This window comes from Paraburkholderia sp. CNPSo 3274, assembly GCF_024206475.1.
Taxonomy (GTDB): Bacteria; Pseudomonadota; Gammaproteobacteria; order Burkholderiales; family Burkholderiaceae; genus Paraburkholderia.
The window spans coordinates 1-56,226 of the sequence record NZ_JAMBPR010000060.1; the positions used below are offsets into that span (position 1 = coordinate 1).

49 protein-coding genes and 1 pseudogene are annotated in these 56,226 nt (G+C 60.7%); 22 read left to right on the forward strand and 28 right to left on the reverse strand.

Annotated features, from left to right (window positions below; genetic code table 11):
• Positions 1-1,255: 1,255 nt before the first annotated feature.
• On the reverse strand, positions 1,256-1,744 hold the full coding sequence (locus M3I54_RS31785; protein ID WP_254343088.1) for a hypothetical protein: 489 nt from the start codon (positions 1,742-1,744) through the stop codon (positions 1,256-1,258).
• 326 nt (positions 1,745-2,070) lie between these two features.
• Positions 2,071-2,871, reverse strand: a complete 801-nt coding sequence (locus M3I54_RS31790) for a helix-turn-helix transcriptional regulator (protein WP_254343089.1) — start codon at positions 2,869-2,871, stop codon at positions 2,071-2,073.
• A 264-nt stretch (positions 2,872-3,135) separates the two neighbouring features.
• Here M3I54_RS31790 and M3I54_RS31795 point away from each other — a divergent pair, with 264 nt between their 5' ends.
• Positions 3,136-4,029 carry a DMT family transporter gene (locus M3I54_RS31795; protein WP_254343090.1) on the forward strand — a complete coding sequence of 298 codons (894 nt, stop codon included), beginning with the start codon at positions 3,136-3,138 and terminating at the stop codon, positions 4,027-4,029.
• A 347-nt stretch (positions 4,030-4,376) separates the two neighbouring features.
• Here M3I54_RS31795 and M3I54_RS31800 read toward each other — a convergent pair whose 3' ends face one another.
• The 8 genes from M3I54_RS31800 to M3I54_RS31835 all read right to left on the reverse strand — a co-directional run bounded on the left by M3I54_RS31800 (position 4,377) and on the right by M3I54_RS31835 (position 19,308).
• Complete coding sequence (locus tag M3I54_RS31800; protein WP_254343091.1) at positions 4,377-9,980, reverse strand: trifunctional serine/threonine-protein kinase/ATP-binding protein/sensor histidine kinase; 5,604 nt, start codon at positions 9,978-9,980, stop codon at positions 4,377-4,379.
• Positions 9,981-10,261: 281 nt separating this feature from the next.
• On the reverse strand, positions 10,262-10,567 hold the full coding sequence (locus M3I54_RS31805; RefSeq protein WP_254343092.1) for a hypothetical protein: 306 nt from the start codon (positions 10,565-10,567) through the stop codon (positions 10,262-10,264).
• 357 nt (positions 10,568-10,924) lie between these two features.
• Positions 10,925-12,373, reverse strand: coding sequence for a cytosine permease (locus tag M3I54_RS31810; protein ID WP_254343093.1), 1,449 nt, complete (start codon positions 12,371-12,373; stop codon positions 10,925-10,927).
• A 106-nt stretch (positions 12,374-12,479) separates the two neighbouring features.
• Entirely contained in the window at positions 12,480-14,156 is a 1,677-nt protein-coding gene (locus tag M3I54_RS31815; protein ID WP_254343094.1) for a GMC family oxidoreductase, read from the reverse strand.
• A gap of 56 nt (positions 14,157-14,212) precedes the next feature.
• Positions 14,213-16,714, reverse strand: a complete 2,502-nt coding sequence (locus M3I54_RS31820) for a CoA transferase (RefSeq protein ID WP_254343095.1) — start codon at positions 16,712-16,714, stop codon at positions 14,213-14,215.
• Between the two features lie 191 nt (positions 16,715-16,905).
• Positions 16,906-17,805: a transcriptional regulator GcvA gene (gcvA, locus tag M3I54_RS31825; protein WP_254343096.1), complete on the reverse strand. Its 900-nt coding sequence runs from the start codon at positions 17,803-17,805 to the stop codon at positions 16,906-16,908.
• A 979-nt stretch (positions 17,806-18,784) separates the two neighbouring features.
• Positions 18,785-19,051 carry a Txe/YoeB family addiction module toxin gene (locus tag M3I54_RS31830; protein ID WP_302059229.1) on the reverse strand — a complete coding sequence of 89 codons (267 nt, stop codon included), beginning with the start codon at positions 19,049-19,051 and terminating at the stop codon, positions 18,785-18,787.
• Positions 19,048-19,308 (reverse strand): type II toxin-antitoxin system Phd/YefM family antitoxin, encoded by a 261-nt coding sequence (locus M3I54_RS31835; protein ID WP_133190871.1) that lies wholly within the window; start codon positions 19,306-19,308, stop codon positions 19,048-19,050. The genes M3I54_RS31830 and M3I54_RS31835 overlap by 4 nt, the downstream gene beginning before the upstream one ends.
• A 1,054-nt stretch (positions 19,309-20,362) precedes the next feature.
• Between M3I54_RS31835 and M3I54_RS31840 the strand changes: the two genes are divergently transcribed.
• The 4 genes from M3I54_RS31840 to M3I54_RS31855 all read left to right on the forward strand — a co-directional run bounded on the left by M3I54_RS31840 (position 20,363) and on the right by M3I54_RS31855 (position 25,155).
• Positions 20,363-21,451, forward strand: a complete 1,089-nt coding sequence (locus M3I54_RS31840; protein WP_254343097.1) for an SPFH domain-containing protein — start codon at positions 20,363-20,365, stop codon at positions 21,449-21,451.
• Positions 21,452-21,461: 10 nt separating this feature from the next.
• Complete coding sequence (locus M3I54_RS31845) at positions 21,462-22,151, forward strand: hypothetical protein (protein ID WP_254343098.1); 690 nt, start codon at positions 21,462-21,464, stop codon at positions 22,149-22,151.
• A 68-nt stretch (positions 22,152-22,219) separates the two neighbouring features.
• Entirely contained in the window at positions 22,220-24,475 is a 2,256-nt protein-coding gene (locus M3I54_RS31850) for a hypothetical protein (protein WP_254343099.1), read from the forward strand.
• Complete coding sequence (locus M3I54_RS31855; RefSeq protein WP_254343100.1) at positions 24,472-25,155, forward strand: hypothetical protein; 684 nt, start codon at positions 24,472-24,474, stop codon at positions 25,153-25,155. The genes M3I54_RS31850 and M3I54_RS31855 overlap by 4 nt, the downstream gene beginning before the upstream one ends.
• A gap of 436 nt (positions 25,156-25,591) precedes the next feature.
• Here the strand turns inward: M3I54_RS31855 and M3I54_RS31860 are convergent, their stop codons facing one another.
• Positions 25,592-25,885, reverse strand: coding sequence for a hypothetical protein (locus tag M3I54_RS31860; RefSeq protein ID WP_254343101.1), 294 nt, complete (start codon positions 25,883-25,885; stop codon positions 25,592-25,594).
• Between the two features lie 374 nt (positions 25,886-26,259).
• Between M3I54_RS31860 and M3I54_RS31865 the strand changes: the two genes are divergently transcribed.
• Positions 26,260-26,880: a hypothetical protein gene (locus M3I54_RS31865; protein WP_254343102.1), complete on the forward strand. Its 621-nt coding sequence runs from the start codon at positions 26,260-26,262 to the stop codon at positions 26,878-26,880.
• Positions 26,881-27,133: 253 nt separating this feature from the next.
• On the opposite strand, the gene M3I54_RS31870 is transcribed toward M3I54_RS31865, so the two are convergent.
• A complete protein-coding gene (locus M3I54_RS31870) occupies positions 27,134-27,829 on the reverse strand; it encodes a hypothetical protein (protein ID WP_254343103.1) in 696 nt (231 codons plus the stop codon).
• An 18-nt stretch (positions 27,830-27,847) separates the two neighbouring features.
• Here M3I54_RS31870 and M3I54_RS31875 point away from each other — a divergent pair, with 18 nt between their 5' ends.
• Complete coding sequence (locus M3I54_RS31875) at positions 27,848-28,195, forward strand: winged helix-turn-helix domain-containing protein (protein ID WP_254343104.1); 348 nt, start codon at positions 27,848-27,850, stop codon at positions 28,193-28,195.
• A gap of 484 nt (positions 28,196-28,679) precedes the next feature.
• Here M3I54_RS31875 and M3I54_RS31880 read toward each other — a convergent pair whose 3' ends face one another.
• The 3 genes from M3I54_RS31880 to M3I54_RS31890 all read right to left on the reverse strand — a co-directional run bounded on the left by M3I54_RS31880 (position 28,680) and on the right by M3I54_RS31890 (position 32,027).
• Positions 28,680-29,270: a hypothetical protein gene (locus M3I54_RS31880; protein WP_254343105.1), complete on the reverse strand. Its 591-nt coding sequence runs from the start codon at positions 29,268-29,270 to the stop codon at positions 28,680-28,682.
• 312 nt (positions 29,271-29,582) lie between these two features.
• Entirely contained in the window at positions 29,583-29,879 is a 297-nt protein-coding gene (locus M3I54_RS31885) for an H-NS histone family protein (RefSeq protein ID WP_254343106.1), read from the reverse strand.
• Between the two features lie 1,098 nt (positions 29,880-30,977).
• Positions 30,978-32,027 (reverse strand): GSU2403 family nucleotidyltransferase fold protein, encoded by a 1,050-nt coding sequence (locus M3I54_RS31890; RefSeq protein WP_254343107.1) that lies wholly within the window; start codon positions 32,025-32,027, stop codon positions 30,978-30,980.
• Between the two features lie 248 nt (positions 32,028-32,275).
• Here M3I54_RS31890 and M3I54_RS31895 point away from each other — a divergent pair, with 248 nt between their 5' ends.
• On the forward strand, positions 32,276-32,968 hold the full coding sequence (locus M3I54_RS31895) for a serine/threonine-protein phosphatase (protein WP_309249660.1): 693 nt from the start codon (positions 32,276-32,278) through the stop codon (positions 32,966-32,968).
• Between the two features lie 236 nt (positions 32,969-33,204).
• Complete coding sequence (locus M3I54_RS31900) at positions 33,205-33,504, forward strand: type II secretion system protein GspG (protein ID WP_375542251.1); 300 nt, start codon at positions 33,205-33,207, stop codon at positions 33,502-33,504.
• Here the strand turns inward: M3I54_RS31900 and M3I54_RS31905 are convergent.
• Positions 33,435-35,030 (reverse strand): APC family permease, encoded by a 1,596-nt coding sequence (locus M3I54_RS31905; RefSeq protein ID WP_254343109.1) that lies wholly within the window; start codon positions 35,028-35,030, stop codon positions 33,435-33,437. The two genes, M3I54_RS31900 and M3I54_RS31905, sit on opposite strands and share 70 nt — an antisense overlap.
• Positions 35,031-35,634: 604 nt before the next feature.
• Here M3I54_RS31905 and M3I54_RS31910 point away from each other — a divergent pair.
• The gene (locus M3I54_RS31910) at positions 35,635-36,036 is read left to right on the forward strand and encodes a DUF3597 domain-containing protein (protein ID WP_028209038.1); all 402 of its coding nucleotides are present in this window, start codon (positions 35,635-35,637) and stop codon (positions 36,034-36,036) included.
• A gap of 267 nt (positions 36,037-36,303) precedes the next feature.
• On the opposite strand, the gene M3I54_RS31915 is transcribed toward M3I54_RS31910, so the two are convergent.
• Both M3I54_RS31915 and M3I54_RS31920 read right to left on the reverse strand, forming a co-directional pair.
• Positions 36,304-36,972 carry an EAL domain-containing protein gene (locus M3I54_RS31915; RefSeq protein WP_254343129.1) on the reverse strand — a complete coding sequence of 223 codons (669 nt, stop codon included), beginning with the start codon at positions 36,970-36,972 and terminating at the stop codon, positions 36,304-36,306.
• A gap of 179 nt (positions 36,973-37,151) precedes the next feature.
• Entirely contained in the window at positions 37,152-37,502 is a 351-nt protein-coding gene (locus M3I54_RS31920; RefSeq protein ID WP_254343110.1) for a hypothetical protein, read from the reverse strand.
• A 530-nt stretch (positions 37,503-38,032) separates the two neighbouring features.
• Between M3I54_RS31920 and M3I54_RS31925 the strand changes: the two genes are divergently transcribed.
• Positions 38,033-38,236 (forward strand): cold-shock protein, encoded by a 204-nt coding sequence (locus M3I54_RS31925; RefSeq protein WP_042293433.1) that lies wholly within the window; start codon positions 38,033-38,035, stop codon positions 38,234-38,236.
• A gap of 10 nt (positions 38,237-38,246) precedes the next feature.
• On the opposite strand, the gene M3I54_RS31930 is transcribed toward M3I54_RS31925, so the two are convergent.
• On the reverse strand, positions 38,247-38,705 hold the full coding sequence (locus tag M3I54_RS31930; RefSeq protein WP_254343111.1) for a hypothetical protein: 459 nt from the start codon (positions 38,703-38,705) through the stop codon (positions 38,247-38,249).
• 162 nt (positions 38,706-38,867) lie between these two features.
• Here M3I54_RS31930 and M3I54_RS31935 point away from each other — a divergent pair, with 162 nt between their 5' ends.
• Both M3I54_RS31935 and M3I54_RS31940 read left to right on the forward strand, forming a co-directional pair.
• Positions 38,868-39,233, forward strand: a complete 366-nt coding sequence (locus tag M3I54_RS31935; RefSeq protein WP_254343112.1) for a hypothetical protein — start codon at positions 38,868-38,870, stop codon at positions 39,231-39,233.
• Positions 39,234-39,778: 545 nt separating this feature from the next.
• The gene (locus M3I54_RS31940; protein WP_254343113.1) at positions 39,779-41,155 is read left to right on the forward strand and encodes a hypothetical protein; all 1,377 of its coding nucleotides are present in this window, start codon (positions 39,779-39,781) and stop codon (positions 41,153-41,155) included.
• A 239-nt stretch (positions 41,156-41,394) separates the two neighbouring features.
• Here the strand turns inward: M3I54_RS31940 and M3I54_RS31945 are convergent, their stop codons facing one another.
• The gene (locus M3I54_RS31945; RefSeq protein WP_254343114.1) at positions 41,395-41,715 is read right to left on the reverse strand and encodes a hypothetical protein; all 321 of its coding nucleotides are present in this window, start codon (positions 41,713-41,715) and stop codon (positions 41,395-41,397) included.
• Between the two features lie 677 nt (positions 41,716-42,392).
• Here M3I54_RS31945 and M3I54_RS31950 point away from each other — a divergent pair.
• Together M3I54_RS31950 and M3I54_RS31955 are read left to right on the forward strand one after the other, a co-directional pair.
• Positions 42,393-42,869, forward strand: coding sequence for a hypothetical protein (locus tag M3I54_RS31950; RefSeq protein ID WP_254343115.1), 477 nt, complete (start codon positions 42,393-42,395; stop codon positions 42,867-42,869).
• Between the two features lie 341 nt (positions 42,870-43,210).
• Positions 43,211-43,402: a hypothetical protein gene (locus M3I54_RS31955; RefSeq protein WP_254343116.1), complete on the forward strand. Its 192-nt coding sequence runs from the start codon at positions 43,211-43,213 to the stop codon at positions 43,400-43,402.
• 65 nt (positions 43,403-43,467) lie between these two features.
• Here M3I54_RS31955 and M3I54_RS31960 read toward each other — a convergent pair whose 3' ends face one another.
• Together M3I54_RS31960 and M3I54_RS31965 are read right to left on the reverse strand one after the other, a co-directional pair.
• Positions 43,468-43,707 (reverse strand): hypothetical protein, encoded by a 240-nt coding sequence (locus tag M3I54_RS31960; protein ID WP_236597017.1) that lies wholly within the window; start codon positions 43,705-43,707, stop codon positions 43,468-43,470.
• A 284-nt stretch (positions 43,708-43,991) separates the two neighbouring features.
• Positions 43,992-44,624 (reverse strand): H-NS histone family protein, encoded by a 633-nt coding sequence (locus M3I54_RS31965; RefSeq protein ID WP_254343117.1) that lies wholly within the window; start codon positions 44,622-44,624, stop codon positions 43,992-43,994.
• A 38-nt stretch (positions 44,625-44,662) separates the two neighbouring features.
• On the opposite strand from M3I54_RS31965, the gene M3I54_RS31970 reads away from it, so the two are divergent.
• The 3 genes from M3I54_RS31970 (at position 44,663) to M3I54_RS31980 (ending at position 46,650) form a co-directional block, all read left to right on the forward strand.
• Positions 44,663-44,926 (forward strand): hypothetical protein, encoded by a 264-nt coding sequence (locus M3I54_RS31970; protein ID WP_254343118.1) that lies wholly within the window; start codon positions 44,663-44,665, stop codon positions 44,924-44,926.
• Positions 44,927-45,372: 446 nt separating this feature from the next.
• A complete protein-coding gene (locus M3I54_RS31975) occupies positions 45,373-45,711 on the forward strand; it encodes an H-NS histone family protein (protein ID WP_254343119.1) in 339 nt (112 codons plus the stop codon).
• Between the two features lie 750 nt (positions 45,712-46,461).
• On the forward strand, positions 46,462-46,650 hold the full coding sequence (locus M3I54_RS31980; RefSeq protein WP_254343120.1) for a hypothetical protein: 189 nt from the start codon (positions 46,462-46,464) through the stop codon (positions 46,648-46,650).
• A gap of 328 nt (positions 46,651-46,978) precedes the next feature.
• Here M3I54_RS31980 and M3I54_RS31985 read toward each other — a convergent pair whose 3' ends face one another.
• The 3 genes from M3I54_RS31985 to ltrA all read right to left on the reverse strand — a co-directional run bounded on the left by M3I54_RS31985 (position 46,979) and on the right by ltrA (position 49,241).
• Complete coding sequence (locus M3I54_RS31985; RefSeq protein WP_254343130.1) at positions 46,979-47,281, reverse strand: BrnA antitoxin family protein; 303 nt, start codon at positions 47,279-47,281, stop codon at positions 46,979-46,981.
• Positions 47,268-47,534, reverse strand: coding sequence for a BrnT family toxin (locus M3I54_RS31990; protein ID WP_254343121.1), 267 nt, complete (start codon positions 47,532-47,534; stop codon positions 47,268-47,270). Before M3I54_RS31990 ends, M3I54_RS31985 begins: the two co-directional genes overlap by 14 nt.
• Positions 47,535-47,711: 177 nt before the next feature.
• Complete coding sequence (gene ltrA, locus M3I54_RS31995) at positions 47,712-49,241, reverse strand: group II intron reverse transcriptase/maturase (RefSeq protein ID WP_375542252.1); 1,530 nt, start codon at positions 49,239-49,241, stop codon at positions 47,712-47,714.
• A 401-nt stretch (positions 49,242-49,642) separates the two neighbouring features.
• Here ltrA and imuA point away from each other — a divergent pair, with 401 nt between their 5' ends.
• Together imuA and M3I54_RS32005 are read left to right on the forward strand one after the other, a co-directional pair.
• On the forward strand, positions 49,643-50,359 hold the full coding sequence (gene imuA / locus M3I54_RS32000) for a translesion DNA synthesis-associated protein ImuA (protein WP_254343123.1): 717 nt from the start codon (positions 49,643-49,645) through the stop codon (positions 50,357-50,359).
• On the forward strand, positions 50,280-51,755 hold the full coding sequence (locus M3I54_RS32005; protein WP_254343124.1) for a DNA polymerase Y family protein: 1,476 nt from the start codon (positions 50,280-50,282) through the stop codon (positions 51,753-51,755). The genes imuA and M3I54_RS32005 overlap by 80 nt, the downstream gene beginning before the upstream one ends.
• A gap of 101 nt (positions 51,756-51,856) precedes the next feature.
• On the opposite strand, the gene M3I54_RS32010 is transcribed toward M3I54_RS32005, so the two are convergent.
• The 3 genes from M3I54_RS32010 to M3I54_RS32020 all read right to left on the reverse strand — a co-directional run bounded on the left by M3I54_RS32010 (position 51,857) and on the right by M3I54_RS32020 (position 53,324).
• Positions 51,857-52,264, reverse strand: coding sequence for a hypothetical protein (locus M3I54_RS32010; RefSeq protein WP_254343125.1), 408 nt, complete (start codon positions 52,262-52,264; stop codon positions 51,857-51,859).
• Positions 52,265-52,510: 246 nt separating this feature from the next.
• Positions 52,511-52,870 carry a hypothetical protein gene (locus tag M3I54_RS32015; RefSeq protein ID WP_254343126.1) on the reverse strand — a complete coding sequence of 120 codons (360 nt, stop codon included), beginning with the start codon at positions 52,868-52,870 and terminating at the stop codon, positions 52,511-52,513.
• A 115-nt stretch (positions 52,871-52,985) separates the two neighbouring features.
• Entirely contained in the window at positions 52,986-53,324 is a 339-nt protein-coding gene (locus M3I54_RS32020; RefSeq protein WP_254343127.1) for a hypothetical protein, read from the reverse strand.
• Positions 53,325-53,545: 221 nt separating this feature from the next.
• Here M3I54_RS32020 and M3I54_RS32025 point away from each other — a divergent pair.
• Both M3I54_RS32025 and M3I54_RS32030 read left to right on the forward strand, forming a co-directional pair.
• Positions 53,546-55,979, forward strand: a pseudogene (locus M3I54_RS32025) (error-prone DNA polymerase); the annotation flags it as partial.
• Between the two features lie 49 nt (positions 55,980-56,028).
• Positions 56,029-56,226: transposase (locus tag M3I54_RS32030; RefSeq protein WP_254341894.1), on the forward strand; the 198-nt coding region annotated here is incomplete at its 3' end.

The window sequence follows — 56,226 nt, forward strand, 5'->3', positions numbered from 1 at the left end:
CTTGAAGAAGGTGGACCAGATGTTCGTGTTGAACATGGCGGCATACAACCTCGTGCGCATGCGATCACTGGCACAAATCCGCTTATAAGTGGCGGAAAGCGTGGCAAGGAGGTCAGAAGTCGGCCTCAAGCCGCCGAAAGAACGTTGAATTCGCGTTGAGATTGCACAATGCGAAAGTTTGCGACTGGCGGGCGCGTACATCGAGGCGCACCGCTTCCGCCGGGGATGTATTTCCGCAACCTGTTAAGGATATAGGATTCTAGACACGGCCGCGTCCATCATCTGGTGGAGAGAACGCATTAGGCTACGCCGAGGAGGAGTTCAGATGCGCGCGCCTCATGATCAGAATGCCGCTACCGTTGTCATATTCGCTTCCGGCTACACGGCATCGACCGTCTGCTCAAGCCGATCAACCGTCCGCCGAGTAACCGGCCTCGACGGCCGGATCGCTCCGAAATTTGCCGGGCGTTCTATCGATGCGTCTCGACGCTCCGTTGATTCGATGCCTATATACTCGTGCCCTCAACGAATGAACGTTTGAGGTCAACCCGATACGCATCGCTATGCACAACGTGCGCAACTCTACGTCATGCCCAGCGCAGTCGACCACGAGATCTTCGTGAATGAGTGTGACCAGGACGGGAGGAACACTTGGCCTGAGGCGTGCATGCTCCATGGGCGTAGATCAGTACGCTGGCGCTTTCATCTGCTTTAGCCCGGCTTCGTCCATCCCGAAACCAGGCAGGTCGCCGGGGGAACTTCTGCCGTTCACCTTTGGGCTTGCGCGGCCATTCAAGCGGCGGCTTCCCCTCAAACAACCAACCCTCGTGCCGCACGTTCCCGACAACGGCGGCCACGTTGGTCGTCGGCAGCCCATGACCGACCGATGATTGCGGAAATCCGGATATCGACAGTCTTCTCAATCACGGTGTTCCGGATAGTGACCCTCGTCGCGCGGTTCACAATCCCTGGATATCCACCTGTACGCTTCGGCGTCGAGCTTGGCGTGCACGACAGGACCGAACAATGCAGTCTGCACGAATGCGGAAGTTGCGCAGGATGATGAGCGCGCGGCCGTTAGCGCGGAATGGGCGATACATGATACGACTCCATATCGATGAATTGTCGTTCACTTCTTCTCTGCAGGTAGAGGTCCCGCCCCAGACGCCGTCACAACGTTCCGCAGCCATTCCGCATGTAGCGGCCAACCGGTGCAGGTCGAGGGAACAGTCGTAGACCGCGCACCCTCAGCGCATCACGTGGGTCGATCGTCAATGACGAACCATCGGAGCGTGCGAGCCGGTTGGTCAGGCACGGCAATCTGCACGGGCAGGCTGCCGATCACGCCCTTCACTTGGGCGACAAACGCATCACCTTTCATTGACGCGCGGGAGACGGTTTTCAGACCGCACTGGGCCGCCGTGTTCAAGCGCGAGTGAACGACGGTGAGCCACCAATCCGTCATCGTGTAGCTCGTGTCGCGAGCTTCGATGCACGTCCGATAGTTCAAAGCGACAAACTTCCCCGCGTCACCCGTGGCCGCAACCGCCGCCCACGCCTTCTCGTGACTCCCGCCAGTCAGTCCCACAGCGTCCCTTTCCAACGGTTGCGTTTGCAGCCCATAGGCTACGGCGACGGCTGCAATTGCAACGAGTCCAGCGAGATGCACGGGATGCCGCTTCGCTGCCTGACGGCCCGGTTTCGGTACAGAAATCATGACGTGATCCCCTTCGTTCGACGACAAGGTCGGGTCCCCGTATCTGTGCTTGTTATCGTCACCCTGCAATACAGTTGCGGCGTGGATCTTTAACGGGATCGTAGATTATTCGCTGACGCCCGCACATAACCTGAATAGGTGATCGGCGGAGCCCAGCCGATGCCGACGGCGCCTCTCCCGGCCGCGTCGGACAGACATCCTGATGACGCTATACGGACGCAGTTCAGGCGGGTGATATGGGGCTGGACTTTCCTGAATCCCGGGCTTTGGATATCGCTGATCCAGGTCTTCAGGGCGAGGTGTGGATTGGGAGGCCGCATCGCTGCTTGTAACGCACCAGCCCACGCAGTTCGCTATCGCAACTTGCCGAGCCACAGCGCGGTGAGCGTTGAGCGATTCCGGACGTTGAATTTCGCGTAGATCGACTTGATATGGACATGCGTCGTGTTCGGACTTTGGTCGAGTTTCTGCGCGATCTGCTTTTCCGTGAACCCATCGAGCAATCCTAGCAGCACCCTTCGCTCGGCCGACGTGAGGGGTGCATCGGCGATGAGCAGGCCGTGGCTGAGCAGTTGCTGACGGCTGAACCATCTAAGCCCATGCATCACAAAGCCCAAGCGCTCGAGATCCGGCGCAGAGAAACGGGGCGTCCGCACATCGCGAAATACGAATAGATGAATCCGCACATCGTCGTTGAGCGAGCAGCGCACCTGGATGCTGTCGCCGTGACCGACTTCGAGGTAGTGGCGCCGATAGTGCTCACCTTCAAACCATTCGGCGGGCATCGCCTCGAAGAGCAGGTTGGCACAGAATGGCTCGTTCCCTGACGCGGCCACGACGTGCGACGAGTCGACATGCCCGGACCAAAGCGTGTCGTACTGCTCCTGCACCGAGGCGACCATCGCCGGTACCGGATTCAGGAGCCGGACCAGCCGTGGACGCCAGCCAAACAAAGGATCCTTTGGCGCCAGCGAAGGCAATCGCACAACGACGGCCCAAAGCGCATTCTGCGCCTCGACCATCGCACAGAGCGTGGTTAGGAGATGGGACAGCGCGACGTCGCCATCACCTGCAGAGAATTCGGCCAGCCGATCCCAGAGTGCATAGACGTCATCGTGGACCAGTGGATTGGTGGAATCCGCGAATGAAAGCATGTCGTCCCCGAGAAAAAAGTGCGGATCACCGATCTTCGGTGAGCATGAGCGTATCACCTTTTCAGGTAGTACCCAAGCGCATCCCGGTGCTCGATACTGATTCGCCGCTCACAGCCTCGACAGTCATCACCTGGAACCAGGCAGCACGGGCACTCGATGTTTCCAGGCGCGTCGACACCCCGCACACGCGAGACACGGCCGCCGCCCGCTACGTGGTCGCGCTAATCCGCCCGCACGCTAGTTGCGGTGACGAAAGGAGCCGTGATGAATGCAAATCTGGATCCCACAGACGCGAGTGCAATCACACCTTCTTGCGCCTTGCAGGGCGCGGCCGCTATCGCTGCATTTGCCTCGAACGCTCTGCTGTGTCGCGTCGCGCTATTCAGCAACAGCATCGACGCAGCTACGTTTTCCGACATCCGGCTGCTGGCCGGAGGTACGACCTTGCTGGTCGCGACGAAACTGAGCCCGGAACTTGTTCGGCAGTCCAGTCCTGACTGGGTTTCGGCAACCGCGCTAGGCACTTTCATGATCCTGTTCTCGTTGTCCTATCTATCCCTTGGCGTCAGCACCGGTGCGCTTGTCCTGTTCGGGACGGTACAACTGACGATATTGATTGCCTGTCTCCTCAAAGGCGAACGCTTCCACCGAGTGGCGCTAGTTGGGTATCTGGTGGCTATTGCCGGACTTCTATGCCTGACAGTACCTGGCGCCGGCGTTCCGGGATTGTCTGGTCTGCTTATGATGGTCGGGGCGGGCGCTGCATGGGGGCTCTATACCTTGCGAGGCAAACGCATCGTGAGTCCACTATCATCAACGACAGGAAACTTCCTTCGGGCGACACCGATCTGCATCGTCTTAGGATTGATCCTTCACGGCCCTGCACATGCGAGCGCAACCGGAGTTGTCCTCGCTGTGGCTTCTGGCGCCGTGACATCAGCAATTGGCTTTGTAGTGTGGAGCTCGACGATCCGAAGACTGCCGCCAATGTCCGCGGCCGCCATCCAACTCCTGGTGCCGCCCGTTGCAGCGCTCGGTGGCGTTTTCTTCCTGCATGAACCCGTGAGCACGCGTCTCGCGTTCAGTTTTGTTGCCGTCCTTGTTGGCATTTCGCTGACGGCTTCGGCCGGCGCCAGACACAACGGCAAACCTCAATAGGCGCGCGGCCTGGGCGCGGAAGACGCGTCCTGCTGTTTTCGTTACCATAGACTCCCAGCGTCCGGGTTCGAACATGGAGCGGCCGTTCGTTTGATCGACTCGCCAGTGTCGGCTTCGGGTCGGTTATGCCCGTTGCATGAGACGTGGGCCGGGGGCGAGCGGCGTGCTCGGTCGTGGGACGCAGTGCGGCCACCTTGGGACATTCGACCGCGCTCTCAGACGGACATTCGAACGTCGGCTCCGCCCCAGGTGGCAGACCTTCGCCGACGACCGTACGCGTCGCGTTCTCGGCCGTTCCAGCAAGCATTCAGGTAAAAAACCAGGTCACGGGTCGCGACACCGGACAGTCACGGCGAGAATTCATCGTCAATCTGATTCGATTGCGCCAGCGATGCGCTGTTCGGCAAGGCGAGAGCCGGTACGGAGAACTGAAACACAGCGCCACGGGGCACGTTCGCGGTGACCCACAGGCGTCCCCCATGCGCGTCCACAATGGATCGGCAGATTGACAACCCCATGCCCGTTCCATCAGCCTTCGTCGTGTAGAACGGCTCGAAGAGTCGCTCGGTGTTTTCCGCGGTGACGCCCGGCCCCGAATCGCGCACGGAAATGAGCACGTCACCCGAGTCATCGTTGCCGCTGCTGATGATCAATTCTCGCGACTCCTCCCCGACCGCGCTCATCGCTTCAATGGCGTTGAGTACCAGGTTCAGCGTCACCTGCTGGAGTTGGATGCGGTCGCCTGCAACCATCGGCAGGTCTCCGGCTAGCTGCGTCCGCACCGATACGCCGTTCTTCTCGGCCGCGACTCGCGTAAGCGCAATGACCTCACCAATAGCCTCGTTGATCTGCAGCGGTTCCTTACGCGGGGGGGCACCCTTGACAAGGCCATGAATCCGGTTGGCAACCTCGCTCGCGAGCCTTGCGTCCTTGATGATCCGATCAAATGTCAGCCGAGCCTCCTCCAGGTTCGGCGGCTGGGCACTCAGCCAGCATAGCCCCGCCTGCGCGCTGATAGCATTCGCGGCAACCGGCTGCTTGATTTCGTGAGTGATGGACGCCACCAGTTGCCCCAGTGTCGAGACGCGGTTCGCGTGCTCTAGCGCAATCTGCGCGTCACGGTAGCGGCGCTCGCTCTCTTGCATCTCGGCCTCCGCCCGCTTGCGCCCGGTCAGATCGAGTATGAAAGAGACACCCTGCTTCCGGCCTTCAAAGGCGGCTGTACCCACCAGCACAGGTACGCGAGTGCCATCCTTGCGTAGATACTCCTTCTCGTAGGGTTGGATCGTTCCGCTCCTCACCAGCTCGGCTTGCGCTTGTGCCGTACGCTCCCACCATTCCGGTGGCGTGAGGGTTGAACGACGTACGCGACCTGACGCGAAATCGTCACGGTCGTATCCCACCATGCTCAGAAACGTGTCATTAGCCTCGTAATAGACAGCGTCAGTGGTTTCAGGCGTCTCACCTTCAAGCTGCCACATGAAGATCCCGACGATGTTGGCGTCGACGAGGCGCCGGATCTTCGCTTCGCGTTCCGCGAGATCACGGTACAGGCGGGCATTTTCCAGCGTCATCGCAGCCAGCGAAGCCAGCACCTTCAAAACCGCAATCCGTGCCGGGGTAAAGGCACGGGCAGCGAGGTGGTTCTCCAGATAAAGCAGTGCGATTAGCCTTCCCTGTTTGACGAATGGTAGGCAGAGGACCGATCGCGCCTGCACGCGGGCAATGTACTCGTCGTTGGAGAAGCTGCCCTGGGCCGAGGCATCGTCGAGGATCACGCTCTCCTGGGTACGCGCGCAATACTGGAGAATCGACTCGGGAAGCTCGGCGGCAGAGATCGGTGCCTCGCGCAGCGCGACCGTGACTGAGCCGCCGTCTGTATCGGCCTGCGCCTCGATCCATAGCTCGGCACCCCGCGGGAGCAAGAGCAAGCCGCGTTGCGCACCAGCGTGTTCCACTGCGGTGCGCATCAGCGCTTCGATCAGGTTCTCGAGCACAATTTCACCCGACACGATCTGTGAGACGCTCAGCACTGTAGCGAGATCCAGCTGCTCGATTGGCGTGCCGGGGGTGGCCGTCTGGCGCGCATGGTTCGCATGGTCCGGATAGGGCTTGAGGTGGGGGTAGCATTGGTCAAGCTGTCGCACCTTGCCATTGGCTCCCCACCGCAGATAAGCATCATGGGCATCCAGCAGGTAGACGCGCGCTATTTTCTCAAAACCGCGCGTCGAATAGAAACGCGCAGCAAGTTCGTTGGCAAGCGCCTCGTTGTGCACAAAGCCGCTTGCCTGGGCCGAGCGGATCGCCTGCTCGTAAAGCGCTTCGGCATCGAGCGCGCGACCTTCGATCCGGGCGATCTCCGCCCCCACGAGGGCGGCGCGGTTCTCGAAATTCTCTGGGCAAGTACCTGCCCAGATCTCGAGTTGTCCTTGATGCTCGGCCAGCGCCTCGATGTGAACCTGTCGTTCCTCAGCCGTTGCCGTACCGAAGCAGGCCGCGCGAGACAACGCGCCGTAAAAGTGATATTCGGCGATTTCGAAGCTGGGGGACGCCCAAAGCAGCCGTCGCGCCCGCAATGCGGCATCGACCGCCGCACCATAATCGCCCGCGAAGAACCGCGCCTGCAGCTTACGGATCCAATACCAGCACTCGGCAATGGCCAGATTCGGGTTCTCCGCGAAGCGGCGTTCGATCCGAAGCTCATCAAAATTCGCATCGTCGATGCGGCCAAACGTCGGCGTGAGCCCCCTCAGCGCCCGTACCAGGCCGAGCTGGACGCTGATGCCGTCAACGATGGCACCGTATCGCATCTTCTGCGCAAACGCGAGACCCCGTTCGGCTTCGCCTTGTACTTCCTCTAGCGGATCGCCGGCGGCGAGCAGGTTCGTATTCAGGTGGAAACAACTGTACGCCGCGCAAGCGAGGTCCCCGCTTCGGTTGGCCGCCTCGAATGTACGACGCACCAGGTCACGGCCAGCCCGGACAGGTTGTTTCCACGGCAGGACGAGACCGCCAAAGGTCATATAGGTCCTTGCATCGTAGCGCTTCAGCCCGCGCTGCTCGACCAGCTCGTAGCCGAGCCGGCCGAATCGATATGCGGTCTCGTAGTCGCCGAAGCGCAGCCCGGCGATCACGCCGAGCCGCACATAGGCGTAAGAGGACGCGTCAGCGTTGCCGCGCTCGAGACTCAGATTGACCATGCGACAAATGATCAGGCAAGCAAGGTTCGGATTCGAATGATAGGCAGGCACAGCGAGCCTGGCGAGAACATCGAGGGTCGCGAGGGATGCCGGGTCGCTCATCAAGGGCAGATCGACAAGTGCCTCAAGCGGGCGCTCTCCGAGGGTGGACCAGATCTGCTGATACTCCCGGCGCGCTTCCTCTTCCGTCGGATGCGGCGACCACTCGATGCCCAGACGCCGGAGGCATTCGAGACCGACGTCGACCGCGCGGCCGCTCTGGTCGCGGGTCAGGTGCAGGTCCATGCGCAGACACGCGACGCACGCGTCTTCCACCGAATCTAGCGTGCGGGCGGCCAGTACCGCCAGACGCTCGTCCGCAGCCGCCAGCGCACCGGTCAGAAATTCGCATTCGGCCCGGTGCAACTCCAGCGCGAAGATGAGCTCCCGCAGGCGATCCCAGCCATCGTCGCCCACGAGCGTCACGCCGGCGACCAGATAGGTAAGCGCTGATGCGTAAGCGGTGGAAGCCTTGGCGCGTTTTCCGGCGATCAGGTTGTACGCGGCGAGCTGATCCCGCTCTGCTTGTGTCGTGATCAAGGGGATCGCACGATTAAGCTGATTGACGATCTCGAAGATCGCCTCGTCGCGCTTGCCCGTAGGCGTGTGCTCCGCCAGCAGTCGGCCGATTCGAAGGTGCACCTCGCCTCGCCGCGCTTCGGCGATCAGCGAATACGCGGCTTCCTGAATGCGATCGTGGGCGAACCGGTAGCCAGCCGCGCCGCGCTCCACCAGTTCCAGCCGGACGGCGGGCCAGAGCGCCCCATGAACCTGCTCCTCTGACGTCCCGAGGACCAGCGCGAGCGTCGTCGTCCCGGCGCTGTTGCCAAGACACGCCAGTTGCTGCAATGCATGCTGTGTTTCGCGCGGCAGGCGCGTGAGCTTGTCGACCATGAGGTCGACGACGTTATCGGTATAGCCCTTGGCGTGAATGCGCTCCAGATTCCAGCACCAGCGGCCGGCATCGTGGTCAAAGAGGAGCATGCCCTCGTCGGCAAGCGACGACAGGAACTGGATGGCAAAAAACGGATTGCCGCCGGTTTTCTGGTGGACCAGTTCCGCGAGCGGTGCGGCGTGCGCGGGCTCGCAGCGAAGCGCGTCTGCGAGCCACTGCCGCAGATGCGCCTGCCTGAGCGGCGCAAGGGCAATTTGCGTGACCTTGCCACCACTGGCCTTGATCGCTTCGAGCTTGCGCTTCAGCGGATGGTCGGGGCTCACCTCGTTGTCGCGATAGGCACCGATCAGCATGAGGTGCTGCAGATCGGATCGGGTCAACAGATCCTCGAGCAGATCGAGCGTGGCCGGGTCGAGCCATTGCAGGTCGTCGAGAAAGAGCGCCAGTGGATGGTCCGCCCGGGCAAAGACACCGATGAAGCGCTGGAACACGAGCTGAAAACGCCGTTGAGCGTCTTGAGGCGCAAGCAGGGGGACCGGTGGCGGTTCGCCGATGATGAGCTTGAGCTCGGGGACGAGGTCGACCATCAGCCGTGCGTTCGGCTCGAGCGCCTCGAGAAAGGCGTCACGCCAGCCTGAGAGCTCGACCTCGCGCTTGCCGAGAAGCGGTCGCACGAGGCTCTGAAAAGCCTGAGCAAGTGTCGCATACGGGATATCGCGCTTGTACTGGTCAAACTTGCCCGCGGCGAAGAGCCCGCGCGGCGGCACCAGCACCGTGTGCAATTCATTGACGACCGCGGACTTGCCAATGCCCGAATAGCCGGAGACCAGCACCAACTCCGGCGCGCCGTTTTTGACGATGCGATCGAAGGAGGCCAGCAAGGTCGCAACCTCGTTTGAGCGCCCGTAGAGCCTTTCCGGGATGAGCAGCCGGTCGGGCGTGTCCTGTTGACCGGGAGCAAAGTCGTCGATGTCACCTTGGGCTTCCCACTCAGCGAGGCAGCGTCGCAGATCGCGCTCGACGCCGCCGGCGGTCTGGTAGCGCTCCTCGGCCGTTTTGGCCATCAGCTTCATGATGATTGCCGACACCGGGGCGGGGACGCTCTCCAGCCGCTCGCTGGGCGGCACCGGCATTCGCGCGATATGGCAGTGCACCCACTCCATGGGGTCAGCGGCCGTAAACGGAAGCACGCCGGTGAACATCCGGTAGAGCGTCACGCCGAGCGCATACAGATCGCTGCGGGCGTCGATCGAGCGGTTCATGCGCCCGGTCTGTTCGGGGGCCATGTAGGCAAGCGTACCGGCGAGGGTCTCGGGCGGCTCGGGCGCCTGTCGCTCGCGTCGTAGCTGCGAGGCGATGCCGAAGCCGGTCAGCCGCGGCTGTCCGTCCGTGCAGTTCACGAGGATATGGCCAGGCTTGAGGTCCTTATGGACGAGGCCGCGCTGGTGAAGCTTGCCCAGCGCGGCGGCGATGCCGACGGCGAGGCGCAGAGCACTGCCCACCGCCATGGGCGCACCGATCAGCCGCTCGAGCGGCTCACCACCCGGATCCTCAAGCACCAGCAGCGTCCGACCGCCTTCGCGCACCAGTTCCAGCGGCCGCGCCGCCCACGCGCAATCGAGTTCGTCCTTCAGTTCTAATTCGTGAGCGAGCCGATCGAGGCCGGCAGGTGAGGGCTGCCCAACGGCGGGCCGCGCAATGAGCAGCGTCCCGTCGCCGCCATCGGCCCGTCGTGCCCGGCTGAAGACGCACGCGCCATCCTCCCACAAGGTTTGGAGGCCGTTAACCATGTCGCCGTAACCCTCGGTAGCATTCATCTGCCGCCCTCCGCCATCGCGTCAGAATACACCCTACGACCTATGAAGACGGAGCCCGCACGTTGACGCGAAACGGGTCCGGCCCGCGCGGAGCGCTTGCGCGACACAAGGCGCGCTTCGATGCCGGCGAGTGCTTTGTGCGGTTACCGACACCAAGTTACCGGTCTCTTCCACCCTCCAAAGCGGTTGTTCCCCGCGCTCTTAGTAACGGAGGACGGGTGTGGGTCGCGTGCGGCCGATCGCCGTCAGGCAGAGGTCTGCCAAGGGCGGTCTGTCGGCATTTATGCTCCAAAGTAATCGAGTTCGGGCGTCACGCGCTGAAGATCTGCGACCGAGAGCGTTATGCGCTCGCCTGTTGCAGATTCTGCTCCATATTGTTGCACGGTCGTTAGAATTCGGCGTTTGTTCAACTCGAACGCGAGTCGCACCTGTTGCACAGTCTGATTGCGAGCGCCAAGCTCTTCGCAAACGACTTCAAACGGCAGCGCGAAAGCGCAGTATCCCCAACCGAACCCGTAGGCGGAAAACCACACCGCCGAGTCGGCGCAAAGAATGGGGGCGGTCATGAAAGTATGTGGCTGATCCATCGCATTCACCTGAGTCGACGATTGGTTGACGTCAAAGTGTTGCACAGGGACCTTACAGACGCGGGGTTCTGTCGCCACGAAGTTACCACTCCGCCGAGAGGTGATTTTGCGAATCGGGACTGAGAACGGGTCGTGTCCTGCGAATCCCCCAGGCGGGACCCGGCCACAACCTGCCATTCAGCGAGCGGATGAGCCTGCCGTTGGAACGACTGCACGACTCCGCTAACGGCCATTGCTCGCGCACATCAACGAACGGCTGCGATGAGTGTAATTCGTAGCTTCAAGAAGTAACCGTGCAGACAGCGTCTGCACGGGCCATCCCCGACGCGCTATCACAAGTGCATGCCACGATCTGCTTTATAGGATCGAATCAATGCCTCGATCCGCCTCACGTGCCAGATCTAGCTCCCGGCGGATGTCCATCGAACGACAACTCACCAGATAGACGGCGGCCGACACAACAAGTCCAATGACCATCCCGATGTCGATATTTCCTAGCATTCGCGCAATGGGACCGACGTAGAATCCCATCGACGAAAACGGCAGCATCGCAGCAAAACCAATGAAATATGCGCCCAGACCACGCCAGTTCCATCGCCCATACAAGCCTCGCGGATTGAATATCTCGCGCACAGAATATTCCGTTTTCCGAACAAAGTAGAAGTCGACCAGATTGATTGCTGTCCACGGCGTGAACAGATACAGTAGAACGCCGAGGAAGTCGCCGAATTTCGCCATGAAGTCGCCGGATGCCGCGAGAGCAATCCCTGTTGCAACGATTGCAACAACAATAAGGCTGACAAAGCGCGCACGAACCGTTGGCTTCGATAATTTAAGCGAGTCCGCGATACTCATAAGCGTCAGCGACGCGCCGTAGAAGTTCAGACTTGCCATTGTCACAAGCGTCGCCACGGAAAGCACCAGTGTCAGTGCACCCAAGCCAGGATAGATGGCATCGCCGACTTCCTTCACGGCCGCGCCAATATCCGTCTTAACGTGAATGGCCGCAGCCGCTGCACCGATCAGCATCATCCACGCGCCGCCGATGAATGCGCCCAGATACGTCCACCAGAACGACGCCCGCACGCCAACATTCGCCGGCATGTAGCGCGAATAGTCAGACACATAGATCGCCCAGCTCAACTGATACGCCGCTGCGGCGAAAAATTGCACGAAGAACGGCACGCTACGAAACCCGCTCACGCTGAACATGGCGGCATCGAAATGCACGGTCGTCACAATGCCGATAGAGAGAATCGACAGCACGACGACCATCATCACCGCGAGCCATTGCTGCGCCTGATGAATCCAGTCGTGACCGAGAAATGCTACAGCAAGCGACAGGACGGTGAAGGCAATCAGCCCAACTCGTGCGTCGATATGCAGAAGATGATGAAGCGAATCGCCTGCCAGCACCTGATTGAATGCGTTATAGCCCACGTAGGTAACGAGCGCGACAATCCAGACAAGCAACGCGCCCATATAGCCGAATTGCGGTCTCGACTGGATCATCTGCGGCAGGCCGAGTTGCGGCCCTTGCGTCGAATGAAACGCCATGAAGAAAGTCCCAAACGCCGCGCCAAGCACCGCGGCAATTGCGGTCCAGAGTAGGTTCGCCCCCGTCGCGCCGCCCAACGCACCGACGGCCAGCGTAGCGATCTGCGTCGACCCGGAAAACCAGATCGTGCCGAGCTGCCAGATTTTCCCGTGACGCTCCGCGTGCGGAATATAGTCGATCGAGCGACGCTCGACTCCCAGGCGCGGCTTCGCGGGCTCCGCGATCACCGTAGAGCTGCTATGTTGCATCACTGTCTCCAAGAGTTTTAATTGTCGCGGGGGTCAGCGGCGCGCCACCCGCCCGCGCATTTCGCATGCGATTCCTGCATCGGGATCGCATGCGGGAACTACGTGTTCAGGCGACCAGCACCGCGCTATCGCGAACCTGTGCGATGTTTCGCGCATTCGCCCAATCTTCGCGAATCATGTCGCTGGCGCGTTCAGCGATCATCAAGGTGGGAGAGTTTGTATTGCCTGAGGTAATCGTCGGCATGATCGAGGCGTCGACCACTCGCAGCCCCGTCACCCCAATCACGCGCAAACGCGAATCGACCACCGCACCGCTGTCTTCGACACGCCCCATGCTGCACGTGCCGACCGGATGAAAAATCGTCGTACCCACATTGCCCGCGGCGCGCTGCAACTCTTCTTCGCTCTGGAATTCAGGGCCCGGAAGCACCTCGCGCGGATTGAACGGTGCCAATGCGGGCGCCGTCGCAATCCGTCGCGTGAGGCGAAGCGCATCAGCGGCGACCTTCCGGTCTAGTTCAGTTGACAGATAGTTGGGCGCGATGCGCGGTGGCGCGAGCGGGTCAGCGGACGTCGCGTGAATGCTGCCGCGCGATGTCGGTCGCAATTGGCAGACCGACGCCGTAATCGCGTCGAACGAATGAAGCGGCTCGCCGAAGCGATCCAGAGAGAGCGGCTGAACGTGGTACTGGACGTCGGGCCTGTCCGTGCTGCCGTAGCTTGTCGAGGTAAAGATTCCCAACTGGGAGGGAGACATCGCCATGGGTCCGCTGCGGTCCAGCGCGTATTGCAGACCGATTCGCATTTTCCCCCACAACGATGCGCTCAGAGTGTTCAGCGTGGTCGCGCCATCTATGCGAAACACCATGCGCAGTTGCAAATGATCCTGCAGGTTTTCGCCGACGCCACGCCGCGCGGCACGTACCGGAATGCCCAGCGCCGCCAATCTGTCCGGGTCGCCAATCCCGGACAATTCAAGCAGCTTCGGCGAATTGACGGCACCCGCGCACGAAATCACTTCGCGTCGTGCCGTGGCCTGCATCTGCACGCCTTCAGCGGTGACTTCGACTCCCACGCAGTGCGTACCGTCGAATTTCAGGCGCTCAGTTTGAGCCAGTGTCACGACAGTTAGATTGCGGCGATGTGCAGCGGGCTTGAGAAAAGCCTTCGACGTATTCCAGCGAATGCCGCGCCGCTGATTCACATCGAAGTAGCCCACGCCGTTGTTATCGCCCCCGTTGAAGTCCGTGGTCGCCGGAATGCCGCTCTGCTGGGCCGCTTTTGAAAAGACTTCGAGTATCGGCCAGCGCAGGCGCTGCTTCTCGACGCGCCAGGGACCACCCGCGCCATGCAATTCGCTCGCACCGCCATGGTAATCCTCGCTGCGGCGGAACACCGGCAGGACTGATTTCCAGCGCCAGCCCGCGTCGCCGGTGCTTTGCGCCCAATCGTCATAGTCTTCGCGCTGGCCGCGCATATAGATCATGCCGTTGATCGACGAGCAGCCGCCCAGCACGCGCCCGCGTGGATAGCTGAGCGAACGGCCGTTTAGGCCTTGCTCCTCCTCGGTGCGGAATTTCCAATCGGTGCGCGGATTGCCGATACAGTACAAATAGCCCACCGGCACATGGATCCAGTGATAGTTGTCTTTTCCGCCGGCCTCGAGCAGTAGCACCGATGCCCTGGCATCTTCGCTCAGACGATTGGCGAGCGCACATCCCGCAGTCCCGCCACCAATCACGATATAGTCGAATTCGCCGAGTGACTGCCGTTTCGATGTCATTTCATTTTGCATAACTGACAATGTGTTGGATCTGAATCGATTGAACTGAAGGTCGATCAGCTGGGCAGATATTCGCTCGACCAGCTCACGCCAATTGCGCCGCGGTCGATAAGCGCATCAATCAGCCCTTCGGAGTAGCCGAGCGAACGCATGACCACGCGCGTCGAAGCGCCGAATTTTTCGGCGGGCGCGAGAGCACGAATGGTTGCATGCGTCGGGCGAACCGCTACCGGATCGAGCTGCGTAACACGGTGGCCGCTGGGATGCGATTCGTAGACACTAAATGCATAGCTGCCCAGATCGATACCGGGTTGGCCGTCGGCGGGGCGGCTGGCGCTGCGACGCAGATTGTCCAGATTGTCGGGTACGGCGGCCGCGATGTTTGCGGCTTGCAGCCTGGTTTGCCAGCTTTCAGCACCATCCGATGCGATCGCCCGGGCAAGAAAATCTGCCGGTGCCGGAGACGCAGCGATGCCGCGCAGACCCTCGACATCGTCGAGCCGTTCGAACTCGCTTGCGTCCGTATGCACGTAGATCCAGCCGTCTGCCGCGCGGAAAAACCTCGACAGTGGCCCGAATCCCGATGCCTCGCGTCCCGACGGTTCGTCGAACGGCGCGCGGCCAGCGTAGTCGTAGCAGAATGGAATCTGCACCAGGTTGCCGAGCGCGGCCAGCGACGTCCGCGCGCGGCCGCCCTCTCCGGTGCGGGCCTTCCGGTACAACGCGGCGGCCACACCCAGCGCCGCTGCGAAGCCGCACATCACGTCGATGGTGCCGACATGAGCGTGCTCCTCCGGCGTAGCCATGCCACCGCCAAAGCGCACCATGATGCCCGTGCAGGCCTGGATCAAATCGTCATAGCCCAGATAGTCGGTTCGCGGGCCACGGCGTGGGCCGCCGAAGCAATCGAGCTGGCAGAACACGACACCGGGATTGAGCGCGCGCAGGCTCGCCTCGTCCAGACCCAGCGGGGCAAGTTGCCGGTCCGGCGCATTCATCACGATCACATCGACCGAGCGGGCCAGCGTCTGCAACACCTGCCGCCCCTCATCCTTGCCGAGATCGACCAGAATGCTTTGTTTGCCGCGCGCCGACGACATTCCAAAGACAACCGTATTCCACGGATCGTAATTCGGCGACACGGGATCCAGTTTGATGACCTCCGCACCGAAGCGTCCGAGGAACGACGTCGAATGCGGACCGGCGATCACGTTGGTCAGATCCAGAACGCGCACACCATCGAGCCAGCCGCCCACGCCATCGTGCGGCTTGACGGCGCGCATCGGCTGCGCCGTGGCGTCCAATGCGGCGATGGCCTCGGCGACGGGCACCGTACGACGTGGCTCGGGCGACAGCATCGCTTCGGCACTGTCTTCGAGCCAGGCAACCGGCCCTGGCTGTTTCATCATGCCAAACTCGCCATCGTGAGATTCCAGCACCAGGCCGGCGGCGTTCGCATGCTCGTCGTGCAGCCATTCCTGCGTGCTGCGGTGTGCGGCGCCTGGAAAGCCGCCTTCTCCGAAAATTCGCTCCCATTCGGCCGAGGTCTTGGTCAGGAAGACCGCCTTCATGCGCGCGGAAATGCGCGCAGCCCAGTGCGCCGGCAGCGGGTACACGCCGAGCGATGCGTCGCCTTCCCATTCACCCACAGGGCGATAGCAATCGGCGACCGTCGGCAGTCCGGCCTCAACCATTTCTTCGTAGAGACCCATCGCCATGAGGCAACGCTTGGCGTGTGCATTATGCGAGGGGCAAACCGCGTAGAACTTGCGCCCATCGGCACATTCGTAGGTGCGATAAAACGGGTCGAGATATTCCTGCAAGGCCTCGTACGAGAGATCCATCGGCAACCCGTTTGCGCGACGGCGCTCGACTTCCTTTTCGCGGAGCGTTTTGTAGCGCTGCGGATAGTGGTCGATCTTGATCGAGTTGTACGAGAGTCCTTCGAGAACTGCCGACGAAAGCGGCACTTCAATACCGTCGCCGCGCCCCATACGTTCGCGCGACTGGAGTGCGAGAACGACGGAAGCAACACCCAGCATCGTGCCGTACGACGAAGCCAGCGGCAGCGGCGAGAAGCTGGGATTGATGCCCATCAGCACGCGGTTCTGTCCCATGTCCGTAAAGACGCCGGACGCCGATGCGATGATCGGCTCGAACGCGCGCCACTCGCGGCGCAATGCATCGTTACTTGCGAATCCCGGCAGGGAAAGCGTGATCAGGTCCGGGCGTGCTGCGCGCAGTTCCGCGAAGCAGATGCCAAGCCGGTCGAGCACGCCTGGGCGGAAGTTCTCGATCACGATGTCAGCACGCTCGATCAGCGCGTGCGCATCGACGCGGCCTTCGGCGGTTTTCAGATCGAGCCGGACCGTGAGCTTGTTGCGATTGAGTACGGCATTGGCGGGGCTGTCCCAGAGCGGGCCGCCAGGCGGATCGATATGGATCACCTTCGCGCCGAGATCAGAGAGGATCATCGCGACCGCCGGCCCGGCGATGTATTGGCCGAAGTCGACCACGTTGACGCCGCTAAGCGGGCGCTTGTCTTGTGCTTCCGTCATCTCCGTCCTGCCTCCAGCACAGCGGCGCGTGGCCGTCTGCTGCTCGTCGTGTTATGGGCTGGCAGCGCCTTGCCTCGATCGGCGGTGCGATCAGGCGGCGCGCCCGGAACAGACTTTCGGTCAGAGAGGAACGGCGGTAAAGCTATAAAAAAAACGACTAAGGGTTGGTTTTTTTTATGGCTGCGCTGGCATCAGGCGCGGGCCTGGTCGGCCGTCTCGACAAGCCAGTCGACAAAAGCCTTTGCATTCGGGTTAACGATGCTGTGTGGCGAATACACAAGCCAGAACGCTTCCTCAGTCGGCAAGTGAGGTTTGAGCGGGGCAATCAACTGGCCGCTCTCCAGCATCTGCTCGACGAGTGAGGAACGTGCGAGCGCAACGCCCTGTCCGAGCTCAGCCGCCTTGAGCGCGGAGATCAGCGTGTCGAAATGCATGCCGGAAGAAGAATCGACCTTTGCTGCGCCAGCCTTGCGCAACCAGTAGCCCCAGCCCTCTTCGTACCCGAGCACGTGCAGCAGTTCGTGACCCGCGAGATCCTTTGGCTTCGCGAGCGGCCGGCGCGCGGACGGCAGATCAGGCGCGCAAACCGGTATGAGCGTGTCCCTGGTCAGGCGCTCCGCCCGCAGACCCGACCATTTTCCATGGCCATGGCGAATCTCCAGATCGGCGTCGACGTCGGTCACACAACTGTCTCCGCCCCAGATATTGCTGGTGATGCGCAAGCTGATATCAGGATGCAGCTCGCGAAACGCAGGCAATCGAACAGCGAGCCATTGCGTATAGAAGACGAGGCTGACGCGCACGGTCAGCACGCGAAGATTGATGCTACCGAAAATTTCGTCAGTCGCAACAGCCAGCCGCTCGATCGCTTCGTGAACTACCGGGAGGTAGGCCTGGCCCGCATCGGTCATTTCGATACCGCGAGGAAGGCGGCGAAACAGCGCCGTCCCAAGTTGGGATTCGAGCCCTTTGACCTGCTGACTCACGGCCGCCTGCGTAAGGTTGAGCTCATTCGCGGCATGCGTGAAACTCAGGTGGCGCGCCGATGATTCAAATGCACGAAGCCAGTTAAGCGGAGGCAGTCTTTTCATCTGGAAGATGTCTTTTGTCCTGGGCGGTATCGAAATGATGAAGGTCGACCATTTAACGGGCGACGTCCATTATTTTGACAGTTCTTGTGACGCAAATCGCGAGGTTCCCCGCGTGCAGCCAGGCCGGCGTCACCGCGCAAGACACACGCGTTCCCGCAGCGTTTGACGTGGTTCGCCCCAATCTCGGTGGTCAATCCGCTACTCGTCTCAAACGAAAGCGCATCGTAATGATTTAGCCGCGACCTCCAGCGAATCACCGTATCGGATGAGCGGAGGCGGGTTCCTGCAACAACTTGCCGTTCTCCGAGTGGACGAACCTGCCGTTGGATCGACTGCACTACTCCGCTAACGGCCATTGCTAGCGTGCAGCAACGAACGGCTGCAAAGGGTCGAGAGTACTCATACGACCGCGGCGACAGCTGCCATTCGTGGTCGAGCGAGTGTGGATGGCTGAAGAGTGCCCTGAAGCTGCCTGACGAACAGCGACATCTGAACGTCCGCACTGGCCGACTGCCGCCCCAAGAAGTTGGCGTGAGCGACCAAACCAACCCATGAGCTGCCCCTGGATGCCAGGCCCGACCGGCTGCAACGAGTCTGCCTTCTGTCCACCGCTTCAGTTGGCGGACGGGGCTGCCCGTGTAGTCGGCTAGCAGAGCGTCATCGTAGTCTCACTCCATTTGACATTACAGGTCGAATGACCGGAATTTGAACTGCTGCACGGACTGTTTTCCGTTGTCTGGTTACTTGCGCTCGCGAGCACGCGCAATCGCTTCGTCCGCGATGGTCTTGGGCGTCTCCAACGTCACGCCGCCATCCCACTCAAGCGTTGCAGCAGCACCGCAGGAGGCGCACGTAGTCGCCTCGCCATCGTGCGAATCGTCATCGCGGCGTTGTTCGCCACGGTGACCGCATTCCGCACATTTGTACGTGTATAAGACTCTGTCCGTGCGTGCCATTGGCGCTCCTGTTTTCCGATATGTCAGTAGTGGTAGCGGCACGAGACGATATTGATCTGGCTACCGGCAATTTCGTAAACGAGCCGATTAGCGTCATCGATGCGACGCGACCAGAAACCCGTCAGGTTTGCCTTCAGTGGCTCAGGCTTACCGATGCCCTCGAACGGTGTGCGCTGAGCGTCCTTGATAAGTTGATTGATGCGCTTCAACGTCTTTCTATCCTGCCCCTGCCAGTAGACATAGTCCTCCCATGCCTCGGCCGTCCACATGATGTTCAAAGCGCCACTCATTCGGCGTCTTCAACCAGCTTGCGGGGCTTGACCTTGCCTGCCCTTGCCTGCGCAATTGATCGCTCCAGATGAGCGACGTTGGCCGGGGAGCGCAGCAGGTGAACTGTTTCCATCAAGCTGTCGTAATGCTCTTGCGACATGACGATCGCGTTGGGTGCGTCTCGGCGGGTGATGAGCGTAACGTCTACGTCATCGACTACTTGGTCAATGACGCGCTTGAGATTCGCGCGGGCGTCTGAAAATGGAATGGTGCGCATGCGTCTTCCTTCGCTACGAACATGTACGAGAATCGGTACAAGTCTAACACGCATCTATCACATGTACAAGTAACCGTACGAATTGCACCTCTATATCGCGAATTTCGCGTCGTATTCCGAGGAAGTCTCGTCGTTTCGATCGCAATGTCACCCTGGCGCGCGCAACACCCGGACTTTCATAGGAAAAATCCCGACCGCCGACCATCGACGCGGGAGGTGCCCCGGCCAGCCAGAGGCAAACGGTCGTGAACACCACGTGCCCTGCCGGCTGAAGTCATGCGCCGGGAACCGGCGGTTACGGGGTATGGGCGGTGCGGACCGTTAGTTGCGCAGCGTGACGGGAGCCGCGCATTCGCTGGCCGGCGCAACAGCTCCCAGGTGCTGCCGCTCTATGCAATGGCTTTGCGTGCGATCGGGTTCCAAGGCCCTCGCGCGGAGCCGGACGCCAGCATGGCGCTGCGCCCAGTCTTCCAGAGCGATGTGCCGTTGCACCATGAACCACCAGCCGTACGAGTCAGCAATCAGGCGGTATACGGCAGAAAGACGGGGCTGGAGTGTGCATGCTGCTGCGACGGGCGTCATCGCCCGTCACCAAACTGCGTGAGCAGATATGTGCACCTTCAAACTAACGGTGCCCAACACTTCCGGGATGTACTGAGCACCGCGCGCAACCTGCACGCTTGCGCTCCGCTCGAATCGTCTATCCGTCCGGCAATCGACCAATTTAAGGCCAAGTCGATTTTCAGGATTTTGATCCTATCTTCACCAAGAAAACGTTTGCGCATGGATAGAAGTGGCATATATATTGATTCAATCAATAAAATCCGGCGTGGATCTTCGAGCAATCGTAGGGACGGTGAATAATTCAGAGAATACAAAAGACCGCCTTATGCCTAAAGTTGTCGAGACTACCGGCCGATAAGATGAACTGCGTCGGAACATTTCCAACGAACTCGCGTTGTGAATGATTTAGCATTCGACCGCCAAGCTACTGCTCACCAATCTCTTAGAGACCGGTGGGCAAATCTAGGTCCCTGCAAACAAGAAAGCAAAAATGGCAATCATTGATTTAGTCAAGTGGAACGGCAGCCCCAATCTGCTTGCCTGGAAATTCCCCTCTGAAGAGTTGTCGACCTGGACGCAGCTCGTTGTCAATGAGTCGCAGGAAGCTTACCTCGTCAGAGGCGGTGTGTATGAGGGACCGTTTGGAGCGGGACGCCATACGCTGAGCACCGAGAACCTTCCCCTCTTGCGGACGGTCATTGGTGTTCCGTTCGGCGGAAAGTCGCCATTCACTGCAGAAGTTTGGTACGTCAACCGGGTGACGAATCTCGACGTACGCTGGGGAACGCCGGATTCAATTCAGCTGCAAGATCCGAAGTACGGCGTCATGGTGCCTGTTCGGGCATTCGGCCAATACGGTATTCGAATTACCGAGCCAAAGAAATTTCTGTTGAAGCTGGTCGGCACACTCCCGGGCTTTGACGCGGACACACTGTCGGAGTACTTCCGAGGCGTGTTCATCACCCGCATCAAAACGGAAATTGCCAACGCAATCACTCGCGCCGGCATATCGGTGCTCGAAATAAGCACGCAACTCGAAGCCCTGTCGGAAGCATTGAAGACTTCGCTTTCCATCGAAATGGCCGAGTACGGAGTCGGGCTCGCACAATTCAATATTCATTCGATCAATGTTCCTGAAGATGACCCCGCAGTCAAAACGCTGAAAGGCGCGTTGGCCAAACGCGCTGAGATGGGAATCATCGGCTTCACCTATCAGCAGGAACGCAGTTTCAACGTGATGGAAACTGCTGCCGGAAACGAAGGTGCGGCTGGAACGCTGATGGGCGCCGGCATCGGCGTCGGCGCCGGTATTGGGATGGCTCCAGCATTCGGGCAAGGCTTCGCCCAGGCGACCCAACATTTCCAGCAGCCTGCTCCACCGCCTGCGGCTGCGCCCGTCCAAGCACCTGCGCAAGCCGCACCGGCAGGCGCATCGCAGCCCGCAGGTGGCGCAACCGGTCAGGGTATCGGTGCGGCCGAGCGCATCCGTCTCCTCAAGGAGCTCGCCGAACTCAAGGCCGCCGGCATCTTGAGCGATTCAGAGGTCGAATCGGAAAAGCAAAAAATCCTCGCATCCTGAGTATAAGAAAATGAACATCCGGAATCATATTGCTGCGGCTGGCGCCATCGCGGTTTTGGCCGCGCTCGCCATTTTGTATCTGGTGCTGCCTTCGAACAGTTGGACACCGGCGACGGTTGTGAGCGCGATCGCGGTCGCGTTGTCGTTAGGCGCGGTCATTTACCTGCCCAGTGTGTTCGCGCCCGCGTCAAAAACTCAGGCCGCTCGCCTGGCAGGTGTCGGACCACTCGGAGCAACGGTAGCCATTACTTTGCTTCTTTCGATCGTTGCTCTTCTGCTTAGCCTGATTGGTGCCGCGAGCGCAGCCTGGGCAGTCCTGGTCGTGGCGCTAGCTGCATTCATCATCGGAAATCTGACGACGAACGTCGCGCGCAAGATGGTCGACGATGTGCAGACTACCCAAGCGAAGGATGAGCGATACCGTAACTGGACGATTGCACTGACTCGGATCGCGGTCGAGATCAGTGATGCTGACGCCAAGCTCCTCTGCACAAAGATCGCGGAGGAGCTTCGTTATGTGCCATCTGCTCGTGCAACCGATGCGAAAGATGAGGCGTCGCAGGTGTCGAGTGCAATCTCGGCCTTGCAGGCCAGTGTGCCCAACGGTGACGCGACAGACATCGTGTTGAAACTGAACCGGTTGCAGGCAGCGTTATCCGCACACTCATCAGCCTTGATTGTGCTTCGTTCATACGCATAGACACGATCTCAACGGGTACTGAGGGTGTTGATACGCCTCATGCCCTATAGAACATTTTTGGGGTGTAAATGGAAGCGACAGAACTCAAGCTGCTTTGCAGCGGCTGCGGTGCGAACTTGGAGTACTCAGCTGGGGCCCGCGCGCTAAAGTGCGTGTATTGCGCCGCTGTAACGGAGATTCCCCGTGCAGAAGATGAAGAAGTTGATGAGCCGCCCAACCAAGTCGTTACGTTGACGGTTAGCCGTAGTCAGCTTGAAGACGCAGTTTTCCAGCATCTGGCAGAGGGAAAGTACACGCCAGACAATCTGCTTGAACACGCGACATTCACGAAGGTTGAACAATTCTTCGTTCCCGCGTACGCGTTCACTGGAACGTACGAGGCGCAATGGACCGCAAGCTTCGGATACGACCGCACAGAGCACTATACGGACTATGTGCGGGACAGCAACGGCCGTACAAGGCCGGTTGCCAAGACCAAGACGGTAACTGATTGGCGTCCTGTCAACGGCACAGACACGGGCGATTTCAGGGTGCTCACGTATGGCGGCAGTCAACTGAATGAAAGTTCGCTGAACCTCCCTGCACGACTCATCGAGCGTTGCGTGATGGGTGGCGACGTTGTCGACTACAGCCCCTCTTTCACCAGTGGTTTCGAAGTCGAGGCCTACAGCGTGCGTCCGAACGACGCGTACTCGGGCAGGGGACAAGAACTCGTCAATGGCGTCATCGAAGTGGGCGTCAGGCGGCACGCGCAGGGTGACCGGCAGAAGGATTGGCACTGGAAGGCGACGACTCGCAAGCGGACCAGCCGTATCCTTGTTCCCGTCTGTCACGTTATCTACGAGTACGACGGACAGTCCTTCAATGTCTGGCTCGACGGTACATCGACGGCTAACCTCGTAGCAGATGCTGCACCGGAAGATCACTCGCGCAAACGCGCTGTACGCGTCGGGTTCATTCCCGTCGCTGTCTCGGCTGCCGGACTTGTCGGCGCGTTCGTAAGCACAAGCGGCACCATGAGCAGGCTGCCCGAAAGTCCGCTGATGTGGGCCGGTTTTGTCGGCGCACTGTTGTTCGGCGCGGCCCGGCGCCATGCGATCCTGTCCTATTCGATGAAATTGCGCAAAGCCATCCTCGCGCAAAGGAAACTCGATACCACCAATACAGCAAACGTGGATGACGCTGCACGCCTGGCAATGGTCGAGGCCTGCAAGCGCCCTGACAGGCCTTGGCTCGCGGGCACGGCCAAAGATGCAGTCTCGTTGCCCATCGCTTCCGTCATTGCGCTAACTGCAGTGCTGACGCCGCGTGTTCATCAGGCCATCAGCGAACATCGCGAGGTTCAGTACGCGTCGTATTCCGCTCCAGCGTACCAGTCGTCAACGACGTCGAATGAAACGACCGGCCAGCAGGCGCTCGCGCCGGCACAGAACATTGCGCCTGCTCAAGAGCCTGCACCGCAAGCTGCCCAGCAGGCGTCGACTACAGCAACCGAGCCGGTTCAACAGGCTGACGCCGACGCGGCGGCCAGCCAGACGAACCAGCAGGCGAGCGGCGCGCCCGAGCAGCCCGTGCCGCAAACCGCACAAGTTCAGACGCCTTCGCAGCAGATTACCGTTGCGGCTCCGGTGCTGGCAGTTCTCAACGCTGCGGCGCAAAACGACTGGGCGGCTGTTGATCTTGCTGCCGACAACCTGAAAGATAGCGGCGCGAGCAATGTGGCGCACGGCGACCGGGCTGGCGCGCGTACGGCGAACGTCGAAGGCAAGGCCGCATTGCAGGCCCAAAACTATGCGTCCGCGGTCGAAGCCTTCCGTCGTGGTGTTGCCGCCGATCCCGCTGACATCGAACTTCTGAACAACCTCGGCTATGCCCTCGAAGAGAGCGGACAACAGCAGGACGCCATCGACGCGATATCCAACGTCCTGGTGCGTGCACCACGCCGCACGGCCGCATGGGCAAATCTCGCGAGCAGTCTCGCGGAGAGCGGCCATCTTCCGGAAGCCAAGGCGGCGATGAGCGTCGCTGTGCACTACACAGGCAATCGGGACCGGACGCTCGCATTCCTGCAGGAGCAGGCGGCGAACGGCAAATCCGACGCGATCCGTCAGATGAGCGCCGCCGTTTCGCAGCAGGCCCTCACTATTCCTGTAGCCGCCGCTGCGGCGCCGAAAGCGATACCTCAGGCACAACAGGCTCCTAAGGTCGCGCAGGCTTCGCATCCGGTAGCACGCATGCAATCCTCCGAGGGCGACGAAGCCTACGTGCGAAATATGAACAAGCAGCTTGAACAACAACTCAAAGATTTGGGCCAGTCAAAATGAAAAAACAGATCTCTGGTTTCAGGTTGGTTGTCTTGGCAACCGCGATCGCTTCCCTCGCGGGTTGTGCCGCGCCTGATGGCAGCGGCCCGTCCAATGCAGCCACCCAAGGTGTCGTTGGCGCGGGCGTCGGGGCGTTGGCGGGTCTCGTGCTTTGCAAGGCGGTCGGCGGCTCGGACGTTGCTTGCCGTAACGCCGCCGTTATCGCGGGAGCAGCCGGGGCATATATCGGTTGGCGGCATGGCAAGGAGCAGGATCTCGCGCAGGCCAAAGCGCTCGAGCAGTCGTTGCATACGGCAGGTGTTCCCGTTGTCACGGACACTGCCGCATTGAGCAAGAAGGACGATGCGGGCAAGGCGGACACCGTCACAGCGTGGAAGGGCACCACGGTGGGCCTCCCCAAGTCCATGCTGGACAAACGCAGTCCTGACCTGGAGAAGAGCGTGGAACTGAGTGGGCAGCTAGCCGCCTCGCGTTCCGAGCCTTGCCGCATTCTGGTCGCAGTTCCGGACTCTGACAAGGCTCAAGTGACGGCCTGGCTGAACAACGGAATGCACGCACCTGGCACCAATCCGAAGCAGATGCCCGAGATCAGAATGGTTGCAGTGAAACCGGGAATTATTCCGTTCCTGCGGGTAGAGCCGACCGACCAGCAGCAGTTTTCCAATGGAACCGTAGCTTGATGTCCTCCCCGCCCTCAGCCTATCGCTGCGCACGGCGCGGCAAGGGCGGGGATTCCTGCTGCTAGACGGCCACCTTTGCTAGCGCACGAATACGAGGCAGGTTTTGTTGGGATGACGTCGCCCCAGGAAAATGACGACCGGATCGGATGTATGCGCGGCCCCTTGCATGTTGGATATAGCCATGTCAAACGATGCGGTCACGCTGGGTACCGGGAGTATCGGGATTGCCGCGCCCGCCGAATGCGGTGTTCTGCGCCGCGAATTGCGTCTTGTCACTGCGGAGCGAGATCTGAGGTAAAAAAGGAATCCTTATGATCTGAGTTCCCCGAACTAGCTCCAAAGAGAGCGGCGGCCAGCATTCCTGGCCTGTCTGCCGGCTTTCGGAGCCAACCAGCTCCCCGAATGACGGCTCCGCTGCATGGGCAAATGACAGCAGCTATTTCTTGAGTGGATGTGTATCCTCCACTGCGGGGAAAACCGCGTTCCATGCCGCCCGTACGCCCTGTGCGGCGGCAGCCTGAGCGTCCATGTGCTCGCTATCGGCCGAGTCACCCGGATCTGCACTCAGACCACGCCAGTGCGTGAACAGAAGCACGGGCTGCTCCGTCCAATGTCCGTCGATAAACCGGGAGAATGCCGTATCGCCGGTCGTGAGCCTGACTTCGTACCAGCCCTCCCGGGCCGGCGCATAGTCGTCCAATGGGAACCATCCTGTGGTATCGATTTCCATTTGTGCCCCAGATTCGAAACCATCACGCATGCATGACAGCACGCGGCGTACCTGTTTCCTCCAAAGACACGCAGCATGCTGCGGCCGCCAATACCATCCTGGTAGAGCCCCGCGGACTGTGCAATCACCGGCATGATGATAACCATGCCATCCGCGATGATGCCCCTCCTCCCGCGCAACTCTCCTGATGTTGTCTCTGGTTGCGATGACTTCACGCGTCGCGAGATTCGCAGTGTTCAGCATTGCGACCCGCATTGCGACCCGGGCACTAACCTGCAGCTTGCGCATAGGCTGTTGAAGATGCATTTCGCAGAACCACACGCGGGCGCTATGATTGGCCAGTCATAGTCCGAAGGGAAAGGGAGTTCCTCGCAATGTTGAGCTTACGTATACATTTCTGGTCGATCGCGGCAACCGTGATAGCGTTTGTGGCATCGCTGTGGATCAATCAGGAGGTGTTTGCGCATACCTCGTTTGTACGAGGCATCAACTGGATATTCCTTCCATCCGGCGTACGGCTATTGAGCACGCTGCTGGTTGGCGTCGACGGTTTCCTTGGCTTGCTGCTCGCTGGTCTGCTAACGGATTTTCTTTACTGGTTCCCGCATGACCCTGTGAGAGCGATTGCTGGCGCGATACTCGGGTCTGCGGCTCCGTATCTGGTCTACAGGTTCGCGAGAGAGTATTACGGCTTGCGCGCATCGTTGACGAATCTCACGCCGACACGGCTTCTTGTGCTCGCCGTCGCGTATTCGGTCGCGAATCCGCTGTTACATCACCTCTGGTTTGCGTTGACCGGTGCGACGGAGCATTTCTTCGAAAGCCTGTTCAGCATGTTTGTAGGTGATCTCACTGGCACGCTAATCATGCTGTATGCGATGAAGGGATTGCTGGCTTTGCTCCCGAAACGCCCGGGCGATTCCCGGCTCACGAACGGGATGTTCAGCATTCACGTTGCGCTGACCAATGCATATAACAATCAGGCCGCACGCTAGAGTGACGAAGGAGTTGCGATGAGGCGAAATCGCACCCCGCCTCGTGGTGCTATGTCCGATTGTCGCCATCGTGTATCTCGATGTGGTGCTGTACCCAGGCTGCAATGTCGCGATTCGCGGCGACCTTTAGGCGCTTTCAATGCTGGGCGGCCGGCCCAGACTCACAGCCCCCGAGCGCCATCGATCCCGCAAGGGTGAGAACCTTCAACCGTCCCGATCGAGCCCTGACGAGCCGTGCACCCCATATCTGCCGTCAAGCCAGGCGGCTGTTGTAGGCAAGGTCGAGCGCCTGCCGGACCCTGAACATGCCGTCGGTCATGCGTGAGGACTGGCTGGGATGTCTGGGCAGCAGGGCAAGCGTGCCCTTCACGATATAGAGGAGATTCAGTGCGCCCAGCAGATCGCCCACAAACATCGTGAAGAAACTCTGCAGGATGTCCTGCGTATTTCCCGTCATTGCGAACCAGAGATGATGCAGCGTCGAGTTCATGAGTGCGACGGCAAACGCGAGCACTATAAGGCGCCTTGGCGTGAGATTCGTCAGCGACGCCTTCAGGCCATAGCGTTCCAGGGCGAGGCGATAGACCGCGTACGGGCCGGCTGAACTGAAGATCGCGCCCGCGATTGCCCGCACGGGGTCGTTCGGGAAGTAATGAAAGAAATCGACCAGCAAGGCGGAGACCAGCAGCCCAATCGCACCGTCCGCGCCCAGCAACAGCGTACTCAAAAGCCGGATTCCAGTCGGAAGATAGATCCACTCCACCCAACGCGGAAACGCAGCATGCAGGAAGATCCGTTCATCGACCCAGAGCGTCAGCACGTAGACAATCACGGTGCCGGCTATGGACAAGAAATGTAAGCGCAAGCTTCCCATGACGGTATAATTCTTCCATTCGCTTTTCCTTCCCCAATCATAGCTGACCCGCGCCTTCGCGGCGTGCGCACCCATCGCGTATGGGCGAAAGCAATGAAACGACCTGCAGACATCTATCTTCGTTTCCTGCAACTGACCGAAGCCATTCGTGGCTTACCCACGCTGCCAGCGCTTGATCCGCTTGAAGAGAAGATTCTTGAGTTCGTGGCTCGCGCGTCACAGAACAAGGACCGGTTGTCGGTCCGGGACATGATTGGACACAGTGAACTGGGCTCTCCTGCGACACTTCACGGTCGCATCGCGTCGATGCGCGAGAAAGGATGGCTCACCCTCTCTGACACCGAGGACACCCGGCGCAAGCAGATCGAACTTACGCCTGCTGCGCTGCGCTACTTCGACAAGCTCGCCGAAGCGCTCTCGAAGGCAGCGAAGGGTACCTGACCCGGCGGCATACCCCGCGATCCCGAGCGCCGCCAATATAGGGCGTTCTACCCGGATCGGCTACTCAAGGCAGTTGTCCCCGTTCAGCCGTGCTGCGTGATTACGGGCGGTCTCTCCCAATTGCACCAAAATCGTTCGCAATCCAAAGTAACCAAAAAAGAACCCACGGACCATAACGGGCAGTGGGTTCGCAAACACACGCCAAAAGCTCGGGTTTTCACAAACCGTCATAACTTTTGGAACAGTAAACATAACGGGTTTGCGCGGCCAAGGCAACCTGGCAGTGGCTTAAAACAACACCCAGGGGCAGCTCAGTTCGGTATTTTTGCGCCTGTCACAAAAAGGGCCCCGCTACCGTCTCGAGGCTGCGGTGAGCCGCCAGCAAGTACATCTGGTTTCTGCAAAAGCAGGTTCCAGAACATCCAGACCCGATGTAATGCCTGCAGGAGCGCCCACCGCCGCGGACCAACGTAGTTACTTTGCGTCACGCGACGCAGAAAAGCGATGGCCGGATTTTCGCCGCTGCTTTGGCGCCGTTGGGCAGATCGTCAGTCAGGCGCCCATACAGGGCCTGCCAGTCGACGGCAAGCAACGGGATCGTCCTGTCGTTGCGGGACCAGTACGCGAGAAAGCGCGCCCAACCCTCGAGGAAAAAGCCGACGCCGGGACTGAGCAGGCACGGAGGTCTCGCCACAAGAGGCACCCGGGCCGCAGGAAATATCGAACAGAGCGTTTCAAGTTCGTCCGCGGCTTCACTGGCAGTCTCCGGTTTGTTTGCACCGGCCAACAGGTGATCCCGCACGACATCCGCAACACAGGATGTACAGAGCTCGATATAGGAGGCGCGCACCCCACCCAGATCTGTCCACCGGGCAGACGACGCATCCGTCGGCTCCGTCATCCTTCTCAGAACGGGAAGCCTGACGTACGACGGTAGTGCGACAAAATCCGTTTCCTCGCGTTGCAGGGCGTCGCGAAACATCGGATAGGACAGAAGCCATGAACTGACTGACGGACTGCCACCCTGACGCGAAGGCAGATTCAATTCCGGAAGGCCCGGGTGCAGCGTAGCCATGCTGATCTCCATTCGTTATAAAAATAATAACGAATGGCTGCGCTGCGTGCAAGGGTCTGCCATGGGGATGAAGCGACGCGGCCCTGTCCGTCACACTTGATCAGGCGCACGGGACGCGGGGAAGCGCCATACGGACATGCCAGGGCGCTTTGCTCCCACTGACATCAATGAGACTAAATTCCTGCACCGAGCAACTCGAATATGCGTCTCATATCTTTCCGAATCGTGGTGGGCGGGCCCGCAAACAGGAATGGCTTTTATTCAAGCATTGGCCGCGGGCATGCGGTTCTTATCGACGCCCGCCGAGGTGATCTATTTGTAAATCAGGAACCGGTCGCGATTCTTCGCGTCCTTGATCCAGTTTGGCGCGCGTCCCCGCCCGGACCAGGTAGCACCGGTAGCAGGATCGCGATATTTCGCAGGCAGTGGACCGTGCGCGACCCTTGGTCTGCCGCGTCGGCTCCCGAAGATATCCCGCTCGGTATATCCGAACTCCACAACCTTTGCACGTATATCGGCAAGCACCGTGTCGAACTCCTGCTGCCGCATAGCGGCCGCCTGACTCTTGAGTTCGTCAAGTTGTGCTTTTAGTTCCTTGTACGTTGCCACGGACTTCCTCCATGTGGACACCTCGCGGTCATGATAGTGACTTTCTCACGGCATTGATCCGAATCGGGATGGTTGATCGACGAGTCTGGCATTGGGTCCGTGTCCGCGAATTCGCAAATCACGAGCAATATTCGGCGGCCGTTTCACGACGAACGTTCATACTCTTTTGCAAGGATCGGCTGACGCCTGGCCAGTTCGGTCTAGCGCTTTTTACGAGGGTCGGCGGACACGACGGACCCTTGAAGCGGCGCATTGCGCAGTTGTGAACGCCTCGCACACCTTGTCGGCCACGCGAGCAATGAACAGGACAAGGCGGCAGAGGCTGCGCATTGCGTTATCCTGAAGCGTCCGCCCAAAGGGAACACGCATGAAGCTTTCGAAATTCCTGTTACTGATGGCAGTGTCGCTGTCCACCACCGCTTACGCGCAAGACTCGCAGACGTTTCACTTCGGCGAAGGCCAGGACTCGCCGCAACGTGGACGTACCACTTCTCCTCCGCCACTGCCCGCAGCCCAGACTACAGAGCCGCTGCCCCAGGGTGAGCCGCATCCGCACACAAAGCCGACGTTAGAGTCCCAACCAAAGGCGAAATCGAAGTCGAAGCACCGGCAGCACCATCGGCACCATCCAATCCACCCGTCACCGCTTCAGAATCCGTATTCACATCCTTGAGCCGGGCAGCACGCAAATCGTGTGTCAGCCATCCAGCGAATGACTGGACTATCTGGCATTCCTCGCCGGCTGTCGCACAATTAATTCGCTATACGAATTGATATGATGTGACGACGCTCAGTGACCAACGATGAAGTTTCACTAGAGTCGACATTACAGCTCGAATGATTGCAATTTCAACGGCCGCCCAGACTGTTTTGCGTAATCTATTGAACGCGTCCGTAGTCCAGCCCGTACTCATATTCGGTACGGTAGCTGGCTAAGGATCCGACGCGACGCCATTGTCGAGAAGGACAGTGCCAGTGAGATGCGCGAACAACCGGAACGACGGCATCCACACACGGAACGCGCGGTGACGGGATGGCATACAGTGCCGGGTGGTTGATCATACGCATTCCGGGCCAGTCGGAGCACGACATGGCCTGTCAGGCGCCAATGCTTTCCTCAAATTCGAATAGCGCTCCCTCATGAGCCTCGAGCATGGTGCGTACATCGGGCAGCGCACGGCGAACCATCGGGCGCGCAGACCTCGGGAGATCCGAGCAGGCGAGCTCGATATCGCCGCTTCTGTGCTCGCCGAGCATCGCGAGCATCACGCACGCCTGCTGGATATCTTTCTGCGACTTGATCAGCATGTTGGTGCGCAAGCGTGAAACGAGGATCTTGTGGATCGCGAAGCGTGCGGGGTCCGGCACGCGAACCGGCACCGCGCCGTGCCTTGAAAGCAGCGTGCCAATGTGGGACTGGCCGAGCAGGTAGGCGAGATAAGGCATGCCGCTCGCATGCGCACCGAGCTCTGGAACGGCGACGGTCGGAAATGTGTTGTCCTTCGAAGGCACAAGCAGATCGACGTGAAAACGCGTCCGCCCCGCCTGCTTGAACGACGTGGACGGATCGCCCCTGTTGAACCCCGGCACCGGCACGAAGTCGATTCCGGTTTCTTTCAGGATTTCGAGCAGGCCGCCCGACGGCACACCCTGTAGCGCGAGCTGGCGGGCGCGCGCGATATCGATGTCCTCGGTCTCGTAGGCAAGCGCCTTGATGCCGAGGCTGTTGAGCAGAACCGCATACGCGTGAGAGCCCACGAGCACCGCGCCGGCCTGGAAAAGCCCGTAATTGTGGAGGACCGCCATGGTCGCGTAGGTCTTGTTGTCGGCAATCTGAAAGCCGAGCTTCGCGAGTTCCCGGATGCGGCTGATGAGGTCTTTGGACTGCTCGATCTGAGCCATCACCGCAGCGACGCGTTCGTCGGCCGCCGGATCGCCCTTGGGTCCGCCAAGACTCTCCTGCTGCCGCTTGCCCTCCGCGTTCATGAACTGCCGATAGTAGTAGACAGCGTTCCCGCGATGGTGCTCGGTGATCGTGCCCGGCGCGCCCACGAGAACCCGCCCCTGGCTGGCGGCAGCCTGCTCGACGTTCGCGTACTGGGAGCAGAATGCCTGATCGTGTCGCTGGTAAAGAGGAAGTCCGTGCATGTCAGAGAATTGCAGTAATTTTTTGAATTTTACTGCAAAACGCGAGTTCATGATTGCAGTAATTTTATAAAAAATACTGCAACATCATAGAATCACTCAGGCCACGAACCCCTCGCCTGTCCGGTACGCCTGGCGAACGATACAAGGGTAAGCACAACTGCAGCCAATCTTGTGACGGAGGGGGGATTTTGTCAGGACCAGCGGAAACTTAAACCGTCGACCGACGTTCAAGGGCGCCTGGCTACACGATCACGGATGACTACGCCTGCTTTGTCGTGAACGACGGCGTCTCTGGCGATCCTGGCAGCGAGATCGCCTCGCGTTGCGCGGTCGAGCGCATCCTCCACCGCGCGAAGTGCACCGGCCGCACGCTCGCGCAGACGTTGCTCGAGTGCATTGAGGAAGCACACGCTGCGATTCTCGCGATGCAGCAGCGCGAGCGCGGGCGCATGAGTGCGACCGTCGTCGCACTCATCATCGACCGGCGGCACGACGTTGCGCAATGGGCTCATCCCGGCGACAGCCGGCTCTACCGGTTCGCACGCGGCGCGCTGATCGAACAGACGCGCGATCATGGCGTGCGGCAGCAACTGCTGGACGCGGGCCTGCCAGGCGACGGCGTCAATCCCGCCTGGCTGCATATGGCACCCGGCATGCGCGGCCAGATCGCGCCCGCGATCAGCCCGCCGCGCGTGCTGGAAGATGGCGATGTGTTCCTGCTCTGCACGGATGGGCTCTGGCAATCCGTCGCGGAAGATGCACTCGAAGATCGCCTGCGCGTCGTTCATACCGTCGATGACTGGGCCGTGCTGATCGAGCACGAGGCGATGCGTCGTTCGGGCAACACACCGCACGCCGACAATTACTCCGCGCTGGCGGTCTGGGCCGGGAGTCCACAGAACGTCACGCTGGCGCGTGTGAGGGCGCGCCAGGCGCGTTGAGACATGGTTCGGGCTATCGCCGTCCGATGGATGCAAAATTGACAAAACGCATCTATCTATTCCAGACGAATATCGATACTTCTTTGACGTCTACTTCTTGCACGACGCAACGGGACGTCGGTCCCTCCCGCACCGGCGAGCACAGAAACTATGCCGACGAGTCGCAGAGCGAAGCGATGGCACGAACGTCGCCGTACCGGCCTGATACGGGCGTCAGGTCGTCGTCGAGGGTTGCGATGCCTCGTTTTTCTGATCGCGCTGATCGTCGCGAAGATCATGACGGAACCCGACGCGGCCAGGCGAAACGCGACATTGCCATAGTCATGCTGGCACCGAATAACTACCGCCGAGACAAAGGCTACTATCCGGCCCAGACGCAAGGCCTGGGTGCGTTGACGGAAAACCGACCAGCAAATCTGCCTGCTGAGGTCGCCTTTGTACGGCGCGTACAACAGGCGGTCGACGTTCAATGGACTGCGATGCCTTCGAGGACTTCGTCGTGCTCCTGGCGTTCCGCGAGGTACGGCGAGCGGTAGCCCGAATTCACGCCCCAGTAATAGAACACGAGCGCGACCAGCGCCACGACCAGCATGTCCCAGCCGTAGGGCAGCAGACCGGCGCCGCCGAACTCCTTGCTGCCGATCAGCGAGAGGAGCGCCATGATCGGCAGATATGCGCACAGCCACCATGCGGCCTTCAGATCCTGGCCCCAACCTTCGAAGCCTTGCTTGCGCTGGAAGTAGAAGTACACCGGCAGCGCGACGACCATCAGCAGAATGATTTCGCCGGTCAGCGGCCACTTCGCCCAGTACAGGATCATCGACGCGCAGACGAATGCGAACGGCGCGATCACTTTCATGAACGGCACGGAGAGCGGGCGCTCGATGTCCGAGGCGGCGCGCTTGAGCGCCATCAGGCTGATCGGACCCGTGAGGTACGAAATCACCGTTGCCACCGAGATCACCGCCGCGAGCGAACTCCAGCCGCGGAAGAAGAACATGAAGATGAACGAGACGAGCAGGTTGAACCACATCGCGTTGCGCGGCACGCCGTAGAACGGGTGCACGTTGCCGAACATCTTCGGCATCGTGTTGTTGCGCTCCATCGCGTAGATCATGCGCGAGGTCGTCGCCATATAGGTCGTACCGGTGCCGCTCGGGCTCACGAAGGCGTCGACGTAGAGCAGGATCGCGAGCCAGTTCAGGTTCAGCGCGATCGCGAGTTCCGCGAACGGCGACTTGAAGTTGAACGTGCTCCAGCCCTTCGCGACGTCGGCCGGATTGACCGCGCCGATATAGGCGATCTGCAGCAGCACGTAGATCACGAGCGCGCAGAGGATCGAGCCGATCACTGCGAACGGCACGCTCCTGGCCGGATTGCGCGCTTCACCCGCGAGGTTGATCGGGCTCTGGAAACCGTTGAACGCGAACACGATGCCGCTCGTGGCGACCGCCGTGAACACCGCCGACCAGCCATACGGCGCGAACGTGGTCGTTTGGCCGAAATTCTCATGGTGGAAGCTTCCAGCCATCAGGCCAATGATCGTCAGACCCGGGATGATGAACTTGAAGATCGTGATCGCGCTGTTGGCACGCGCGAACAGCTTCACGCCCCAATAGTTGAGCATGAAGTAGATGATCACGAGAATCGCGGAGAGCCCGAGCCCTGAATGAGTCAATGACCCGTCGACGAAGAGCGCGTGCGCCCACGCATAGGGCCAGGTGCTCATGTACTGGATCGAGGCTTCGGCTTCAATCGGGATCACCGAGACAATGGCGATCCAGTTTGCCCACGCACTGATGAAGCCCACCAGTGCGCCGTGCGAGTAGCGGGCGTAGCGGACCATACCGCCCGACTCCGGGAACATCGCGCCGAGTTCGGCATAGGTGAGCGCGATGGCCAGAATGACCACGGCGCCGATGATCCAGGCGCAAACGGCCGCCGGGCCTGCAATTTTCGCCGCCTTCCACGCGCCGAACAGCCAGCCCGAACCGATGATCGACCCGAGGCCGGTGAACATCAGCGCGAACGGGCCGATGTTCCGTTGTATCGATTGCTTCACATTGTCTCCTACGTTATGGACAGCGCGAGCGAGCCATACCGGGAATACGGCATTCCTGTACCGTACCGAGCCTGCATAACGCAGGTGGCCGGCCCTGAAAGCGCATGTCCTTGTTGTAATGCCCTGGTGATGCTGAGATGTAGAGGCAACCGCAATTGCTGCGGAGACGCGATGATGAAGTGGCCTGATGTGATCGTCTAATGCTGTGTCGGCATGGACATATGCAAACTTTGCATAAGGATTGGGCTACGCTGAGCGAAGATCATGGAGAGTTCACCTTGTTGTCATCGCCGATTCTCACGCGCCTCTCTTTCGGTTGAATCGCAATGCATCGGACATGTCCGGATCCGACCTCGTCTCCCACGTATCAGGCATTACCGTCCGATGGCATCGGACAACACCGGCCGATCTCCGAGGCATCAGGAAACGGGAAAGACGCCGCCCCACGGTCTCATCCCTTCGCACTGCACGAAGGCCTGAGGAATGTCTTCGGGCGCAAGGGGCATGACAAAGTTCACATCACCCTCCATACCTGCGCGTAACATCGCTGGTGCGCGCCGTCAGCACGGCTCTCGCGATCTCTTTCTACTTCTGGAGGTTCTGTATGAGCATTTTTGGCGAAATTGTCAGCAAGCTGTTCGGCAAGGCGAAACCGGATCAGCCGCCGCCCGCGACCGAGCCTGCACCGGATCCAACTACGGCACAGGCCGCCGCTCCGGACACACCGCCGCCCGCTGCACCGCTGGCCGATGTTGACGTCGCCGCGGTCATGGATCAGCTCGTGAGTGAAAGCGGGCAAACACTCAACTGGCGCACGTCCATCGTCGACACGATGAAGGCGTTGGGCGTCGACAGTAGCCTGGAGCACCGCAAGCAACTGGCACAGGAACTGAAGTACGACGGCGATATGGACGACTCCGCAAGCATGAATGTGTGGCTGCACAAACAGCTCATGCGGGCGCTCGCCGCAAACGGCGGAAAGCTGCCGTCCGATCTGGCGACCTGAGCCCCCTGTCCCCTGAGGAGACGGTCAGCAAATGCCGTCTCCTGCCTGATCGGCCATTGGTGCCTTTCCGGCCCAAAGCCGCCGCATGCGAACCGCGCGATGCACCGGCGCGTGACATCGTTCGTGCAGTGCTGACGCCGGAACATCGCGTAAATGTTCAAGTAGTCAGTCCACACTGTTGCTTCGGTTAGAGGGGCGCGCGGGCGCCCAACCCGAATGCATTCTGCGGACAACGCCCCTTCTGCTACTCCAGCGCCGGATGGGATATTACTCGACGGCAGTCGTCTGGCCGCCCTCGCGGCGGCGCTGGCGTCCTTTCAGGAGAGTGGCAAACGCAGCCGCGGGTAGCGGCCGGCCGAGCAGGAAGCCCTGCACTTCGTCGCACCCCAGCGACCGGAGATGCTCGAGCTGGGACGTAGTCTCCACGCCCTCGGCCACCACTTCCATCTTCAGCGAATGCGCCAGAGCAATGATTGCCGAGACGATTGCGCTGCCCTCCTCGCCGTGTGCGTCAAGCCCGTTTGTGAAAAAGCGGTCAATCTTCAACTGCTTCGCCCGAAAGCGCTGCAGGTACGCAAGGCTCGAGTAGCCCGTGCCAAAATCATCGATCTCCACTTCGAAGCCGCTTGCCTGGAATTCGTGGATCATCGTCGTGCGTGCTGCATCCTGCATTGCCACCGTTTCGGTGATCGCGAATATAAGCTGGCCAGGTTCCAGCTGTTCCGCGTGAACGACATGGATTGAGCGTATGACGACAGTATTTTCAGGAAATCCGTCCTGGCGCCTGGTGCGACACCCGATAGTGGACGCCGCCCTGGTGACCGGACCTTCGCGTGCCAATTGTGCCGGTCGCGCTGGTGAACGTAGAACTCGCTTGCCAAAGCGCGCCGATCGCGCGCAGTTCTCCGCAGCGACGGGGAAAACCGTCCGGAACATCGAAGCGGTGGTACATTCCGGTGCAAAGCGCCAGCCGACGCGGGACGCGTTTAAACAAAAGCCAACGCCGGGGCGAAGCACCGCGGTGGTCGTTATTGCAGATCGTGGCCTTCGGACAGGCTCCACTTGCGCAGGACCGCTACCAGTCTTTTATCGAGTCGTCTGCGATCCGGCCCGCGTCACTTGTGATGTTCCGCGTCGGGACCCGGCACGGAGATAGTCCACTCGTCCACCGCTTTCCCCGCTTCGGGTTCGCGCTCTCGCCGAAGCTCCAGGATGCGACCGTGAGCAACAACCACTTTCAGGTCGAGTCTCACGCCTTTCCGGAAGTGGAACAAATAAGCCGTGAAGGAGGCTGTGTTGCTGGCAAAATAACCGTCACTCAGAAACTGTCGACGCGCGACAAGTCCATCGCTTGCCACCCAGTAATCGGCCATGGCGCATTCGAGCGACTTTGTCTGCCAGTCCTTTCTCGGCAGGTCTTCGGGGAACGGCTCGAAATCCTGAGAAAACTCGAATGTATCGTTCATTCCTCGAGCGCGGCTTCGCTGGTGTTAGCGTCGACCAAGGGTAACACGGCCTCCCCAGTCTCCGGGCTGGCACTGCAAAACTGGTTGGGGCCACTTCCGCGCCGTAGTTTGCTCGTCGCTGGAATATGCGGGACGGGACCACACCAGAATGGTGACGGAGACCGGGCTTTCGCGTGTGGCGAGGGAGGAACCCGCAATGCGTCGATGCTTCTGCGACTCTTCTCAAGCGCGTCCCCTGTTCCGTTTCAGAATCAGACTTCGCGGCCCAGCCTGCAGGCTTCGCCGGGACTCCCGGTTGCCGGGTAGATCGCGTTTTGCCGCGCGGCAATCATAGGGCGCCGTCAGGGGTTAGAACGACGAATGTCTGCACCGGGCCTGGGTCGTTGAAAACCAGTCCCTGTGCGGTCCGTGGACCTTCTGATTGGCAGGTGTCATCCCGGCGTGGTAAAAAGTCATCCCTGCGGGTGATCGCCTCCATGCGATGCCGTATTCTCGCGATTTCAGGTTTCAACATCGACAGGATTCAAAAAATGGCAACTGGCACTGTGAAATGGTTCAACGATGCGAAAGGCTTTGGCTTCATCACCCCGGATGACGGCGGCGAAGACCTGTTCGCCCACTTTTCCGAAATCAAGACTGAAGGCTTCAAGTCGCTGCAGGAAAACCAGAAAGTAAGTTTCGATGTGAAGATGGGGCCGAAGGGCAAGCAGGCTGCAAATATCAAGCCAGCCTGACCGGCGCGCGTCACATCCCGATGTGTGGCCCGTCCTGCGGGCCAGTTTTTCTTGCACCCTGCGCATCAATCTTTAATGAAGTGATGGACATGCCAGCACATGCGCGCGATGTCCTGGTGCGCCCTCTTCGTGACGTCGATCGATTCTCCGGTTGATCGTTGACGAAGCGTAAGTGTTTCGCCTGTCCTCCAGGGAATTGATTCGATCCAGCATAGGCGTGAAGACGCAGGACGAATCGCGCTTTTGCGGTAGCGTTGATGCCGCGCTTGCGGCCACGCTGCCCGGACCCATCATTGCCCAGCAAAACAGCAGATATCCTGTGAAGGAAAACGGTCGAACTCCGCGCCGGCAACACAACCGTCCTCGAAGAATCGACATCCCCGACCAGAAGCACTGCGATCGAAAACATGCTGGTGGCCATGGCAGGTGCCTGTCGCCCGATAATTTTCTGATGATTGGCGCTCGCCATGCCAGACAGCCTCCCCGATGTGGTGGCCCACTGCGCCTCGCGACGCGTGCGTGGTGAACCCGCCCGGTCCCGTGCATGATCACGGTGACCGGGACGCCGTCCGCCGCGTAGACTGTTTAAATCAGGCGAGGCAAGTGCCGGAAGTTCGTGGCGCTATCCTCAGTGGGTGTCGATACCACCACCCAGTGGATCGACGCCGGGAGCCGTGCCCTCAGGGGAATCGCGATGACGACGACCGAGTCACTTCTGACGCTGGCCGAGTATCTCGAGCTGTCCCTGAACTCTGGCGCAAGCGTGATCATGATGCAGAAATGCAATGACGTCTGTGCCATGTACGTTGGCAATGCCAGGAGAGATCAGGACCGCCTGCGATATCACGGGGACATCGCCGCGACCCAGGCCGAAGAGATCCTTGAGCAAACCCACGCTGGACGAAACCGGCTGGAGATCGGCGGACAGCTATACCGTTTTATCCGGAGCTTCAAGCATTTTGAGGATCGCGGCGCGGTCGTTTTCGCGCCGTCGTGACACCGGAGGCACGACGATTTCGGGAAACGTAAGGTTGACGTTTCCGGGTATGTTGTCCATTCCCAAATACTGAAAATCCTCATCAAGGACTTGTCAGGCGAAGTACGGCGCGCTCGAATATGGCCGGATGGTCGACCTGCCGGTCGACGGCGACCAGCGTCAAGCGCGGGTTGTGCAAGCCCTCACCCCATTCGTCGATGCGACGATTTGTGGTGGCAAGCGGAGTACCGCGCCCTCCTCGAACCGAGTATCGGCTTGCCGTCGGCATCGTCGACGTCCCCCGACCTCATCGCAGCTTCAGCTGGCTCAATCGCCCTTGACGCCTCAATCGGGGCCATGAATAGTTGCTGAATTCTTGCGGTTCCTCATTCGTTATCCTATTTATTTAATATGCGTTCACGGAGAACCAGTACTTCCTGGAGCCCGCCCCCCTCACCCGGGCGTACATTTACGCATTGTCGTGCGAATGACGCATCAAATATCAACTGCGCCGCGTTTATAATGATCATCTTCAGGATGTCAACGCTCGCATGGAGCCCTACTATATGAGTCAAGCCCGCGGGCGATATGCGGGACCCCGCGACAGCGGCCAACGCCAACCTCGCCACGAAAAGAAGTCTCAGCCCAACCGGCAGAGACAACCGTATGTGAAGGCGCCTGTCCAGGACGCCACACAGACGGCCTCCGTTTTCAAGACACGGTCGTTCCAGTTTCTCGTCAACGCAGTGGGTGCGGAAAATATCGCCATCGCGCTTGAGTCCACCATGACGCGCGTGGCCGAACTCATGAAGGGCGAGAGATTCACACCCGAGACCGCCTTTCACATGGAAACTACGCTCGGGTTGCCGCATGGTTTTTTTGACCAGCCCAATCCCGGGCTGGCAGCCGAGACCATCGCTCGCCTTAAATCACCACTCGACTTCATCATTCAAGCAGACGACGGACCAGACGGGGAGTCCGAAGCACTCAAGCCGGTTTCTGCCCTGACCGTCGACCAGCAACCCTCTCTTAAAGACAGTTTGTCCGAGGAAGCACAAATGCCCAGGAAAGCAACCGGCGGTACGCCCAGGTCCGTCAAGACCAGTCCTGGCGAAGCGTCCGGACAGCCCGAAGCCCGGACGCCGCGAAAAGCTTCGCGTGCGAAATCCAGGACGTCTCCTGAAGCGGCCCGGCAGCAGTCGCTGGCACTGAACGATAGCGCCGACGTTGAGAACATCCGCCGCGCCAACCTTCACGTTCTCACGAGTCGCAACGGCTCGAAAGCAAGACTTGGTGTGGTCATGGACCTGAGTGGTTCCAACATGGCCCACCGGCTGCATGGCAAGAAGCGCATGGACGCTGTCGAAGCCAACCGGTTCACGGAGCGACTGGGATTGCCATCCGGCTGGCTGGACACCCCGCGCTCCGAAGCCGATATTCCAGCGTCGGTGTCGCGTATGCTTGCGCCTGCTTCGCGCGCACGCGTATCCGCCCAACAGCACGAACCGGTTGCGCCCGCAACAAACGACGACATGCCAGTGAAGGCCGCAGGTACGAAGGCGCGTGCACGGCGCGCGCGGGCGAGCGATCCAGAAAGCTCAACTGTTTCGGCGGATGTCGCAGGAGAGAACGAGGCGATCGTTACCAGCGCGCAAGATCATGTAAATGGTTTTCCCGACGACGTTACCGGTCACCTGCCTGAAGAAGGTGGTGACGGGGCGCCGGCAGCTACACGGGCAACCGCAGAGTCGCTCGCCGCGTCCGCAGTACCGCAGCGAAACCCGGCAGCGCTCCCCTTCGCTTGCCTGACGAGTCTGGACAATCTTCACGGTATTGAGCCGATAGCGGAAGCCTTGATCAAGACGCTGGCAGGCAAGGCACGCACGGGTCGCCTGGACGAACTGAAAGCGCTGGAACTGCTGCAGCAGGCGATCCTGCTATGAGCCGGTATAGCGTGCCAGGCTCCCCGCGCCATGCCGCACAAAGCGCATCGAGGTGACCGGGCCCGCTACGCAGCGCTGTGTCAGGTCGACTTGCCACCGACCTGCCTCGCCGGGCTGACCGGAGAGGTCAACACCTGACGTTGCCGGGGACGACGGAGACTGGATTTTTCTCCCGGGCTTTCCTGGGCATACTGAACAGCGTGTGCCAGGCTATCCGCGGCGCGGAGTTCGCTCGCCGTTCAATGGAGTTTGGACATGTGACGACGGCGGGCAGTTGCCAGAAGCGGATTCTCGTCGGCTTCGGCGTCGCCCTTTGGCGCACCGCCATCCGCAATGACGACGTGGACGTCCTGCGCGAAGGCATCTTCCAGACAGCTACGCGCGCGTGCAACGCATTCATCGGCCGGCGCATCGCCCGCACTCGCGGCGGCCTGAGCGGTCGCTTTAGCGGCCAGGCCAAATGCGGCGACGATCTCTTCCCACGTCAGTCCGGTCGTCATCGCTTCCTGCACGAGCTTGCCCGCGACAGCACCAATCTTCGCCCTTAGTTCATCGTTCATCTGTTTTAGCTCCCGCAATCCTTGCGCCGCGCACTTGCGGCATCACGCGCCCTGTTTCCGCTGGCCAGGCGGATGCGTCACGGGCGGCTACCAGGACGGTTATTCTAGCGTTTGCTCAACGCTCGCCGATTCCATTCTTCCGATGCCCGCTGAACAGGGAGTCGCTCCCGCGTAGCATTCGTGGAAGGACATCGCGGGCGATACGGCCCGCGACGCCATTTGACGGGCCGAAGCTCGTTTCAAGGTGAATCAGCCGATCTTTCCCGCGTGTCTTCAAGGCGCTCGACCGATCCGGTTTAGCGCCTCCCATCTTGAACGCCAGGTCGCCGACAGACTCCGGCTCCGTCTGCGCAATCAGCGCGAGGAAGGCACAGTTGTTTTCGTCCTGACCCGGGCAGCAATGCCCCTCTGCCTGCTCCGACTTTCCGCGGTTCCTCGGAAGTGCCGCCAATGCAGGAAAGCGGAGGCCGCCGTCAGGCGCTTGCCGGAGCTGCGGCGCGCGGACAGTTAGTCACGTTTATAGGCGGTTTCGCAACAATGCTGCAGCCAGGCATCGAAAGGCACCACACAGAAAACGCGACGAACCGCGAGACACGGACAAATCTTGGCGGATGCTCTTGCCCCGCGGTGAAGCGTCCCAATATGCGAACCCGAAATCCATTCGCCAGCTGTCGAGCATGTCAAACAAGAACTACCGTTCCCCGCGTCGTCCGTCTGCCAGTGCGCATGCAAAATCGCTCTTTCTTCCCATGCCCCGCAAGGAATCCTCGGATCTTGCGCTGCGTGCACGGATTGCGCTCGAGCGTCTGCGCAATGGAGAAGCGGACCGCTCGCTGGTTAATCTCCTCTCGCAGATCATCATCATCACGAGCTTCATCACCCGGGCGGGACATGGGCGGCTCGATATCGCGGACATCGAACGCGTTGAGCGTGGCCTCGGAGAGGTGCTCGATCAGGCAGACCGCACTGGCGTCTGGAATGTGCCTGAATCGTTGACTGACGGTCTCACCGCCGTGGTCAATGAATACGACCGCGCGCTCAGCGTGACCCGAATGGAGATCGTACTCAGGGCGAGTGATCACCTTGGAAAGCTGGTCGGTATGGTCGCGCGTGACACGCGCACCAACGACAGTCATCTCCAGGTTGCACGATAACGTCGCCAATGCGCCCCGTCGCGCAATCGCACATCAGTCTGCTCATGTGCATGAAAGGCCGCCGGTGAACAAGGACGTGAGAGCGGCTCGCACAAACGTCATATGGATATTCCGGCAGCTGATGGTAACCGGCTCCCATAGACGGACACCAAACCGCCGGGCTTGGATTACAGGGAAATGGAGTCGCGGCCGGTGCAGCCTGCGATGATCCGCAAAAGCGCGCAAGCGCTCACAACAGAACAACGACAGGTGTATCGCGCGCTACACCGAGTCCACAACCCTGCGTAGCCCTGCGCATATTGCATGCGCTCCCGGCAACCATATCTCCGAAAGATAACGGCATGGAAATCCGCGTTGCGTACGAACATAGTCTCGCCACTGCGCCGGAGGAATTTATCGTTCAGGTGCCTTCACAGCTCGTGACCGATATTCCCGCGAACATGCCGCGCGTCCTGTTGCCGGAATTCATCGCGAACCTGATCGTCGAACGCTCACCGGCAATCGGAAAGATTCGCAATCTCAGGATTCTCTAACGGACTTCGTTTCAGCGGCAACGCCTGGATGTCGACAGGCGTCGTTGCCCTGGCCTCGGCAACACTCAGAAGAGGCTCTGTTGCCTGATATCGCGTGCTGGAGGCAATGACGGTTTCTGGCGTCGCGCGCCCGTGCGTCGGCGAATGACACGGCGTACGTGGGCGATCAGCTCGAAGCTTCCGTTCGCAAAACTGAGCGTGAGCCTGAACTGCGTCAGCCCATCCGGTCCGATACCGGGCTGCACCCGCAGCGATGCACGCATGTCGAGCCGGCGGGCACGGTCCACGAGCTGCGCGCGGCTCATGCCATTCCATGCGGCCGCGATCAGCCGACCAACCGCCGGAGGAATCGACTCGGGTGGACAGTCAACTGGCAACGCGAGAGATACGAGCGCGAAACGGTAAGCCATTCGGTAGACAGCGCGCGGCGCTGTGTCCGCACTTCCTGATGTACAAACAAGGCGCCGCTCTCATGTGAGGCGACGCACGAAGGGACCTGAGTAATCAGTCGTAGCGGGCCGCAAATGCGGCGTGGCCAGCATGTCACTCCGCCAGCTACGACTGGATCGCCCGTAACCGCCGTTGTCCTTTACGCTGCTGCGACTTCAGGCGTGGCAGCAGCCTCAACTGCGGCCGGTGCCTTTCGGGCTGCCACCTTGCGCGGTGCCGAAGCCTTTTTCGCGGGTGCTGCGGCCTTGCGTCCACGCACTCCCTTGACCGGCGCCGCTGCTGCCCGGCCAGCCTTTTTCGTGGCGACTGCCGTCTTCGCCGCCTTCCTGGCCACGACACGCTTTGCGCCTGCCTTTTTCGCAGTGACCTTTTCCGCAACGGCCTTCTTCGCAGGCGCCGCCTTGGCGCCGGCAGTCTTCGCCGTTGCCTCAGCGTCAATCAGGAATTTCGAACGATCCTTGACGTCGCGAATCCACAGCGGCGCCAGACCACGGCCCGACCACGTCGCGCCCGTTTTCGGATCCGCGTATTTCGGCGCAACGTGGTGCACGGCCGCACCCGGCGCTTTTGCTGCCGCCTTTGCCAGCGTCGTCCCAGGTTTGCGACCGCGTCGTTTTGCAACAAAGCCTTCGATGTCAGCGACAGTCAGTCCGTGCTTTTGCATCAGGTCACGGATTTTCGTCAGGCCCACCGACGACTGCTTTTCGGCAATCGTTGCCGCCTGCTTCTGCAGTTTGGCAATTTTCGAGTTGATTGCGTCCAGGGTAACCATGTCTATTCCTCGCTGTGGGGTTTACCGTTCATGCGATCGTGGAACTTCGCTGGCGTTTTTTGCTAGGCACTTCGAAGTTCGGTCGGCTCGTCAGAATTGACGCGGTCGTCGCGGTCGTCGCGGTCGTCGCGGTCGTCGCGGTCGTCGCGGTCGTCGCGGTCGTCGCGGTCGTCGCGGTCGTCGCGGTCGTCGCGGTCGTCGCGGTCGTCGCGGTCGTCGCGGTCGTCGCGGTCGTCGCGGTCGTGATTATGACTTTATCAGTACGTCCGTGCAAATTGAAAGGGCAGCGCGCAACGGTTTGAATGTCACTGGCGTTCAGGAATAGAGGCACGCCCGATGTTGCCCGTGCGTCCCGCAACGCCGCCTTTCTTTGTTTGTTTGCTATTGCGCCGCAAAAAGCCAACTCTCTATTATCCAGACATGCACCCGGTATCGTTGATCGGGGAGGTATGGGTCCCGCGTCAGCGATGCACCTGTTCGTACCGCACGTTGAATCGTGAAAGCAACAAAAGAAGACTCAACGTGCGCAAGCAAACCTGGTGTCGCACATGGGTTGATTTATACTGCTCTCATACCGGTCGCCAGTCGCGGCACCTCACCTGCGCCGCTCCCAGCAAAATATGGTTTAAACGTGCTCCACCCTCTTCGCTGCCCCGGCATGGGCAGCGTTGGGTCGCGTGGCATCCTGGCGGCACGCGATTTGCAATCACCTGCCCAACGACAGATTGTTGCGCGGAGAATACACCAGATGGATGAGAGAAAACGCGAAAGCATCGTGGCCTATCTGCGACGACGGATGGCTGAATTTGGAATCGAACCGGAAGACATCGCTACTTCAATTGCAGCCGATCAGGAGCGTTTGCGGGCAGTGCGTTTTCGCGACGCTTCGGGCAACACATGGGACGGCAATGGCGCGCCGCCACAATGGGTGGTTCAGGCAATCAGTGCCGGCCAGTCTCTTGAGCATTTCGCAATTGACGACGCCTCGAATCGCGACGCGGGCAAACGCACCGGCGCCGACTGGCGCAATGACCCGTTTGCCGGCTCGAGACTGGCCACAATCAAAACAGAGGACGTGAGCGCCTGAGAGCCGAAGCAATCCGAACCTGGGATCCGATGTCAGCTTCCTTACTCCAGATGCCTGGACATTCACTTGACGTGACTCTCGCCCACTGAGGAATAAAGCTTCAGGCATGGAACGAACGGCTATGTGCCGCGCTTCCCGCACAAACTGGCCAGTCACTGAAAGTTATGCGGTGACTAATCGAAGAGTTGCTGCTGTGACATGACGGCGCGCAAAGCACCCGTTTGCTGAAGATGAGCCAGTCCAGGTGAGAGCTGGAACGAACGTTGCCAGAATCCGGCCGTTTCTCACAACCGTGTCCAGCAGATTCAACGCGAAGATACGCGTCACTGCCAGAACTTCATCGTTAGGCTCAATGGCCCACGCGAGCGTGACGAGGTCGCCCAGACTGCGGCGTTCAGGAAGTGCCGGAATCCAGACATGTCGATCGCAGACATAGCCATGAAACCTCACTTTGGCTCAAATCGCGGTCTTCCCTCCCCGATCGCACAAGCGTTATTCACGATACATTCAGGTATCCTTCACAGCGTGCATCGATGTGCCACACGAGAGAAACACGATAGCCGGGAAACCACCCGGTGCACGTATGGACGGCCGGAGGAGAGCGAATTCTCCTTCGGAAACGGCTCTACTCTCTTGTCAATGCATGAGAAAGCTGGCACAAAAGGGGCCGTTCATATAGATGGAGTTTGACCTGGCGGCGCAAAGCCCGGCCTGGACAAAGCGGCTAGACTATCTCGGTGAAAAGCCGATATGAGCGAAACCCTGAAGAAGCCCAAGCCGGATGTGGCGACCCCGCCGAGCGTCGTGGTGAGTGTTTCGCGCTCCAGCAAGAAAAAGGTCGTGGTCACTTCCGGGACGAAGGCGCAACTGCGCAAGCGGGCGAAGACATCGACACGAAGTGCATTTCCCGAGCTGCCCGAGTGGCGGCTTGAGCGCTGATCAGACAACGGGCCGCAAGGCCCGTTGTGCTTGCTACGTCTTCCCCGTCAGCAAGCGCAAATGTGACGCGCACCGAGGCGCGTCCTCCGCGAGACGTCATTCCTGACCGGCGTCGACCTGTTTTCCCGCCAGCCACCGACCGTTGACCGATCTGCCGGTTGCCAGAGGGCGCTGCCCGATCTGGCAGCGTCCCGGTGCCAGCGTGTGACCCGGTCGCGCGATCCGGCGACCGATCTGCCGCCCCACCGGACCGTCGGCAGCTTCATGGTCCGATACTCGTCGGCACTGGCCGAACGCCGTTTCAACCACAAGCCACTCCACAGCTTTCTTATGCTGCCTTGAGCGGGTGCTCTTTCAGGTAGGTTTTTAGCGCGTCATTCATGCGCGTCTGCCAGCCTGCGCCGGTCGCACGAAACGCCTCCAGAACCTCTGCGTCATAGCGCATCGTGACCTGCTCTTTCGGATTCTCCTTCGGCGGGCGGCCCATGCGCTTTTGCATGACTTCAGCGAATGGACGCGCCCTGGCGAAATCCGCAGCCGTCCATTCCGGGTTGTCCGGATCGACCTCGATTCCGCGCTGGATTGCTGCTTCCTCTGCGGCGGTGTTGCGTGTCAGCTTAGCTTTGCTCATAAGCGTCAATCTCCGTGTTACTCGCCTTGCGCAGGCTGATGATGCGCATGGTTTCGTCGCGGGGCGTGAAAACCACGCTATACAGCCTTCCGCCTAACAGGGCAATGCCCCTGTACCGATCATCTCCGTACTCGTGCCGCATGTCCTCGACCGCCAGCATCCCATCCCAGTCGAGCCGCGCAGCCTCGGCGAGCGATACGCCGTGCTTTTCCTGGTTCGACGCGTCCTTCGCAAGGTCAAATGTGATTCTCATGCAACTTATTGTAGTGTCGAAAAATAGGAGCATGCAAGGACTTTTTGGAGTTACAGAAAGTGCGTCCTGGCGCAAGATCGCAATTCAACATGATTTGAATACAAAGCAGTCACACACCGACTGACCGCGTGACTTTTGCGAGCAGACCCGATACGATAATCGCGGTAGGAATGTCCATTACTGGACACCCCCCGCACGGATCCCGGCGTGCGCGATTCGCGCACCGGGCTCTTGCCTTGGGTGTTTGGCGTCAAAGCGCACAACAGGCCAAGGGTGAAGGATACGAGCAAGGGGTATCCACTGCTTCGTCAGTCGGAGCGCCTTTGCCCAGGTCGTTTTGTCTTTCTGGCTGCGCCGGAGAAGCGCGCGACGCCATAGGTCAATGACGTGGGCACGGTACGCTCGTATGGCCCGGAAGTTAGTTGGGACTGCGTGGTAATTGAAGTACCCCTGCACCACACGTCTCAGCCACTCCCCTTGCTCGGGAATCGACTGGTGCCATCTGCGCCGCAACTCATCCTTCACCTTCTGCAGCGCCGCCCGTAGCCGATCGCTTCGGGTTTTGCGCATGAGCATGAAGTTCCCATCTCGTGCGCGGCCGCTGATATGAGTGAAGCCAAGGAAGTTGAAAGTCTCAGGTTTGCCCAGCCCCCGATTTGCCCGATTTCGTGCCGCAAAGCGCCCGAACTCGACCAGCCGGGTTTTCTCCGGGTGGACCGACAGCCCAAATGATTCCAGTCTCTGTTGCATGGCTCGTTTGAACCGCTTTGCGTCTCGCAGTTTGTCGAACCCGACGACAATATCGTCGGCGTATCGAACAATCACAACGTTCCCCTCGGCGTGGCGCTTGCGCCATTGGTTCGCCCAGAGGTCGAAGACGTAGTGCAGGTAGATGTTCGCCAGCAGCGGCGAGATGACCGACCCTTGCGGCGTCCCCTCGTCGGTTGGCTCGATCACCCCGTCCTCCATCGCGCCTGCCTTCAGCCATTTGCGGATCAACCGAATCACGCGTTGGTCGCCTATCCGGTGCTCGACAAATCTGATCAGCCAGTCATGGTTGACAGTGTCGAAGAACCGGCTGATATCGGCGTCCAATATCCAGTTCACGTTTGTCCGGGCAACTCCCGTCGCGAGTGCGTCGAGCGCATCGTGTTGACTGCGCTGCGGCCGAAACCCGTACGAAAATCCCAGGAAGTCCGTCTCGTAGACTGCGTTGAGTACCGCCACCAGCGCGCGCTGAACGATCTTGTCCTCCAGCGCCGCAATACCAAGCGGGCGTAGTTTCCCGTCCGCCTTCGGGATGTACCGACGGCGACTGGGTAACGCACGATAGGCTTGCCGGTGCAGGCGTCCATGCAGGTCTTTGAGGTTTCCCTCCAAGTCTTGCTCGTAGTCGTGCCACGTCACGCCATCCACCCCGGCCGCCGCCCTCCGTTTCAGCCAGAAGAACGCCGTTTCCAGCAGGTCAATGTCGATCAGATGGAACAGCGCCGTGAACCTCTCCTTCTTCCTTTGCCTTGCGGCTTGACGCACACGTCCCAGCCTCTGGGACACGCTTATCCGGCTCTGAGTCCGGCGCGTGCGCGACCAGTCCGTGTTCCCCTTGGCCCCGCCCCTTCGCTCCACCGACTCCGCCCCCAGTTCCCCGGGTTTGTTCGCCAGCTTCGTCGCTACTATGGGCGAGTCTGACTTCTCCCATTCGTACATCATCGGCTTCGGCTCCTCGCCTTCCCGATGCGGACCGCCGGGTTGTGCTGCCACCGGCGGTCGAACGGGAGATCTCCCGGTTCCCGAGTGGAGATCGTATTGACATGCCAGGTTCTATGACCCCGCCGAGCCCGCGCGGTACTCGCGATAGCGCACTGCGCGGTGTTGCCTTCCGCATACAGGATTACGTCGGCACTCGGGTTTATAAACATTTCGTGGCTCAATGGCTGGCCTATCAACACCCCTGTCAACGCTTCGCGACCCGCCTCGCGGTTGGCCACGCATGACTCGGGGACATTGTGAGTCGCTAACTCTTACAACGTCGGGGACTTCCACCCCTTGACCTGCACCGGTCTCCCGGCGCACCCTGTATATATATACAGGTATTTATTGGGGGCACCATGGCGCTGCCGCTACTGAACGTCGAGGCAATACACCCGGATTTGTGGCGTGCCTCGCAACTGGGTTCGGCGCACGGCCGCACGGTGACGAGCGGACACGAGGCGCTCGACGCGGAGTTGCCGGGCCGCGGCTGGCCGACGGGGGCCTTGACCGAAGTGATCGTCCCGCAACCGGGCTGCGGCGAACTGCGTCTGCTTAAAGCTGCGCTTGAAGCCGTCGCAACCCGGCCAGTCTTTGCCCTGCAGCCACCGCATCGACTGCAGCCGGCGGCGCTCACCTGGTGGGGCGTGGGCGCTGAAAACATCCGCGTGCTCAAGGCGGCCACGACCGCGGACAGCCTGTGGGCAGCGGAACAGGTCCTTCGCGCCGGAACCGCAGGAGCGCTGCTGTTCTGGCAGCAGCAGGTACGCCCGGAGGCGCTGCGCCGCCTGCACCTGGCCGCGCAGCACGCGGATACGTTGCTATTCCTTTTTCGCCCTACCGCTGCGGCGAACGCGACGTCGCCCGCTCCGTTGCGCGTTTCGATCGACGCCGCGCCCGACGGTGTGAACGTCTCATTCATCAAACGCCGCGGACCGCATCGCGACAAGCCCGTATTCGTTGCGCTCTCTCCGTCGCCCGTTCTCCTGAATCGTCATGCACCACTGGATCGGCGTTCATCTGCCACGCCTGCCCATCGAGAGTTTCTGCCCAACCTGGTACATGCCGGTGTCTGACAACGGTTTCGTTGTTCTGGAAAAAGGCCGCGTGCTCGATGCCGACGCAGCCGCGCGGGCGCAGGGGGTTGTCGATGGCATGCGCCGCGGCGGCGTGCTGACGCTCGCACCGAACGCGAACCTCAGGGAGCGTGAACTCACGCGTGAAGAACAGACGGTAAGTGGCGTCGCGTTCGCCCTGCTCCAGTTCACGCCGAACGTCGTGATCGCCGACGAGAACGTCGTTCTGGCCGATGTGACTGCCAGCCTGCGGCTTTTCGGTGGCCTGCGCGCGCTTCACCGGCGCGTGCGTCGCACGGTTGCAGACTTCGGCGTGACGTGCACGGCGTCGATCGCACCGACCGCCGAGGCGACCTGGCTCATTGCGCGCGCCGGTGGTGGCGTCGCGCTCACACAGCGGTCCCTTTCGCGTGTACTAAAGCGCATCCCTCTGGGCGTGCTGCCGCCCGCGAGACGTTTCGCCGAATGGTTCGATGGGCTTGGATGCACGACGATCGATGACGTGACGCGCCTGCCGCGCGCCGGACTGAAAAAGCGCTGCGGCACCGCGCTGCTCGATGCACTTGACCGCGCGAAAGGTGAAGCCCCTGAAGTCCACGAATGGCTCACGATGCCGCCCGCGTTCGATGCCCGCGTCGAGTTGCCGGACCGCATCGAACACGTTGAAGCGGCGCTCTTCGCAGCGCGCCGGCTTACGCTGCAGATGACGGGCTGGCTTGCCGGCCGCCAGCTTGCCGTCGCGCGTTTCGTTGTCTCGCTCGAGCACGAGCGCGGCCGCGATGCGATTCCCCCAACGGGCGTGGAAGTCGCGCTGGGCGAGCCGACGTGGCACGAAGAACACCTCGTCCGGCTGCTGAAGGAGCGACTCTCGCGGATCGAACTCGCGGCGCCGGTCATTGCATTGAGGCTCGAAGCGAAAGATGTACGGGAAGCTGAGGCACCAAGTAACTCGCTGTTTCCGGAACCAGGCGGATCGCCTCAGGACCACGCGCGCCTCATGGAACTGCTCACGGCAAGGCTGGGTTCAGGGAATGTGATGAGAGCGGCACCCGTCGCCGATTTCCGTCCCGAAGTCGCCGCGCAGTGGGTGCCGGTCAGCAGCGAATCCAAACCCTCACGCATCGATCTGCCGCGGGATTTGCCTCGCCCGGCATGGCTCCTTGAGGTGCCCATCCAGCTCATCATGCGTGGTCACCGCCCGTTCTACGGCACGCCGCTGCGGATGGTATCGCCCGGCGAGCGGATCGAGTGTGGCTGGCAGGACGGTCACATCGTGACGCGCGACTACTTCGTCGCCGAAGCCGAAAACAATCTGCACTACTGGGTATTTCGTGAGCGCGTCGGCAGTCGTGATGAGCGCGAGCCACGCTGGTTTCTTCACGGCCTGTTTGGCTGAAATGCGGGAGTTGGCACAGGGGCGTTAACGCTGTGATCCAGTTATCCGCCGCGAGTGCGCTTGGGCGCAGAACGGCCCCCAGACAGCCTCTGGCGTGATCGTCACGCCGCCGCCTGGTGCACACTCCGGATCCCGTCTGCCCGACTCAGGTGAGCGGGTTGTGAGGAACGTGTGACGGCTTCGAGTGGAGCGACATGCAACTGCTCCTCGTGTAACGTCAGCAGTTCTGCGAACAGTTCGAAGGTTGCCTGATCGATACCCCAGATGCCAGACGCCAGCGCCGCGCGCAGGCTGCGCTCGAGCGCGTCGTGCGCTTCGGTCAAGCCCTCAATGCGCGCCCGGCCATACCCCGCGTCGAAGAGGTGTGAGGTGCTGACGATGATCTGTGCCATCGTCACGAAATGCGCAAGATCGCCGCGCTGCAGCCGGAGGCTGGACAGCGTGATGTGGTACGCGATCATCCGCTGACGGACGGCGCTCTCCGGCAGGGGAAGCAAACGAACAGCCAAGGGAATGCCGCAGCGGCGCGTCGACGCGCCTCGCCTGGTTCGGGCCATGACAGGGAAGGATTAAGGATGCTTTCCTTCGATAACGGCACGATTGTTGTCGCGCTTCAATCCGGTGGCTGACCCACAAAGACAAACCACGAGGCTACATCAGGACGCCGGCCTCCCGGGCACATTGGCAGTTGCCCCCTCCTGTACCGAGGCATACCAGAACCAGAGCGCTTCCAAGTTGTGAGCAACGCTTTCCTGCTACTCGCTATCTGGCAATCCGCTATCCGAAATCTGGTGCCTGCGGGACTCCGTCGACAGAAGCCGGGGCGGCTCAAGAACGATGCCCCACGCGGTCAGCAGACCATCAAAAGACGGCTGGCCTGCCTGCGCCCGGGGCGCGGGCAAGGCGATGCCGGTTGCCCGATAGTGAACGCGGTCCTTCGCGCTTGCGCCTGAACGCACGATGCGCTCAAGCGCCCCATTGCGCAGCGCGTACTGCACAGCATCAGAAGCCGTGCGCGAGTTCATCAGTCCGGACGCCACAATCTCGCTCACCGTCGCGCTTGCGCGTTCGCGAAACCACGCGAGGAGTACCTCAGCGTTGTCGTGCGTGCTCATGATTGGCCCTCCCTGCGCGCGGGGCTTTGCCGCGCGATATGTGTAGTGGTTGTCAATCCGGCGTCTGGCGCGTCAGCCCGGACCATTCAATCCTGCGCTCACGCGCCTGCGAACGTCATGAGTCTTGCTGTTCATCGAAGGGGACGTGTTCGCCCGTCGACGACTGCTTGCCGAGCTTGCCTTCATTTTCCATCGCGTCCTGCCATGCCAGCATGGCATTCGCGACAGCGTCCTTCTCGCCGCTGAAGGACAGCACCGTCTCCCCGCACGACGGACAGATGCCGCCGAATGCCGCCTGGATACCCGCCATGTTTCGCGTGTCGAGTGCGTCGAAGTCGTTGAATGCGGTCTTGCGCGCACCGCACACCAGCTTCTCCGGGCGCAACGCATCTATCTTCGCCTTTGCCTGCGCGATGCGTTGTTCCTGCGTCCCGCACTGTTTTGCCTGTCCCATCGTTTGTGCTCCATTTGCTGTGAACCGGTTGTGGCCGGATTTTCCGCGATGTTAGCCCGCCAGAGTCCGGTTCATTCCGGGAAAAGCCGAAGTTTGGCCCCGCCAGCCAGATTGGGCTAGAATACTACTGTATAAACGTACAGTATCAATTGAGGGGCGGAAAGACGGAATCGGGCGTCCGGATCCAATGGATCAGGTGCCGCCCGGGCCGCGCGCAAGCTATGCCTGCACCTGACTTTGGCGGACTGCCGGCGTATGCCGAACTCCAGTGTGCGTCGAACTTCTCCTTCCTCCGCGGTGCCTCGCACGCCGACGACATCGCCGCGCGTGCGGCACAGCTGCGCTATGCCGCAATCGCCGTCACGGACGAGTGCTCGCTGGCCGGGGTCGTGCGCGCGCACGTCGAAGCGAAAAACGCGGGTATCCCGTTCATTGTGGGGTCCGAGTTTGCGCTGACGAATGCCGACGGCTCGCACGCCCTGCGCTTTACCGCCCTTGCCATGACGCGGGAGGGCTACGGCAATCTCAGCGAGTTGATCACGCTTGCGCGCATGCGCGCGGACAAGGGTAACTACCGGCTCGCCACACGCGACCTCGACCATCCCGAGGCTTCTCACGGACACCTGAAGGGACTGCCGGACTGCATGGCGATCCTCAACCCGGAGTACCCGGCCAATGAGGCGCGCCTCGATGCGCAACTCGAATGGTTCGCAGCGACGTTCGGTGAACGCGCCCGGATCGCGCTGACGCTTCACGCCCGCGCGATGGACGACCTTCATCGCGGAGCGATCGAGCGGGCTGCAACGCGCCACGCCGTGCCCGTGGTGGCCACCGGCGCTCCGGTCATGCACGTTCGCTCGCGCAAGCCGCTTCAGGACGTGCTGAGCGCGATCCGTCTCGGGCGGCCGGTTGCCGAGTGCGGCTATGACCTCGCGCCAAACGCCGAACAGCATCTGCGTTCGAGATTACGTCTGGCCAATCTCTATCCGGCACGCGCTCTCGCCGAGACGGTCGAGATTGCGCGCCGCTGCACGTTCTCTCTCGACGAGCTCCGCTATGAATATCCGGACGAACTTGTGCCCGACGGCTTCACGCCCGAAGCCTACCTGCGCCAGGAAACGTATACCGGCGCTCACCGGCGGTGGCCCGCTGGCATTCCGCACAAGGTCCAGGCGCAGATCGAGCACGAACTCGCGTTGATTGCCGACCTTCGATACGAGCCATACTTCCTTACCGTGTATGACATCGTGCGCTTCGCGCGCAACGAGGGGATTCTCTGCCAGGGACGTGGCTCGGCTGCCAACTCCGCGGTCTGCTACTGCCTGGGCGTGACCGAGGTCGACCCTGCACGCTCGTCAATGCTGTTCGAGCGCTTCATCAGCAAGGAGCGCGGCGAGCCGCCAGACATTGATGTCGACTTCGAGCACCAGCGACGTGAGGAAGTCGTCCAGTACATCTACCGCAAGTACGGACGCGATCGCGCGGCGTTGACGGCTGCCGTAACGACCTATCGTCCACGCAGTGCGCTGCGGGAGTCGGGCAAGGCGCTCGGCATTGACCCGGCCATCGTCGATCGCGTTGCCAAGGCCCATCACTGGTTCGACTCGAAGGAAGACCTGCTGAGCCGCTTTGCCGAAGCGGGCCTCGACCCACAGGCGCCACTCATTGCGCAGTGGGCCGATTTCGCCACCCTGCTCCTTGGCTTTCCGCGTCATCTGTCGCAGCACAGCGGCGGGTTCGTCATCAGCCGCGGCAAGCTCTCGCGCCTGGTGCCCATCGAGAATGCCGCGATGGTTGACAGATCAATTATTCAGTGGGACAAGGACGATATCGAAGCACTTGGACTCCTGAAGATTGACGTCCTCGCGCTGGGCATGCTGTCGGCGGTGCGCCGCGCGCTGGACCTGATTTCGGAAAAGCGGGGTAAAGTGTTTGAGCTGCAGGACATTCCCGCCGAGGATTCCGCAACCTACGAAATGATCTGCCGGGCGGATACGGTGGGTGTTTTCCAGATCGAATCGCGCGCGCAGATGAGCATGCTTCCACGTCTTCAGCCGCGCCAGTTCTATGACCTTGTGATAGAGGTGGCAATCGTGCGGCCGGGCCCGGTCCAGGGCGGCATGGTTCACCCGTACCTGCGCCGGCGCCAGGGGATCGAGCCGGTGACGTTCCCCGAGTCCACAGATGGAGCAGGCACTAGCCCGTACGCTGGGCGTGCCGATTTTCCAGGAGCAGGTGATGCAGGTTGCAATGCTTGCGGCGGGCTTTTCTGCGGGGGAGGCCGACCAGTTGCGCCGTGCGATGGCTGCGTGGCGCCGCAAGGGAGGCCTCGGCGTCTACTACGACCGCATTGTCAACGGCATGCTCCAGCGGGGGTATGAGCGGGAATTTGCCGAGCAGATCTTCGCGCAGATCCAGGGCTTCGGTGAGTATGGTTTCCCGGAAAGCCACGCGGCCAGCTTCGCCCTGATGGTCTACGCGAGCGCGTGGCTGAAGTGTCACGAACCCACGGTGTTCGCATGTGCGTTGCTCAACTCCCAGCCGATGGGGTTCTATTCACCGTCCCAGCTTGTCCAGGATGCAAAGCGCCACGGAGTACGTGTTCTCCCCGTCGACGTGACCGTGAGCAACTGGGATTGCGCGATTGAAGGTCCTGAACCGCCCCGGGATTTCCGGAGGCTCCACTTCTTGAGAAAATGGAGCTATGGAAAACACCAAGAAGAAGTCCCCAAGGTACTCGCCGGAAGTTCGTGAGCGGGCTGTGCGAATGGTACTGGAACATCAGGGCGACCACGAATCGCAATGGAAAGTGATCGCCTCGATCGCAGCGAAGCTGGGCTGCTCGGGCGAGACGCTGCGTAGCTGGGTGCGCAAGGAAGAGCGGGATCGGGGTTTGCGCCCG

Excerpts from the sequence above, each read along its gene's own strand:
- M3I54_RS31790 (WP_254343089.1), bottom strand. The coding sequence starts at position 2,871 with ATGCTTTCATTCGCGGATTCCACCAATCCACTGGTCCACGATGACGTC.
- M3I54_RS31795 (WP_254343090.1), top strand. The coding sequence starts at position 3,136 with ATGAATGCAAATCTGGATCCCACAGACGCGAGTGCAATCACACCTTCT.
- M3I54_RS31800 (WP_254343091.1), bottom strand. The coding sequence starts at position 9,980 with ATGAATGCTACCGAGGGTTACGGCGACATGGTTAACGGCCTCCAAACC.
- M3I54_RS31805 (WP_254343092.1), bottom strand. The coding sequence starts at position 10,567 with ATGGATCAGCCACATACTTTCATGACCGCCCCCATTCTTTGCGCCGAC.
- M3I54_RS31810 (WP_254343093.1), bottom strand. The coding sequence starts at position 12,373 with ATGCAACATAGCAGCTCTACGGTGATCGCGGAGCCCGCGAAGCCGCGC.
- M3I54_RS31815 (WP_254343094.1), bottom strand. The coding sequence starts at position 14,156 with ATGACATCGAAACGGCAGTCACTCGGCGAATTCGACTATATCGTGATT.
- M3I54_RS31820 (WP_254343095.1), bottom strand. The coding sequence starts at position 16,714 with ATGACGGAAGCACAAGACAAGCGCCCGCTTAGCGGCGTCAACGTGGTC.
- gcvA (WP_254343096.1), bottom strand. The coding sequence starts at position 17,805 with ATGAAAAGACTGCCTCCGCTTAACTGGCTTCGTGCATTTGAATCATCG.
- M3I54_RS31830 (WP_302059229.1), bottom strand. The coding sequence starts at position 19,051 with ATGAGTGGCGCTTTGAACATCATGTGGACGGCCGAGGCATGGGAGGAC.
- M3I54_RS31835 (WP_133190871.1), bottom strand. The coding sequence starts at position 19,308 with ATGCGCACCATTCCATTTTCAGACGCCCGCGCGAATCTCAAGCGCGTC.
- M3I54_RS31840 (WP_254343097.1), top strand. The coding sequence starts at position 20,363 with ATGGCAATCATTGATTTAGTCAAGTGGAACGGCAGCCCCAATCTGCTT.
- M3I54_RS31845 (WP_254343098.1), top strand. The coding sequence starts at position 21,462 with ATGAACATCCGGAATCATATTGCTGCGGCTGGCGCCATCGCGGTTTTG.
- M3I54_RS31850 (WP_254343099.1), top strand. The coding sequence starts at position 22,220 with ATGGAAGCGACAGAACTCAAGCTGCTTTGCAGCGGCTGCGGTGCGAAC.
- M3I54_RS31855 (WP_254343100.1), top strand. The coding sequence starts at position 24,472 with ATGAAAAAACAGATCTCTGGTTTCAGGTTGGTTGTCTTGGCAACCGCG.
- M3I54_RS31860 (WP_254343101.1), bottom strand. The coding sequence starts at position 25,885 with ATGGAAATCGATACCACAGGATGGTTCCCATTGGACGACTATGCGCCG.
- M3I54_RS31865 (WP_254343102.1), top strand. The coding sequence starts at position 26,260 with ATGTTGAGCTTACGTATACATTTCTGGTCGATCGCGGCAACCGTGATA.
- M3I54_RS31870 (WP_254343103.1), bottom strand. The coding sequence starts at position 27,829 with ATGGGTGCGCACGCCGCGAAGGCGCGGGTCAGCTATGATTGGGGAAGG.
- M3I54_RS31875 (WP_254343104.1), top strand. The coding sequence starts at position 27,848 with ATGAAACGACCTGCAGACATCTATCTTCGTTTCCTGCAACTGACCGAA.
- M3I54_RS31880 (WP_254343105.1), bottom strand. The coding sequence starts at position 29,270 with ATGGCTACGCTGCACCCGGGCCTTCCGGAATTGAATCTGCCTTCGCGT.
- M3I54_RS31890 (WP_254343107.1), bottom strand. The coding sequence starts at position 32,027 with ATGCACGGACTTCCTCTTTACCAGCGACACGATCAGGCATTCTGCTCC.
- M3I54_RS31900 (WP_375542251.1), top strand. The coding sequence starts at position 33,205 with ATGCCTCGTTTTTCTGATCGCGCTGATCGTCGCGAAGATCATGACGGA.
- M3I54_RS31910 (WP_028209038.1), top strand. The coding sequence starts at position 35,635 with ATGAGCATTTTTGGCGAAATTGTCAGCAAGCTGTTCGGCAAGGCGAAA.
- M3I54_RS31915 (WP_254343129.1), bottom strand. The coding sequence starts at position 36,972 with ATGTTCCGGACGGTTTTCCCCGTCGCTGCGGAGAACTGCGCGCGATCG.
- M3I54_RS31920 (WP_254343110.1), bottom strand. The coding sequence starts at position 37,502 with ATGAACGATACATTCGAGTTTTCTCAGGATTTCGAGCCGTTCCCCGAA.
- M3I54_RS31925 (WP_042293433.1), top strand. The coding sequence starts at position 38,033 with ATGGCAACTGGCACTGTGAAATGGTTCAACGATGCGAAAGGCTTTGGC.
- M3I54_RS31930 (WP_254343111.1), bottom strand. The coding sequence starts at position 38,705 with ATGGCGAGCGCCAATCATCAGAAAATTATCGGGCGACAGGCACCTGCC.
- M3I54_RS31940 (WP_254343113.1), top strand. The coding sequence starts at position 39,779 with ATGAGTCAAGCCCGCGGGCGATATGCGGGACCCCGCGACAGCGGCCAA.
- M3I54_RS31945 (WP_254343114.1), bottom strand. The coding sequence starts at position 41,715 with ATGAACGATGAACTAAGGGCGAAGATTGGTGCTGTCGCGGGCAAGCTC.
- M3I54_RS31950 (WP_254343115.1), top strand. The coding sequence starts at position 42,393 with ATGTCAAACAAGAACTACCGTTCCCCGCGTCGTCCGTCTGCCAGTGCG.
- M3I54_RS31955 (WP_254343116.1), top strand. The coding sequence starts at position 43,211 with ATGGAAATCCGCGTTGCGTACGAACATAGTCTCGCCACTGCGCCGGAG.
- M3I54_RS31960 (WP_236597017.1), bottom strand. The coding sequence starts at position 43,707 with ATGAGCCGCGCGCAGCTCGTGGACCGTGCCCGCCGGCTCGACATGCGT.
- M3I54_RS31965 (WP_254343117.1), bottom strand. The coding sequence starts at position 44,624 with ATGGTTACCCTGGACGCAATCAACTCGAAAATTGCCAAACTGCAGAAG.
- M3I54_RS31975 (WP_254343119.1), top strand. The coding sequence starts at position 45,373 with ATGGATGAGAGAAAACGCGAAAGCATCGTGGCCTATCTGCGACGACGG.
- M3I54_RS31980 (WP_254343120.1), top strand. The coding sequence starts at position 46,462 with ATGAGCGAAACCCTGAAGAAGCCCAAGCCGGATGTGGCGACCCCGCCG.
- M3I54_RS31985 (WP_254343130.1), bottom strand. The coding sequence starts at position 47,281 with ATGAGCAAAGCTAAGCTGACACGCAACACCGCCGCAGAGGAAGCAGCA.
- M3I54_RS31990 (WP_254343121.1), bottom strand. The coding sequence starts at position 47,534 with ATGAGAATCACATTTGACCTTGCGAAGGACGCGTCGAACCAGGAAAAG.
- ltrA (WP_375542252.1), bottom strand. The coding sequence starts at position 49,241 with ATGTACGAATGGGAGAAGTCAGACTCGCCCATAGTAGCGACGAAGCTG.
- imuA (WP_254343123.1), top strand. The coding sequence starts at position 49,643 with ATGGCGCTGCCGCTACTGAACGTCGAGGCAATACACCCGGATTTGTGG.
- M3I54_RS32005 (WP_254343124.1), top strand. The coding sequence starts at position 50,280 with ATGCACCACTGGATCGGCGTTCATCTGCCACGCCTGCCCATCGAGAGT.
- M3I54_RS32015 (WP_254343126.1), bottom strand. The coding sequence starts at position 52,870 with ATGAGCACGCACGACAACGCTGAGGTACTCCTCGCGTGGTTTCGCGAA.
- M3I54_RS32020 (WP_254343127.1), bottom strand. The coding sequence starts at position 53,324 with ATGGGACAGGCAAAACAGTGCGGGACGCAGGAACAACGCATCGCGCAG.